The sequence below is a fragment of the Microcoleus sp. w1-18aA5 genome, assembly GCF_036701705.1.
Taxonomy (GTDB): Bacteria; Cyanobacteriota; Cyanobacteriia; order Cyanobacteriales; family Microcoleaceae; genus Microcoleus.
On sequence record NZ_JAUPTE010000028.1, the window covers coordinates 1 to 56206 of the forward strand.

62 protein-coding genes (1 of these 62 cut by a window edge) are annotated in these 56206 nt (G+C 45.7%); 41 read left to right on the forward strand and 21 right to left on the reverse strand.

Annotation, left to right across the window (positions count from 1 at the left end; all coding sequences use genetic code 11):
* Positions 1–582: 582 nt before the first annotated feature.
* From Q5691_RS12405 to purB, 3 genes are all read left to right on the forward strand, one after another.
* Entirely contained in the window at positions 583–843 is a 261-nt protein-coding gene (locus Q5691_RS12405; RefSeq protein ID WP_333211029.1) for a DUF2281 domain-containing protein, read from the forward strand.
* Positions 840–1226 (forward strand): type II toxin-antitoxin system VapC family toxin, encoded by a 387-nt coding sequence (locus Q5691_RS12410; protein WP_333308529.1) that lies wholly within the window; start codon positions 840–842, stop codon positions 1224–1226. The genes Q5691_RS12405 and Q5691_RS12410 overlap by 4 nt, the downstream gene beginning before the upstream one ends.
* 198 nt (positions 1227–1424) lie before the next feature.
* The gene (gene purB, locus Q5691_RS12415; protein ID WP_333345032.1) at positions 1425–2720 is read left to right on the forward strand and encodes an adenylosuccinate lyase; all 1296 of its coding nucleotides are present in this window, start codon (positions 1425–1427) and stop codon (positions 2718–2720) included.
* Positions 2721–2739: 19 nt separating this feature from the next.
* Here purB and Q5691_RS12420 read toward each other — a convergent pair whose 3' ends face one another.
* A complete protein-coding gene (locus Q5691_RS12420) occupies positions 2740–3078 on the reverse strand; it encodes a type II toxin-antitoxin system PemK/MazF family toxin (RefSeq protein WP_333308525.1) in 339 nt (112 codons plus the stop codon).
* The gene (locus Q5691_RS12425; RefSeq protein ID WP_333236631.1) at positions 3078–3314 is read right to left on the reverse strand and encodes a hypothetical protein; all 237 of its coding nucleotides are present in this window, start codon (positions 3312–3314) and stop codon (positions 3078–3080) included. Before Q5691_RS12425 ends, Q5691_RS12420 begins: the two co-directional genes overlap by 1 nt.
* Positions 3315–3408: 94 nt before the next feature.
* Here Q5691_RS12425 and Q5691_RS12430 point away from each other — a divergent pair, with 94 nt between their 5' ends.
* The gene (locus Q5691_RS12430) at positions 3409–4134 is read left to right on the forward strand and encodes a M15 family metallopeptidase (protein WP_333211038.1); all 726 of its coding nucleotides are present in this window, start codon (positions 3409–3411) and stop codon (positions 4132–4134) included.
* A 73-nt stretch (positions 4135–4207) separates the two neighbouring features.
* Here Q5691_RS12430 and Q5691_RS12435 read toward each other — a convergent pair whose 3' ends face one another.
* Complete coding sequence (locus Q5691_RS12435; protein WP_333308523.1) at positions 4208–5047, reverse strand: SH3 domain-containing protein; 840 nt, start codon at positions 5045–5047, stop codon at positions 4208–4210.
* Between the two features lie 386 nt (positions 5048–5433).
* Here Q5691_RS12435 and Q5691_RS12440 point away from each other — a divergent pair, with 386 nt between their 5' ends.
* Both Q5691_RS12440 and Q5691_RS12445 read left to right on the forward strand, forming a co-directional pair.
* On the forward strand, positions 5434–6801 hold the full coding sequence (locus Q5691_RS12440) for an NACHT domain-containing protein (protein ID WP_333345034.1): 1368 nt from the start codon (positions 5434–5436) through the stop codon (positions 6799–6801).
* 81 nt (positions 6802–6882) lie between these two features.
* A complete protein-coding gene (locus Q5691_RS12445; RefSeq protein WP_333211043.1) occupies positions 6883–7155 on the forward strand; it encodes a type II toxin-antitoxin system HicB family antitoxin in 273 nt (90 codons plus the stop codon).
* Positions 7156–7390: 235 nt separating this feature from the next.
* On the opposite strand, the gene Q5691_RS12450 is transcribed toward Q5691_RS12445, so the two are convergent.
* Positions 7391–7954, reverse strand: a complete 564-nt coding sequence (locus Q5691_RS12450; RefSeq protein ID WP_333211045.1) for a Uma2 family endonuclease — start codon at positions 7952–7954, stop codon at positions 7391–7393.
* 194 nt (positions 7955–8148) lie between these two features.
* On the opposite strand from Q5691_RS12450, the gene Q5691_RS12455 reads away from it, so the two are divergent.
* Both Q5691_RS12455 and secD read left to right on the forward strand, forming a co-directional pair.
* Entirely contained in the window at positions 8149–9132 is a 984-nt protein-coding gene (locus tag Q5691_RS12455) for an alpha-ketoacid dehydrogenase subunit beta (protein WP_333345036.1), read from the forward strand.
* A gap of 137 nt (positions 9133–9269) precedes the next feature.
* Positions 9270–10667, forward strand: a complete 1398-nt coding sequence (gene secD / locus Q5691_RS12460; protein WP_333345038.1) for a protein translocase subunit SecD — start codon at positions 9270–9272, stop codon at positions 10665–10667.
* 53 nt (positions 10668–10720) lie between these two features.
* Here secD and Q5691_RS12465 read toward each other — a convergent pair whose 3' ends face one another.
* Complete coding sequence (locus tag Q5691_RS12465) at positions 10721–10891, reverse strand: hypothetical protein (RefSeq protein ID WP_333345040.1); 171 nt, start codon at positions 10889–10891, stop codon at positions 10721–10723.
* Positions 10892–10894: 3 nt separating this feature from the next.
* On the opposite strand from Q5691_RS12465, the gene secF reads away from it, so the two are divergent.
* Complete coding sequence (secF, locus tag Q5691_RS12470) at positions 10895–11863, forward strand: protein translocase subunit SecF (protein WP_333345042.1); 969 nt, start codon at positions 10895–10897, stop codon at positions 11861–11863.
* A gap of 247 nt (positions 11864–12110) precedes the next feature.
* Positions 12111–12491 carry a hypothetical protein gene (locus Q5691_RS12475; protein WP_333211055.1) on the forward strand — a complete coding sequence of 127 codons (381 nt, stop codon included), beginning with the start codon at positions 12111–12113 and terminating at the stop codon, positions 12489–12491.
* A 207-nt stretch (positions 12492–12698) separates the two neighbouring features.
* Here Q5691_RS12475 and Q5691_RS12480 read toward each other — a convergent pair whose 3' ends face one another.
* Both Q5691_RS12480 and Q5691_RS12485 read right to left on the reverse strand, forming a co-directional pair.
* Positions 12699–14183, reverse strand: coding sequence for an ATP-binding protein (locus tag Q5691_RS12480; RefSeq protein WP_333211057.1), 1485 nt, complete (start codon positions 14181–14183; stop codon positions 12699–12701).
* 907 nt (positions 14184–15090) lie between these two features.
* Positions 15091–15216, reverse strand: coding sequence for a hypothetical protein (locus tag Q5691_RS12485; protein WP_333169341.1), 126 nt, complete (start codon positions 15214–15216; stop codon positions 15091–15093).
* Positions 15217–15614: 398 nt separating this feature from the next.
* Here Q5691_RS12485 and Q5691_RS12490 point away from each other — a divergent pair, with 398 nt between their 5' ends.
* Entirely contained in the window at positions 15615–16013 is a 399-nt protein-coding gene (locus Q5691_RS12490; RefSeq protein WP_015175606.1) for a DUF4342 domain-containing protein, read from the forward strand.
* A gap of 588 nt (positions 16014–16601) precedes the next feature.
* On the forward strand, positions 16602–17444 hold the full coding sequence (locus tag Q5691_RS12495) for a hypothetical protein (protein WP_333345044.1): 843 nt from the start codon (positions 16602–16604) through the stop codon (positions 17442–17444).
* Between the two features lie 432 nt (positions 17445–17876).
* Here Q5691_RS12495 and Q5691_RS12500 read toward each other — a convergent pair whose 3' ends face one another.
* Positions 17877–19310 carry a hypothetical protein gene (locus Q5691_RS12500; protein ID WP_333345046.1) on the reverse strand — a complete coding sequence of 478 codons (1434 nt, stop codon included), beginning with the start codon at positions 19308–19310 and terminating at the stop codon, positions 17877–17879.
* Positions 19311–20256: 946 nt separating this feature from the next.
* Positions 20257–21786 carry a YifB family Mg chelatase-like AAA ATPase gene (locus Q5691_RS12505; RefSeq protein ID WP_333211063.1) on the reverse strand — a complete coding sequence of 510 codons (1530 nt, stop codon included), beginning with the start codon at positions 21784–21786 and terminating at the stop codon, positions 20257–20259.
* Positions 21787–22037: 251 nt separating this feature from the next.
* On the opposite strand from Q5691_RS12505, the gene Q5691_RS12510 reads away from it, so the two are divergent.
* The 3 genes from Q5691_RS12510 to lnt all read left to right on the forward strand — a co-directional run bounded on the left by Q5691_RS12510 (position 22038) and on the right by lnt (position 25998).
* Positions 22038–22385: a histidine triad nucleotide-binding protein gene (locus Q5691_RS12510; protein WP_333308510.1), complete on the forward strand. Its 348-nt coding sequence runs from the start codon at positions 22038–22040 to the stop codon at positions 22383–22385.
* Positions 22386–22930: 545 nt separating this feature from the next.
* A complete protein-coding gene (gene psbA / locus Q5691_RS12515) occupies positions 22931–24013 on the forward strand; it encodes a photosystem II q(b) protein (protein WP_333211065.1) in 1083 nt (360 codons plus the stop codon).
* A 188-nt stretch (positions 24014–24201) separates the two neighbouring features.
* Entirely contained in the window at positions 24202–25998 is a 1797-nt protein-coding gene (gene lnt / locus Q5691_RS12520) for an apolipoprotein N-acyltransferase (protein WP_333345095.1), read from the forward strand.
* Between the two features lie 73 nt (positions 25999–26071).
* Here lnt and Q5691_RS12525 read toward each other — a convergent pair whose 3' ends face one another.
* Positions 26072–26977 (reverse strand): bestrophin family ion channel, encoded by a 906-nt coding sequence (locus Q5691_RS12525; protein ID WP_333345049.1) that lies wholly within the window; start codon positions 26975–26977, stop codon positions 26072–26074.
* Positions 26978–27341: 364 nt separating this feature from the next.
* On the opposite strand from Q5691_RS12525, the gene recJ reads away from it, so the two are divergent.
* A complete protein-coding gene (gene recJ, locus Q5691_RS12530) occupies positions 27342–29423 on the forward strand; it encodes a single-stranded-DNA-specific exonuclease RecJ (RefSeq protein ID WP_333345051.1) in 2082 nt (693 codons plus the stop codon).
* A gap of 121 nt (positions 29424–29544) precedes the next feature.
* Here the strand turns inward: recJ and psb30 are convergent, their stop codons facing one another.
* Positions 29545–29685 carry a photosystem II reaction center protein Ycf12/Psb30 gene (gene psb30 / locus Q5691_RS12535; RefSeq protein WP_333054512.1) on the reverse strand — a complete coding sequence of 47 codons (141 nt, stop codon included), beginning with the start codon at positions 29683–29685 and terminating at the stop codon, positions 29545–29547.
* A 360-nt stretch (positions 29686–30045) separates the two neighbouring features.
* On the opposite strand from psb30, the gene Q5691_RS12540 reads away from it, so the two are divergent.
* From Q5691_RS12540 to Q5691_RS12550, 3 genes are all read left to right on the forward strand, one after another.
* Positions 30046–30420 (forward strand): YkgJ family cysteine cluster protein, encoded by a 375-nt coding sequence (locus Q5691_RS12540; protein ID WP_333345053.1) that lies wholly within the window; start codon positions 30046–30048, stop codon positions 30418–30420.
* 198 nt (positions 30421–30618) lie between these two features.
* On the forward strand, positions 30619–30942 hold the full coding sequence (locus Q5691_RS12545; protein ID WP_333345054.1) for a hypothetical protein: 324 nt from the start codon (positions 30619–30621) through the stop codon (positions 30940–30942).
* 230 nt (positions 30943–31172) lie between these two features.
* Positions 31173–31460, forward strand: a complete 288-nt coding sequence (locus Q5691_RS12550) for a YggT family protein (protein ID WP_333083660.1) — start codon at positions 31173–31175, stop codon at positions 31458–31460.
* A 238-nt stretch (positions 31461–31698) separates the two neighbouring features.
* Here Q5691_RS12550 and Q5691_RS12555 read toward each other — a convergent pair whose 3' ends face one another.
* The 3 genes from Q5691_RS12555 to Q5691_RS12565 all read right to left on the reverse strand — a co-directional run bounded on the left by Q5691_RS12555 (position 31699) and on the right by Q5691_RS12565 (position 34771).
* Positions 31699–32130: a hypothetical protein gene (locus Q5691_RS12555; protein ID WP_333308505.1), complete on the reverse strand. Its 432-nt coding sequence runs from the start codon at positions 32128–32130 to the stop codon at positions 31699–31701.
* A 107-nt stretch (positions 32131–32237) separates the two neighbouring features.
* Positions 32238–33215, reverse strand: coding sequence for a shikimate dehydrogenase (locus Q5691_RS12560; protein WP_333345056.1), 978 nt, complete (start codon positions 33213–33215; stop codon positions 32238–32240).
* 191 nt (positions 33216–33406) lie between these two features.
* Positions 33407–34771, reverse strand: a complete 1365-nt coding sequence (locus tag Q5691_RS12565) for a P-loop NTPase fold protein (protein ID WP_333345058.1) — start codon at positions 34769–34771, stop codon at positions 33407–33409.
* Positions 34772–35122: 351 nt separating this feature from the next.
* Here Q5691_RS12565 and Q5691_RS12570 point away from each other — a divergent pair, with 351 nt between their 5' ends.
* Positions 35123–35350: a hypothetical protein gene (locus Q5691_RS12570; RefSeq protein ID WP_333162872.1), complete on the forward strand. Its 228-nt coding sequence runs from the start codon at positions 35123–35125 to the stop codon at positions 35348–35350.
* Between the two features lie 494 nt (positions 35351–35844).
* Here the strand turns inward: Q5691_RS12570 and Q5691_RS12575 are convergent, their stop codons facing one another.
* Positions 35845–38616 carry a phycobilisome rod-core linker polypeptide gene (locus tag Q5691_RS12575; protein WP_333345060.1) on the reverse strand — a complete coding sequence of 924 codons (2772 nt, stop codon included), beginning with the start codon at positions 38614–38616 and terminating at the stop codon, positions 35845–35847.
* A gap of 467 nt (positions 38617–39083) precedes the next feature.
* Between Q5691_RS12575 and Q5691_RS12580 the strand changes: the two genes are divergently transcribed.
* Positions 39084–39260: a hypothetical protein gene (locus Q5691_RS12580; RefSeq protein ID WP_333048382.1), complete on the forward strand. Its 177-nt coding sequence runs from the start codon at positions 39084–39086 to the stop codon at positions 39258–39260.
* A gap of 43 nt (positions 39261–39303) precedes the next feature.
* Positions 39304–40551 carry a class I SAM-dependent methyltransferase gene (locus Q5691_RS12585; protein WP_333345062.1) on the forward strand — a complete coding sequence of 416 codons (1248 nt, stop codon included), beginning with the start codon at positions 39304–39306 and terminating at the stop codon, positions 40549–40551.
* Between the two features lie 174 nt (positions 40552–40725).
* Here the strand turns inward: Q5691_RS12585 and Q5691_RS12590 are convergent, their stop codons facing one another.
* Positions 40726–40869 carry a hypothetical protein gene (locus Q5691_RS12590; RefSeq protein WP_333141694.1) on the reverse strand — a complete coding sequence of 48 codons (144 nt, stop codon included), beginning with the start codon at positions 40867–40869 and terminating at the stop codon, positions 40726–40728.
* An 88-nt stretch (positions 40870–40957) separates the two neighbouring features.
* Between Q5691_RS12590 and Q5691_RS12595 the strand changes: the two genes are divergently transcribed.
* Entirely contained in the window at positions 40958–41203 is a 246-nt protein-coding gene (locus Q5691_RS12595; protein WP_333198158.1) for a hypothetical protein, read from the forward strand.
* Between the two features lie 176 nt (positions 41204–41379).
* A complete protein-coding gene (locus tag Q5691_RS12600; protein WP_333345065.1) occupies positions 41380–43011 on the forward strand; it encodes a leucine-rich repeat domain-containing protein in 1632 nt (543 codons plus the stop codon).
* Between the two features lie 123 nt (positions 43012–43134).
* Here the strand turns inward: Q5691_RS12600 and Q5691_RS12605 are convergent, their stop codons facing one another.
* On the reverse strand, positions 43135–43737 hold the full coding sequence (locus Q5691_RS12605; RefSeq protein WP_333345067.1) for a hypothetical protein: 603 nt from the start codon (positions 43735–43737) through the stop codon (positions 43135–43137).
* Positions 43738–43951: 214 nt separating this feature from the next.
* On the opposite strand from Q5691_RS12605, the gene Q5691_RS12610 reads away from it, so the two are divergent.
* The 5 genes from Q5691_RS12610 to Q5691_RS12630 all read left to right on the forward strand — a co-directional run bounded on the left by Q5691_RS12610 (position 43952) and on the right by Q5691_RS12630 (position 46025).
* The gene (locus Q5691_RS12610; protein WP_333345068.1) at positions 43952–44305 is read left to right on the forward strand and encodes a hypothetical protein; all 354 of its coding nucleotides are present in this window, start codon (positions 43952–43954) and stop codon (positions 44303–44305) included.
* Positions 44306–44361: 56 nt separating this feature from the next.
* Positions 44362–44586, forward strand: coding sequence for a DUF433 domain-containing protein (locus Q5691_RS12615; RefSeq protein WP_333102785.1), 225 nt, complete (start codon positions 44362–44364; stop codon positions 44584–44586).
* Complete coding sequence (locus Q5691_RS12620) at positions 44583–44915, forward strand: DUF5615 family PIN-like protein (protein WP_333113875.1); 333 nt, start codon at positions 44583–44585, stop codon at positions 44913–44915. Before Q5691_RS12615 ends, Q5691_RS12620 begins: the two co-directional genes overlap by 4 nt.
* Before the next feature lie 34 nt (positions 44916–44949).
* Positions 44950–45309, forward strand: a complete 360-nt coding sequence (locus tag Q5691_RS12625; protein WP_333345069.1) for a hypothetical protein — start codon at positions 44950–44952, stop codon at positions 45307–45309.
* A gap of 116 nt (positions 45310–45425) precedes the next feature.
* Positions 45426–46025 carry a Uma2 family endonuclease gene (locus Q5691_RS12630; protein ID WP_333345071.1) on the forward strand — a complete coding sequence of 200 codons (600 nt, stop codon included), beginning with the start codon at positions 45426–45428 and terminating at the stop codon, positions 46023–46025.
* A gap of 26 nt (positions 46026–46051) precedes the next feature.
* On the opposite strand, the gene Q5691_RS12635 is transcribed toward Q5691_RS12630, so the two are convergent.
* The 3 genes from Q5691_RS12635 to moaA all read right to left on the reverse strand — a co-directional run bounded on the left by Q5691_RS12635 (position 46052) and on the right by moaA (position 47773).
* Positions 46052–46348: a helix-turn-helix domain-containing protein gene (locus tag Q5691_RS12635; RefSeq protein ID WP_242717105.1), complete on the reverse strand. Its 297-nt coding sequence runs from the start codon at positions 46346–46348 to the stop codon at positions 46052–46054.
* Positions 46345–46695 carry a type II toxin-antitoxin system RelE/ParE family toxin gene (locus tag Q5691_RS12640; RefSeq protein WP_333345072.1) on the reverse strand — a complete coding sequence of 117 codons (351 nt, stop codon included), beginning with the start codon at positions 46693–46695 and terminating at the stop codon, positions 46345–46347. Before Q5691_RS12640 ends, Q5691_RS12635 begins: the two co-directional genes overlap by 4 nt.
* A gap of 88 nt (positions 46696–46783) precedes the next feature.
* Positions 46784–47773 carry a GTP 3',8-cyclase MoaA gene (gene moaA, locus Q5691_RS12645; RefSeq protein ID WP_333345074.1) on the reverse strand — a complete coding sequence of 330 codons (990 nt, stop codon included), beginning with the start codon at positions 47771–47773 and terminating at the stop codon, positions 46784–46786.
* Between the two features lie 165 nt (positions 47774–47938).
* On the opposite strand from moaA, the gene Q5691_RS12650 reads away from it, so the two are divergent.
* From Q5691_RS12650 to Q5691_RS12705, 12 genes are all read left to right on the forward strand, one after another.
* Positions 47939–48391: a nitrate reductase associated protein gene (locus tag Q5691_RS12650; protein WP_333162170.1), complete on the forward strand. Its 453-nt coding sequence runs from the start codon at positions 47939–47941 to the stop codon at positions 48389–48391.
* A 330-nt stretch (positions 48392–48721) separates the two neighbouring features.
* On the forward strand, positions 48722–49183 hold the full coding sequence (locus tag Q5691_RS12655) for an ATP synthase subunit I (RefSeq protein ID WP_333037348.1): 462 nt from the start codon (positions 48722–48724) through the stop codon (positions 49181–49183).
* Positions 49184–49238: 55 nt separating this feature from the next.
* Positions 49239–49997, forward strand: a complete 759-nt coding sequence (atpB, locus tag Q5691_RS12660) for a F0F1 ATP synthase subunit A (RefSeq protein WP_242717111.1) — start codon at positions 49239–49241, stop codon at positions 49995–49997.
* Between the two features lie 128 nt (positions 49998–50125).
* Entirely contained in the window at positions 50126–50371 is a 246-nt protein-coding gene (atpE, locus tag Q5691_RS12665; protein WP_006631105.1) for an ATP synthase F0 subunit C, read from the forward strand.
* Positions 50372–50468: 97 nt separating this feature from the next.
* Entirely contained in the window at positions 50469–50954 is a 486-nt protein-coding gene (locus Q5691_RS12670; protein WP_006631106.1) for a F0F1 ATP synthase subunit B', read from the forward strand.
* A gap of 87 nt (positions 50955–51041) precedes the next feature.
* Entirely contained in the window at positions 51042–51569 is a 528-nt protein-coding gene (locus tag Q5691_RS12675; protein WP_190740265.1) for a F0F1 ATP synthase subunit B, read from the forward strand.
* Between the two features lie 3 nt (positions 51570–51572).
* Positions 51573–52118 (forward strand): ATP synthase F1 subunit delta, encoded by a 546-nt coding sequence (gene atpH, locus Q5691_RS12680; protein ID WP_333037345.1) that lies wholly within the window; start codon positions 51573–51575, stop codon positions 52116–52118.
* Positions 52119–52309: 191 nt separating this feature from the next.
* Positions 52310–53827, forward strand: coding sequence for a F0F1 ATP synthase subunit alpha (gene atpA, locus Q5691_RS12685; RefSeq protein WP_333037344.1), 1518 nt, complete (start codon positions 52310–52312; stop codon positions 53825–53827).
* 131 nt (positions 53828–53958) lie between these two features.
* Positions 53959–54909, forward strand: coding sequence for a F0F1 ATP synthase subunit gamma (locus Q5691_RS12690; RefSeq protein ID WP_006631110.1), 951 nt, complete (start codon positions 53959–53961; stop codon positions 54907–54909).
* A 334-nt stretch (positions 54910–55243) separates the two neighbouring features.
* Positions 55244–55429 (forward strand): copy number control protein, encoded by a 186-nt coding sequence (locus Q5691_RS12695; RefSeq protein WP_190657378.1) that lies wholly within the window; start codon positions 55244–55246, stop codon positions 55427–55429.
* A 74-nt stretch (positions 55430–55503) separates the two neighbouring features.
* Positions 55504–55707 carry a hypothetical protein gene (locus Q5691_RS12700; protein ID WP_333050416.1) on the forward strand — a complete coding sequence of 68 codons (204 nt, stop codon included), beginning with the start codon at positions 55504–55506 and terminating at the stop codon, positions 55705–55707.
* A 16-nt stretch (positions 55708–55723) separates the two neighbouring features.
* The gene (locus tag Q5691_RS12705; RefSeq protein ID WP_333211095.1) at positions 55724–56092 is read left to right on the forward strand and encodes a hypothetical protein; all 369 of its coding nucleotides are present in this window, start codon (positions 55724–55726) and stop codon (positions 56090–56092) included.
* A gap of 35 nt (positions 56093–56127) precedes the next feature.
* Here Q5691_RS12705 and Q5691_RS12710 read toward each other — a convergent pair whose 3' ends face one another.
* Positions 56128–56206 carry the 3' portion of a helix-turn-helix transcriptional regulator gene (locus tag Q5691_RS12710; protein WP_332958465.1) on the reverse strand. 134 nt of this gene lie beyond the right edge of the window, so the window shows 79 of its 213 coding nt (coding positions 135–213); its start codon lies off the right edge, out of view — the gene reads right to left on this strand; its stop codon occupies positions 56128–56130.

Sequence of the window (56206 nt, forward strand, 5' to 3'; positions counted from 1 at the left end):
TTAGTTACCTCAGTAGATATATTCTCTTTGTTTACTTATCTTAACATAGTTCGGTTTTTTTGCGCCGACCTACTTATAAGTTGGTATAATCAGCGGTTTAAACCGCTGATTATACCAGACCCCGTTTTATTGGTCAGCAGACAGAATCTGCGATCGCGGAAAACCTGTACAGCCATTGCTGGAAGGGTATGTAAGTATTTGGCCAGCATATACTTGGTTGTTTCCTTCACGATAACACTTACCGTGCCCTAAACGCAATATCCGAAACAAACGAAATATTCAAATTCCCAAAGGGGACAGTTCGATCGCCCGAAATTCCCCATCCCGACTCAAGACGGATGCCGCGCAGAGGTACAATAGGACGATCGCATTCCCCAACTCCCACCGTGATAGAGCGCTACACTCTGCCCGAAATGGGTAACATCAGATAAAAAACAGTAAAAAACTAGAAAAAGGTTTATTGCAAGCTGGTTTTCGGCCAGTAGCAAGTGTTGAAATCAATGGTGCTTTTGTTTCAAGATGAGCATCGATCGCCCAAAAATAACGGATAATGACACTATCGCCAACATTGAGGGGAAAAAGATGACTTCTCAAACGATCGAACTTTTGGAAGATTTGCTAGGCAAGTTACAACACTTACTCCCGGAAAATCAGCAGCTTCTGTTAACTTTTGCAGAGTTTTTGCTGGAACGACAGATGCGATCGAACCCCGAAAACACTTCAGTTGAAGCTGAACCTCCTCCTGGGCAACAACGGGTTTTGGGCCTGCATCAAGGGATGGGCTGGATGAGTGAGGATTTTAACGAGCCACTTTCTGATGCGTTTTGGTTGGGTGAAGCATGAATATTTTGCTGGATACCCACGTCTTGATTTGGCTGGCGATCTCTCCCCAAAACTTATCGCAACAAGCGACGAATATTATCACCGATCCCACTCATACTTTATTTACGAGCTTGGTTAGTATTTGGGAAATGCAAATTAAGCTTCAGCTTGGGAAGTTAACACTGAACGTGTCCTTAACTGAATTGATAGAACGCCAGCAGCAAGTCAATGGATTGCAAATTTTGCCGATCGAGCTAGCTCATATTTTTGCATTAGACACATTGCCAAATGCTCATCGCGATCCATTCGATAGACTCTTAATTGCTCAAGCCGTTGTGACTCAAATGCCTATCTTAAGTATTGATGCTGTATTTGACAGCTACCCAGTACAAAGATTGTGGTAAAGCGATCGGTTGAATAGGCTTTAACTTAATAATCGGCGATCGGTAAAGAATATCGCACACAGAATCAGAAATCGGGTTTTTACCGAATCTGCCGACAAGAACGAAGTATTTTCTCCAAAAACCCGGTTTCTGGGCTCCTTGGCTCTTGCACCCCCACACAGATGTACAATAAGACGATCGCATTCCCCAACTCCCACCGTGATAGAGCGCTACACTTTGCCCGAAATGGGCAACATCTGGACTGAAACCGCCAAACTGAAAACCTGGCTGCAAGTAGAAATCGCTGTCTGCGAAGCTCAAGCCGAACTCGGCTACATCCCCGCCGCCGCAGTCGAAGAAATCAAAGCTAAGGCTAATTTTGACCCGAAACGAGTCCTCGAAATTGAAGCCGAAGTCCGCCACGACATGATCGCATTCTTGACAAATGTCAACGAATATGTAGGCGATGCCGGCCGCTACATTCACCTCGGCTTAACCAGTTCCGATGTGCTCGATACCGCTTTGGCGCTGCAATTAGTTGCCAGCGTCAATATCTTGTTAGAACGTGTCGAAGAATTGAGTCAAGCTATTCGCTATCAGGCTCAACAGCATCGCAATACCGTCATGGTTGGCCGATCGCACGGAATTCACGCCGAACCCATCACCTTTGGCTTTAAACTAGCAGGATGGCTGGCAGAAGTCTTTCGCAGCCGCGCCCGATTAGTGAATTTGCGATCGTCCATAGCAGTCGGCAAAATCTCCGGCGCAGTCGGAACCTATGCTAATATCGATCCGCGAATAGAAGCGATCGCCTGTCAAAACCTCGGACTCGAACCCGATACCGCATCCACTCAAGTCATTTCGCGCGATCGACACGCCGAATACGTCCAAACCTTAGCACTTTTAGCAGCATCGATCGAGCGTTTTGCAGTAGAAATTCGCAACCTGCAACGCACCGACGTTCTCGAAGTCGAAGAATTCTTTTCCAAAGGGCAAAAAGGCTCATCCGCCATGCCGCACAAACGCAACCCAATTCGATCGGAAAGACTGACAGGAATGGCGAGAATCGTCCGCGCCAACGCCGTCGCAGCCTTAGAAAACGTAGCGCTTTGGCACGAACGAGACATCTCTCACAGTTCCGTAGAACGGATGATTTTGCCCGACAGTTCTACAGTAACTCACTTCATGTTAGTAGAAACCACAGACTTAGTAAAACACCTGCTAGTCTATCCTGAAAATATGAAGCGAAACATGAACCTTTACGGCGGAGTCATCTTCAGCCAGCGCGTGATGTTAGCCTTAGTAGAAAAAGGCACCAGTCGCGAAGACGCCTACAAAATTGTGCAATCTTGTGCTCACGAAGCTTGGAACAAACCGGGCGGCAATTTCTACAATTTAATTGCTAAGGACGATCGGGTAACAGCTAAGATGACGACCAAAGAAATTGATGATTGTTTCGATCCGCAGTATCAATTGAGGCACTTAGATTTAGTCTATCAGCGCTTGGGAATTTAAAAATTTTTTGAATTTCCTACTAAAGATACAAGATGGATCGTAATCCTTCATCTATTTCTTCCTGTAAATCCTGTGGTATTGTGCCAATGCACTCAATTAAAAACGTTTTGTCCACAGTAAAAAGCTGAGAAATATTAGCCACAGAGTCCTTGGGTAAACCTGTGGCTTTACTCGGTAACGAGACATTACCTGGTGCTTCCGCTAACCGCAGATTAGAAGTAATGATGACGACGATTACAGTGCTAATCCGACTCTGAGTAAAAGTATTATCCTGAACAATTAAGACGGGACGACGATATCCAGGTTCTGAAGCAATTGGAGAGGGTAAGTTTGCCCACCAAATTTCTCCGCGATACATTACCAATCCTCATGGGGTAAGGACATAAATTGCATTTTTGCCAAGACTGGATCTAGTTCAGAGGACTCTTCAGAATAGACTTGATTTAGTTTGCTCAAAATTCGCTCGCGGTTGTGTCGCCGCAGATACGCCTGCAATGCTTTTGTATAAAGCTCACTGCGTGATAACCCTAACTGACTAGCCAAAGCCTCGGCTTCTTCAAAAACTAAATCTGGAAGTGAAATTGCAGTTTTCATAGCTCCCCTTGCTGTCACGGTGACATCATAATATTGGTTATAGCATAGAAAAACGACCTCAATCTACTTTTTAACACTCACAATCCCAACAGCTATGAAATTTAATCGTTTTGGAAAATACTTAATCGCATTTATGCTAGTGTTGCTATGTGCGATCGGTCTGCACCATATAACATTTGTCCGCGCCCAGGAGCCGCCACAAGTGCAAATTACCCAACCAGAATCAAACCCAGTAGTACCTGAAAGTATTTTCATGAGTCAACTTCCCCCTTCGGCACGACTGGTTGACATCCGCACCGTAAATCCCAACATTCGCCTCGATATCCGATACGCCACTACTAACAATTTTTTGAAACGAAAGCTTTACCCTATATCGAAATGCGCCTTGAGAAGTTCTGTTGCTCAACAGTTAGGGCTAGTTCAAACAGATTTGGAAAAAATTGGATTGGGTTTGAAAGTTTACGATTGCTACAGACCTTTCTCTGTGACTAAACAAATGTGGCAAGCTTGGCCAGATCCGCGCTATGTTGCTAATCCTGCTAGGGGTTCGCGGCACAATCGCGGTGCTGCTATTGATTTGACTTTAGTCGATCGCACTGGCAAAGAATTAGAAATGCCTACACCTTACGATGATTTTACCGAAAAAGCTCACGGAGATTATCAAGGCGGCAGCGCCGAATCTCGGAAAAATCGTCAAGTGCTTAAGGATGCAATGAAAAAACACGGATTGATGAGTATCACAACTGAATGGTGGCACTTTGATTCGGAAGATTGGCAGAAATTTGCGATTCTTGATATCTCGCTGGGGGCTATTCCTTAATTATACTATTTATTAATAGTCGCAGATACAGGTAGGGCACGGCAGTGCCGTATCCCTACCTATATCAGGAAAATTATCGCAATTTTACCGAAAATTCGTATTCGTATCCTCGGAAATTCGAGTCTAATTGTAATGTGTAATTGCCTGTTACTGGCACTTTTCCACTCCACTCTGTTTCATTGCCTTGATAAGGATCTCCGGCTAAAAGTTTGCCGCTAGGAGTTATAATTTGCGGGAAAACATCTTTCCGATTCCTAACAGTCATTGTTTGACCTTTTCGGGCGCGAATCCGGTAAGAATGGCTGCCACCACCAATAATTCGACCTTTGACGATCGCATTATCTCCTCCTGGCCGAAAACTAATCTGCTGGTTGACGTTAGAACAACTGCTTTCGGTGCGGTTTTTGGCAATCCAACCGGGTGGATCGGTAATTCGCAGCCAACCGTTTTGTTCTTCGGCGACTGAAACAAAGGTATTATTTTTAAGTTTTCCTACTATGTTGCTGCCCCTTACTTGCGGGATTGATCGCACATTTAGCGGTGGATTCGGATCGCTGACTACAGCCATACTGATTTTGCAACCCGAATTTGGCGGTGTGACAACTACTGGCTCAACTTTTGGCCCAGAGGCTTCTGCAACTAGCGAGGATTGAACAGCCGGGGTTTTTGCCGGTTGGGGTGGCGATTCCGGAGATTCTCCAGCCGGGGTTTGTGCTTGCAGAGATTTTGGTTGCCGAGATTCAGGGTTGTTCGTCGGCCCTGCAATCTGGTTTCTGGTGGATGCGGGCGATTCAGCAAGGGGAAGATCGGATTGTTTCATCGCACCCGACTGTATAGTGGCAACAGCCACTCCCACCGCTGTTGCCACTCCTGCTAAGCTTACTGTGATGATCTGAGCCTTCGTAAATGACATAAAAAACCCTCTCTGTATCTATACTAATAATTTTTGTTTGGGAGTTGGGGCGATCGCCAGTTAATTTACAGTGGAAATACCTAGTGCTGCCCACAGGGTCATTCGATTTTAGATTTGAGATTTTGGATTTTGGATTGACTTGCACGAGATAAATTCGGGGGCTTGAGGATTTTAGATTTGAGATTTTGGATTGATTCCACGGATAAATCACGTGGCGGGTACCATCAAGAAATTTTTGGTCAGGATTTTTAGATAAAATTTCAGATCCATAATTGTCGCAATAATTTGAGTCAATATATACTGGACGCCTATACTGATGGTAATCTTGCTCTGGGTTATTTGCGCGCAAATTTGCGAAGGTCAGCGTTCAGCGCGAGGTACATAAAATGTCAAAATTGATTCCTCTAAGATTACAACCGCCTCGCGATCGATTGTTGGAAAAGGTGAAGCAGGAAGTCCAAGCAGGGCTCGCGCAGTCTTTGCACGCCGCTGTACTGGCTAACCTCAGTCAAGACTCGTCGCCAACGGGTGTTAACCGCTGTTGGGATGTGGAAGTGAAAGCGGGCAACCGTCCGAGTTTTCGGCTTCCTCCCAAAGCAAGCATGGCTAAAGTGTTCGATCGCGCCGGCGGCAAATTGGTAATTTTGGGAGCCACGGGTGCAGGCAAAACTACGACGCTGCTAGAATTAGCTCGCGTGTTAGTTTCCCGCGCCCAAAAAGATGCTAGCTTGCCAGTACCAGTGCTGTTTGAACTCGGATCGTGGAAAGCAGAATCCGGGGCGATCGCCGATTGGTTAATTGCTCAACTTCAGTTCAAATACGGCATCTCTCCTGCAGTGGGCAAAAAATGGCTTGCCGAACAACAATTGCTGCCTCTCCTCGACGGCTTAGACGAAGTAGAAACCCACCGCCAAAATAGCTGCATTCAAGCAATCAATCAGTTTGTGGAAAGCGAATTTAAACCCAAACATTTAGTAGCTTGCAGCAGTTTTGAAGCTTACAAAAACTGCGAAACTAGATTTCGCCTGCAAGCAGCAGTTTTGTTGAAACCTTTAAGAGAAACTCAAATTCAAAATTATCTGCTAGAAGCCAGAAGCCGCGAACTTTGGTACAGCATTGAACACGAGCCGGAGTTGTTAAAATTGGCAAAAGTTCCCTTGCTTTTGAGCATGATGGCTCTGGCTTACGACGATATTTTAATTGAAGCTTGGAAGCGCATAACTTCCGCAGAAGAACAGCGCAAATATCTGTTAACTGCCTATATTCGCCATCAAATGACCGGGCAAGTCAAGCAGTATCCCAGAGGTAAGGAACTGCGGCCCGAACAAATTCGCCACTGGCTGGGATGGTTGGCCAGAAGGATGGAACAGCAAGGAATTCAAGAATTTTACCTCGATCGCATACCCTCTAGCTGGCTGCAAACAGAGGAGGAACGGCGCAAGTATCAGTTTGGAGTTAAGCTGCTTGGCGGGCTGATTTGGGTGATTTTGGGATTAATTGCCACCTTAGTCTCCGGGTCGATTTGGGGAATAATTGCGGGTGCTGTTGCTGCGGTAATTAGTGCTTTGTTGCCGGGAATTCCGGGGATTGAAAGTTTTATATTGCGCCTGGTCTTGTGGTTTAAGGGCTACATTCCTTGGGATTACAGGCGTTTTCTCGATGCTGCGACCGATCGCTTGTTGCTGCAAAAAACGGGCGATCGGCGCTATCGATTTATTCACAATTTATTGCAAAAACATTTTTCTGAAATCTAAATGCCGGAGCTTGACAAAAACAAATATAATGGATGTAACTGTGAAGGAGATTCCAATACTCGACAAGCAAAAGGAAACTCAATGGCTGTAAAATTCATTCTGAGCGAATACGTTGACAAAGCAATGGCTGAGGCTATGTATGACAAACTTGAAGATCGTAGCTTTGTTGGGAAAATTCCTGTTTGCAAGGGAGTCATCGCCTTTGGTTCAACTTTAAAAGAGTGTCAAAATGAGTTGCGATCAACTTTGGAAGACTGGATTTTGCTAGGGTTGAAATTGCGACATCGAATGCCCGTCATTGACAATATTGATTTAAATCAGGAGCCTAGCCTTGAGCCGTTGGACACCTTGTAAGCGTCGAGAGTTCATCCAGAAATTACAACAGCTAGGCTTTTCTGGCCCTTTTTCTGGAAGTAAGCACCAGTTTATGATTTATCAGGAGTATCGCTTAACGATTCCCTCTAATGATGAGTATTCTGTTCCTCAGCTACGGATGATGATTCGAGAGGCCGAGGAGATTATAGAAAGGGAAATTACTCTTGAACAATGGAATACCTTGTGAACTAACACATACTCATCCCAAAAAAGTTTATGGTATTTTTGCCATTTGAAATAGCTGTGACGCCGTAAATTCTAATCCATCAAACAGTGGATCTGTTAATAGGGTATCTCCCATATAAGTCTGCGGTGCTGCATCGGGGTAAAAAACTGTAATGCTTCTCGCCTTGCTATCTACTACCCAAACCCGCAAAACCTTAGCATCTAAATAATCTCTCGCTTTAGCAGCTAACTGACCGAAAGTTTGTTCGGGTGAAATAATTTCTATGACTAATTCGGGGACTACAGGACAGGCTTCATCTTGATTCCAGTCGGGAGATAAGCGTTCGTAAGAAACATATAAAAGGTCTGGAACTGGCACCCAGTCTCGCCCCAGTCTGGTTAATCTTACCGCCCATTCTACACCAATTTCTCCCCGTTCCTCACCCCACTGTTCGAGGAGTTTTATTAGGCTTCGGGTGAGGCGAGAATGAAATTTTTTAGGTGACATCTTCGGTACTGCTTGCTCGTCAATAAGTTCGTAGGTAATATCGCCTTCTCCTTCGGGAAGAGCGAAAAACTCTTCCAGAGTTAGTTGAGTTTTTGTCTGGAGCATAATATTCCTCTGCTGTGGGCAGGCAAGTTAGTATTATTTTAACTTAAATATTCATTGACATAATACAAATGTTATGATAAAGATGGGCAAAATCTCAGGTTTTAACTGCCGAATTTGCGATCGACTCCTAGATCGACACCCCCAAAAGGTTAAGATTCTAATCTGACCCTCCTGCAATCATTGCTTCACCTCCTATGGCAGAAACCTTATTGTTCAACGCCCTCCGCGAGGCGTTAGACGAAGAAATGGCCCGCGACTCCTCCGTATTCGTACTCGGCGAAGACGTAGGCCAATACGGCGGTTCCTACAAAGTCACCAAAGACCTCTACAACAAATACGGCGAACTTAGAGTGCTCGACACCCCGATCGCCGAAAATAGCTTTACAGGCCTGGCTGTAGGCGCAGCAATGACGGGACTGAGGCCGGTCATCGAAGGCATGAACATGGGCTTTTTGCTGCTGGCCTTCAACCAAATTTCCAACAATGCCGGAATGCTGCGCTACACATCGGGCGGCAACTTCAAAATGCCAATGGTAATTCGTGGGCCCGGTGGCGTGGGCCGGCAACTCGGCGCGGAACACTCCCAGCGGTTAGAAGCATATTTCCAAGCAGTACCGGGTTTGAAAATAGTCGCCTGTTCGACTCCCTACAACGCCAAAGGACTCTTAAAATCAGCCATCCGCGACGATAACCCCGTTCTATTTTTCGAGCACGTTCTTCTTTACAACCTCAAAGAAAATTTGCCAGAAACAGAATATTTAGTGCCGCTGGACAAGGCAGAAATAGTGCGATCGGGCAAAGATGTCACAATCGTGACTTATTCCCGGATGCGGCACCACGTCTTGCAAGCCGTGCCCGCACTGCTAAAAGAAGGTTACGATCCAGAAGTAATCGACCTAATTTCTCTCAAACCCCTGGACATGGAGACAATTGGCGAATCCATTCGCAAAACTCACAAAGTAATCATTGTAGAGGAGTGCATGAAAACAGGAGGCATTGGTGCTGAACTCATTGCTTCGATTAGCGATCGATTTTTTGACGAACTCGACGCACCGGTTTTGCGCCTGTCTTCACAAGATATTCCCACACCTTACAACGGCAATTTGGAAAGACTCACCATTGTCCAGCCCAATCAAATTGTCGAGGCAGTCCAAAAAATGGTAGCTTTGCGAGTATAAATAGTGATTAGTCAGTAGTCATTGGTTGACTGTTGACTGTTGACTGTTGACTGATGACTGATGACTGATGACTAAAATCTGCCAACTGACAACTGCCAACTGACAACTGCCAACTCACCAATGACTAATAATTAAATATGCAAAAACAACGTTCCCTATTAGCCCTAATTTTTGTTTTAATCATCGCCGCTATTACTGTAATAGTAACAATTCCGACGCGGCTGGGATTAGACTTGCAAGGAGGGTCGCAACTCACAATTCAAGTAAAAACTACGCCCACAATTCCCAAAATTGACCCGGGAATGTTAGAAGCAGTGCGGCGGATTGTCGAAAACCGCGTCAACGGTTTGGGAGTTTCCGAAGCATTAGTCCAAACAGTAGGAGAAGACCAAATTCTCGTGCAGTTGCCCGGAGTAAATGACCCGCAGCAAGCAGAACGAGTTTTGGGCGGCACGGCAAAGCTAGAATTTCTGGAACAACTGCCTGGAACAGAAGCACAATTAGGCATTGAAAGGCAGTTGCAGCAGGAATTGCTGGTCAAACAAGCAGAATTGAAAACCAGCCCTAATGAGGCAGCAATTAAAGAAAATCAGGCTGCTTTGAAAAGAAGCAATGAGGCGATCGCCAAACTCTTCAAAAGCAGCGGACTCGGTGGCGAAAACCTCAAAGACGCTCAACCTCAACCCTTGGCCTCTGGGAACAACTGGAACGTTGCTCTTGTTTTCGATACCAAAGGAGGCGAACTCTTTGCCCAACTTACTAAAAATTTAGCAGGCACCGGACGCAGTATCGGTATTTTCCTAGATGAAAGAATGATCAGTTCTCCAGTCGTCGGCGTTGAATTTGCCCAGACAGGAATTACTGGTGGAAGTGCCGTAATTCAAGGCAACTTTACAACGCAAGAAGCCAACGATTTGGCAGTGCAATTGCGCGGTGGTGCTTTGCCTGTGCCAGTCGAAATTGTCGAAAACCGTACTGTTGGCGCTAGCTTGGGTAAAGACAGCATTCAAAGCAGTATTAACGCAGGTATCGGCGGCTTGATTTTAGTCTTGATTTTCATGGTTGCCTACTATCGACTCCCCGGCGTAATTGCCAATATAGCGCTGTTAATTTATGCTCTGTTAACTTGGGCAGCTTTTGTGCTTTTGGGAGTGACATTAACGCTGCCGGGAATTGCTGGTTTTGTACTCAGCATCGGGATGGCCGTGGATGCTAACGTGCTGATTTTTGAGCGCACGCGGGAAGAGTTGCGGGCGGGGAAATCGCTTTATCGATCGGTCGAATCGGGTTTTTACCGCGCTTTTTCCAGCATTTTAGACGGCAATGTCACAACAGTTATTGCTTGTGCTGCTTTGTTTTGGTTAGGCGCAGGTTTAGTTAAAGGGTTTGCTGTAACTCTGGGATTGGGCGTAGTAGTGAGTATGTTTACTGCGCTCACTTGCAGCCGCACTCTGCTGTTCGTAGTATTGAGCTTTCCAGCATTGCGGAAACCTCAGTGGTTCTGTCCCGATTTGTCGAAAACTGCTAATAGTTAACTGTTGACGGTTGACGGTTGACGGTTGACGGTTGACTGTTGACTGTTAACAGACTACGTAAGGTACGCACTCGGTAAGGTACGCATTGCCCACTCTACATTGAGAAGTTTTTCTTCCTTCTTTCCTTCCTCTTCCTTCTTTCCTCTTCCTTCTTTCCTCTTCCTTCTTTCCTCTTCCTTCTTCCTTCTTCCTTCTTCCTTCTTCCTTCTTCCCTCTTCCTTCAAATTATGAAATTTAGTGTAATCAAATATCGATCGCTCTGGTGGAGTATTTCCGCCGCTATAATCCTCGCAGGTATAGTGTCGATGGCGATTTCTTGGACTCGTCCCGACATCCGCGCACCACTGCGCCCCAGTTTGGACTTTATCGGTGGCACTCGGCTACAATTTGAACTCGACTGCACGAAACCGGGAAATTGTAAACCCATCGATCTTGCTGCTGTCCGCCAAGTCCTGGACACCCAAGGTTTGGCCGGTAGCAGCATTCAAGTTATCGGCAAAGAACAGCGCGGTTTGTCGCTGCGAACAAAAACTTTGGATGTCGAACAGCGGACTAATTTGCAAACAGCTTTGAGCGAAAAAATAGGCACTTTTTCTCCTCAATCTACTCAAATCGATACGGTTGGGCCTACCCTCGGTAAACAATTATTTACTTCGGGATTGTTGGCTTTATTCCTTTCCTTTGCTGGAATTACGGTATATCTAACGTTCCGGTTTCAGTTGGATTATGCCTTTTTTGCTTTCGTTGCTCTATTCCACGACGTGTTGGTTACTCTTGGTGTTTTCTCGTTTTTGGGTTTAGTTCAAGGAGTGGAAGTTGACAGCTTATTTGTGGTCGCTCTCTTGACAATTATCGGTTTTTCTGTTAACGATACAGTGGTAATTTACGATCGCGTGCGCGAAGTAATCAAGCTAAATCCGGGACAGTCGATCGATCAAATTGTCGATGATGCGGTAATGCAGACGCTGGGAAGGTCAATTAACACGACGTTTACCACGCTGCTGACATTGTTTTCAATCTTTTTGTTTGGCGGCGAAACCCTCAAATACTTTGCTTTAGCATTGATTGTCGGTTTTATTGCGGGTGCGTATTCGAGTATTTTCGTTGCCAGCACGCTGCTAGCTTGGTGGCGCAGTCGCACCGGTCACTCCATCCCCGTCCCCGCAGAAGGAATCAACCAGTCAGAGGAAGTTTAGTTGACTGTTAACGGTTAACTGTTGACGGTTAACTGTTGACTGACTAATAATAAATCATTAATAACAAATAACAAATGACAAATGACAAATAACAAATGACAAATGACAAATAATATCATGTCCGATCGAGCGATTAAAAGGGCTGGTTTTGGAGATTGTCAATTATTGGCAGATATTTTTCGTGAACTCGCCTCTAGCTTATTAGGGGTAATCGACCGGACATAATATAACAAATAACAAATAACAAATGACTACTGACCAAACTTTTCAAATTGAAGTCCAAAGGCTTCACAAACTAACAGTTTACGGCCGCTGGTTAACAGTGATATTGCTATGGATTAGCGTAGGTTCTTTGAGCATTTGGGGTTTGCGCCACGAAATCGCTTTGTGGTTAGAACACTTCACTTGGGCAGCAGTGCGCTATGGTTTATCTTTTCATCGCTGGCCCACTCTCGGTTTAGGTTTGTGCTTGGGGATGACTTTGGGAGTGCTAACTTGGCAAAGTCGCAATATGGTGCGAGGATTGCCCCTGCGGGAAAAACAGGGTTTGGAACAACAAGTTCGCCGCATTCGCCAACAGGGGCCGAGTCATCCTTTGTGGAAGTGGGTTTGCAAAGGTTCGCGGTAGCCGACGGGCCTTATTCTTTACTCTCAACCCAGAGGAACGAAAGTTTGACAAGAAGCGATTTCAACAGCCGAGTTCCTAACTTTTATTGCTTCTTCCTTCTTCCTTCTTCATTCTTCCTTATTCCTTCTTCAGACTTCCTTCGGACTGACATCCGTTACATCCGTCACATCCCGTACATTGCTCGTTGCCGAACTTCCTTCTGCCATATCACGCAAAGCGAGGCAAAATCTGTGCTAGGGAAGACTGTTGAAGCGGAATTTCGATCGCAAATTCTGCTCCTTTTCCCGGTTCCGAAAAGCACTTCAATGTGCCGCCGTGTTGGTTGACAACAATTTCATAGCTAATCGACAGTCCCAAACCCGTTCCTTGGCCGACCGGCTTAGTAGTAAAGAAAGGGTCAAACAACCGCTTCCGAACATCTTCTGTCATCCCCGGGCCGTTGTCAGAAATTTTAATTATTACCTTTTTTTTCTCAATTAACTCTGTGCGAATCCGAATCGTAGGAATCAGGCGGGTAGACTTAGAAACTGATGATTGAGTCTTTGTACTAAACTGCTTTTCTTCGCCTGATTGCGACTTATTCGCGCTTTTTTTATCAAAAATTTCGTGTTTATTAGACTCAACAAGAGCGTAAATTGCATTAAGTAAAATATTCATAAATACCTGATTGAGCTGTCCGGGATAGCACTGCACCAGCGGCAAGTCGCTGTATTCTTTGTAAATTTCGATCGCCTCCTGCCCCGGTTTCCCTTTAAGCTGGCTTTGCAACAGCATAATGGTGTTGTTGATACCGTCGTGAATGTTGACCTGCTTCATTTCAGCTTCGTCTAATCTGCAAAAATTACGCAGCGACAAAACGATGTCGCGCACTCTTTCTGCACCTTGCTGCATAGAATTTAAGACTTTCGGCAAGTCTTCTAGCACATAATCGAACTCGATTTTTTCTGCTTCCGCTTCAATTGCTGCGATGGGTTCGGGACAGTGCTGTCGGTAGATGTCGAGCATCCGCATTAAACCTTGCGTGTACTCTTTAGCGTGGTGCAAATTGCTGTAGATAAAGCCGATCGGATTGTTGATTTCGTGAGCTACTCCTGCTACTAACTGCCCCAAAGAAGACATTTTCTCCGTTTGAATTAGTTGAGTTTGAGTGCGCTGAAGTTCCAGCAGGGCAAGTTCGAGCTGTTGGGCTTGATGTCTCAATTGTGCTTGCGACTCGCGCATCGCCACGGTTGATAACTCGTGAATTTGCAACTGAGAAAGCAGTAGTTGGTGTACGTCTAAAAGTTTGTAAATTTCCGGTTCTACTTGTACTACAATTGGTTCGTGGATTAGTTCGGGCGATCGCTCCAAAGACTGCCGCACTGCCATCATAATTGAGGTTTCGCGATCGAGAACCAACATATCAGTTTTAGTAAAGCGGTAGAGTATGAACAAAGGCTGTTGAGAAAATAACTCCAAGCTGTAGGGGCGGCTCATGTGTTCAAAATAACGCCGCCGCGAAATCATCCCTATAAACTTTCCTTGCTGAGTGATGATGATGCCCGGAACTAAAGGGTTTGCTTGAAAAATTTTAGCAACTTCGTCCCCTGGACACTCAGATTCTAGGAGAAAGTCGTACAGGGTTAATTCCTGTAGAGTCGATCGCAAACCAAGCGGCGATTTTAGGGGACTCAACCCGTCAGTTTCATACACTGCTCCCTCCTTTGGTAATTGGCAGTTGCGATTGGCTGCTGGAGTCTTGCCTACTATTTAGAAGGCTTTTTCAACTCTTTTTATAGCTTAGTCATCAACTTTCCTCTGCTCCCTCGAATCCAGTTAATTCAGCAGGATTATTTTTTGCCTTAAATCGAGCTGGTGTCCCCCGAAACGATATTGCAGGTTAGATTGATTTAACAGCCGACACCCCTTTGAAGCCTGACTATGTATTGAGTTTTATATATCCAAGATTTTACTAATCCGAATATAACAGTCATAACTATTTTTAATGTTTGATGACATTAATTTGGTTCAGATGGATAAACATCTGCGACCTGTGGCAGTACATTTCGTATTACCCCTTGCGTAAAATTATATTACAATAAAACAAGAATAGTGACAAATCGGCAGCCGATCGCCCGATTTTAAAATTCAGGCAAAACAGGTTTCCGGCAATTGCTAATAAATCTCAATTGTCAGTTTTTTGGCACAAATGCCGATCGCACTCAACCCGAATATTGTATTGTAGGTAGTCTCCAAGCCAGGGAGACCCCATGGCGAGCTATTTGTCAAGTTCGGCAGCTTATACTTTAGCCATATCGAGACTCCAAAGCTTCACCAACGAACTTTTTCCCAGCCGATCTTAAAGTTGTGCGATCGCAACTAAAACTCATGCTCCACACATTCGCTTAATGTTCCTTAAAAATTTGCACAAAAGTACCGTCGGGCAACCAACTTGATATTTAAATTCTGTCGCTGGAAAATCAGAGACGGAGAATCAAGAGGAAGCAGAAGGAAATAATTGTATTTTACCCGACTTTTCTCCAACCTCCACTTCACTTTGAGGAAGTTTGTTTGGTTGCGATAATCTTTCGATCATTATTACTTCTCCTCCCCCTTGATTTTAGGCAATTCTCATTAGAAACTCTAAGATGTTGATTTGAGGAACCTCCGGGGGTGGGGTTTGGTTGGGCGATCGCACTGAGCTAAATTGGAATGACATTTGAGGAAAGTAAGCGACGGTTTCCATGTGCGGTTTCCCGAACGAGAGGTGGTAATTGTATACACGGCGGGACGATCGTACTTTCAGTACAATGTCAGTATTTCAACCTGTACACCTGTTGAGTCTGAGTCTCTGAGAGTGTAAAAGTCGCTCTCATCCTTTCGTTGTCGGGATTGGAGGTTTTTCAAGGGTGGGGCGGTGCGATGGCCAGAAGCAGACAGTTAACTAAACGGCACAAGGAGACAGGGACAGATGGGATAAGCCCAGAAGCGAGAGAGTGAGAGAGTTTTCATCATCATACCTTCATAAAATCACGACAACAGCACCAAGATCACCCAAAAGAATGATTGATTCAAAAAAAGTTGCGTGTTATATTTCAATATAATTCTATACAAAAATACTTTTACCTAAAAGGAGAACAAAAAATGGACACACCTACAGATCGCGAACAAGAACCTGTCGGGACAAGAGAACTCGAATCAATACCTGTATCTGAAAAAGTTTCTGCCCAAAAAGTTACTGAGGTTAATTTTGAAACGACTCCTTTAGAAACCCCCGCTTATACTCAGCAAAAAGTTAGCGTCGAGGAGGTGAAAATTAACGGCGACGATTTGGTTGCTAAAGTTAAAGAACTGATTCACGAAGGAAATATCCGCCGCATCATTATTAAAAATGAAGAGGGACGGATCTTAGTAGAAGTTCCTTTGACAGTGGGAGTAGTCGGTGGAGTAATCGGTGCGGCATTGTTTCCAGTCATTGCAGCAGTAGGAGCGATAGGTGCATTAGTCGCTCACATGACCATCATCATTGAAAGAACAGAATAAAAAAAATTTAGTTGTTAGTAAGGCTCCTGTCCGGTGAATATCCCGTAATCAAGCTTGTTGGTAGTGAGTACGACTATCCTCTGTTGATTGATGAGAAAAAACTTGTCTTTATTACTAAAAACTTAATTATGGCTATCTAACCGGACTTAAACACATTTCAATCACAAACGGGCTTTATAAATATAGCACTCCTAAATGAGTCGTAATTTTTTTACGACTCATTTAGGAGTGCTATATGCTTGCACACTAAGCAGTATAAATAACTCATTTAGCCGATATTCTTTGTTGAAGTACGGCTAATCCTATCCCTTTGGGGCGTTGCTGAATCACTCTGAGGGTAGAGCCTGGTTAATACCTTAACGAGTTACATTGGATACAAATGAAGGAAAAACCAAAAGTTCTCTAAACTCCCTAAGCTAAAAGCTGTTAAGCATTTAAACTCATGAGCCAAACACCCAACGCTTACACCTGAATTTTGACAGTAAATCAAAATAAGTGATTTAAATGCTCAACAGCTTAGCTCAAGTTTTCAAAGCAGAGCATCTCCTACAGACAAATATTTTTTGAATAGTTGTGCCCAAGATAATTATGAAACCTAACGAAGAAAATAGCTCTAGCCGTGAAATTCATCAAGAAGTTCACACCGATGCAACTAACGGTCACGTCAGTACAACGCGAACCACTACAAATGTTCCGAGTACAACGGGTAAGGCTTCTAAAGAAGCAGCTCATCACCAAGGTTATGTACAGGGTGAAATGGCCGAAAACCACCGCCAAGTTGGAGTCCAAGAAGTCCGCGATAACGAGAATGCTGGTCGCGGGTTACTGTTAGGGCTTCTTCTGGCTTCTTTGGTAGGCTTAGTTCTCGGCAGTGTATATTACTTCAATCGGGGTGAGGAGGCTCCTACTCCTACCGCTGCTCCTGTGATTGTTGTACCGAAAGCGAATCAGCCTTCAGCAACACCAGCTCCGACTCGGACTATAGAGAGAGAAAAAACGATCATTCAAAAGATTGTTCCGGTTCCGGTTCAACAATCTCCAGTTCAAAAGGCTACGCCGACTCCTCAACCAAGTCCCGCTCAACAGGCAACTCCGACTTCTCAACCAAGTCCGGCTCCCAATATCAATATTACAATTCCAAATTCACAGCAGCAAGATGCACCCGCTCAACAAGCAGCGCCGTCTCCATCTTCGCCGTCAAATAATACCAATACTACGGTTCCGAATTCGCAGACGGAGCCAGATTCCACTCGACCAACTCCAGCACCTGAGAGTTCAGCTACTCCATCTCCAACTCAAGATGATGGTGCTTCTGGAGCAGGTACCAGCGGTCAAACTAATACCGAAAGCCAGAGCGATTCTAATCCTAGAGATACGGCGGTACCTGATAGCAACTCCGGCGCAGAGGGTACGGCTGGTTCACCGCAATAGAAGTTGGATGTCGAATTAGTCCGCCTGGGGTTCAAACCCCAGACTCATAGCTAAAGTCCTTTAAAGCTGATATCTGGCACCATTGTCAGCAACAGGCTTTCCGGCCTGTTCCACAAAATATAAATTTTATTGTGGAACAGGCCGGAAAGCCTGTTCACAAAAGGCTGAGTGAGAATGGTGCAACATCTGAGTTAAAGAGGACTTTTTTTATAGTTTAAACTGAAATCTTGCACCATTATCAATCAGCCTGCTATAGGCGGAATCTCCTGCCCAACCCCTACTCCCCACAAGAAAACTCATTCTTTGTGAAACAGGCCCGAAAGCTTGTTAAGCGAGAATGGTGCAACATCTCAGACTAACCGGACATTGTGGCTGAACTCAAGAAACCTGGTTTCTGCAATGGAAAACGTTTTAAGATTGTGCCAACCTATCCTAAGAAACAGTTTGGTGAACTAATTTAACTTTCCCTAAAGCCGTCTTCCTGCTGTCAAAGAGTTTCATCACGCCGGAGGAGATGGTCTCGATGACATCGGGAGCGCAGTAAGAGAGAAACTCTTCCGAGGAAGTAGGATCTGCAAAAAACTCTTGAGCTTTCTTCAAAAAGTTTTCAGTTTCAGCAAAGCCGATAGATTTGATAATAAACGTAGAAACCGGGGAGTTTTTAATATCATAGCGCGATTCTTGATTGCGTCCTATTTCTAGCAGGTCTAACACTTCTCTTTGTAACTGACTTTCTAATGGGTAGGCGCTCTGTCTGTTGGGCAAGTAATCCTCCAAAACAGAAGTTTTAAATCCTGGTGTGCGTAATTCTCCCATCATAGTTGAAAGCGGAATATCGCGCCCCAAACGGTAGGAAAGAGCTTCTAAAATGGCGATAGTAATTAGCTTTACCCCCAGATAAAGTTTAGCAACTTCGATATTTTTGCGAGTTCTGGCAACCAGGTTAGCGTAGGTTTCATCGTCCGGCTCTTGCATAAACTGCTGGAAAACCAGTTCGGGTTTGAGGAAGTTCAAAAATCCTTCCATTTTTTGCAGAGACCTGCGATATCCGGCAACAGTATAGGAATTAACATTTGTCAATTCGTGGTTGGTTTCTGGCATCAAATTCCAGGTATTGTCTAAGAAATTAGAGGAATTTCGAGAGGCAAAATTCTCGACATCTCTATTTGCTAACCTGACAGCACGCTTGACAAGTTCTACAATTTCTGCAGGGTTCCATCCCAAGTTAAAATCGCAATTTATACTTACCAAACGCTCGTGCAAAAGTTCGATCGCGCTCAAACCACCGGGCGCAACCGGACGAAAAGGGATAGTAGCTTCGATGCAAGCTGTTATCTCAGCGATCGTACTAGCTGGCAAAAAAGGCTCCAAAGATTTGGCAGCAATAACGGCACTCAAAAATTCGTTTTGACCGCCAAACGGAGAGAGAGTCTTGCCGGGAATAAACCCAAATACTGAGGCCACTAGCTGATACATGGCATCGTCGGGCAGTTCGGTTTCATCTCTAATAACTAGCTGATAGATGGCATCGTCGGGCCGTTCGGTTTCATCTCTAATAACTAACTGCGATCGCACCTCTTTGACAAAAGGACAAAGGGCGCTGCTAATATTGAAACTAACGCCCTGATCGACTTGCACGTACACGAGGTCGTGAAACAGCGCAGCCAGCACCTCGATCGGATCGACTGACCCCCCGACCTCAAAAATGTGTTCCGACGTGTGAAAGTAGCGCCAAGGCCCTCTCATCGTTTGAATGATTAGCTCAGCTATCTGCTCCAGCTTTGGAATATCTACTCGACCTCCCAATTGCTCGATCGAGCTTACCAAGCAATCCAAGCACCGTTTTTGTTCTGCCAAAAGCTCCATTTACACACCTCCAGTGCATTCCCTGATTGTCTTGCGCTTGATTGAATGGTATCAAAACGCGCTGCGATCGTGCCATAATTCGTCACTCAAAAATTTCAAATTTTATGGTGAAACAGGGAGAGGGGGCGAGGGAAAGAGAAAGAGGGAGAAAGAGCGAGGGAGAGGGAGGGAGAGGGAGAGCGGGAAATTAAATATTAAAAATTCGGCAGTTGTGGAGATTCGGGCAACTTGGGCGATCGGTATCATAAATTACAGTAAAAATGATAAAAAGTGGGTAAAAACTTGATGAATTTTTGAGGAAATTATGAGGGATTTTTGACAAAAGCTGTGGGTGGGTGTCCTTGACACCAGCATCAAACTGCGGTGGTATAAACACTGCGTCCTGCCTCAGAATAAGATTCCTAGACTTGCTGATAAACTTCTTGATATTCGCGCTGATACACTTGAGTTGATTAGCTTTTGGGCAGTTGGCCTAAAGTTTCCTCGATCGCCACTTTAACTGCTGCCTTGGTTTGCTGTCACCTCTCCCACTATAACAGTAACAGAACTTACACAACTGTCACCATTGCTCCTGGCACCATGCCGTACAAAATCCGACAATCAACAGGGGAACATCGGGGGCATTTCAGTGGCTCAATTAAATAATTGGACAACATCAATCGAGCTGAAATACCCCCTTAATCCCTTAGTCCCCCTCTGCTGGGACTTCGTATGTTTAGAAGCCATTTAAATCGCCGAATCAACTGTTAAATACCCAACTTTTTTCAGAAGTCGGCGATCGGGGGATTGTGTCTTTTGAGCCGTTGCTGACAAGCGAATTTCAAAGGTGGTACCCGCCACGTGATTTATCCGTGGAATCAATCCCAAATCGAAAATCGAAAATCCTCAAGAAAGAGCATTTATCCGTGGGGTCGCCTCTAAAATCTAAAATCTAAAATCGATTGACTTACTGCATCCGATCGATCGTCCGATACTGCACCGCCTCCGCCACATGATTCGTTTTCAAGCTTTCATCCCCCGACAAATCAGCAATAGTTCTAGCAACCTTCAAAATGCGATCGCTCGCCCTCGCCGAAAGCCCCAACTTCCGAATCGCCATCTCCAATAAATTCCGAGAAGCATCATCCAACTGACACCATCTGTTAATGTGACTGCTTTGCATCTCCGCATTGCAGCGCAAACTAGATTCCGACTGAAAACGGCGAGTTGCGAGCTCTCGCGCCCGCTGTACTCTCACCCGCACCGGTTCCGACTCCTCCCCCGTCGGCTGTCGCGTAATTTCTTCGGGTTTCAAACGATTTACGGCCACTTGCAAATCAATCCGATCCATCAAAGGCCCCGAAAGTTTTGCCCAATATTGCTCCCTCTTTTGCGGCGAACAAGTACACTGTTGGATCGAATCGCCGTAATAACCGCAAGCGCAAGGATTCGTACTTGCCACTAATGTAAATTGAGCCGGAAACATCACCGATTGTCTAGTTCGAGAAATCGTCACATAACCATCTTCCAGCGGTTGTCGCAAAAACTCCAAAACATCTCTTTTAAACTCAGTTAATTCATCCAAAAAAAGAATGCCGCGATGTGCTAAAGAAATTTCACCCGGACGCGGAAAACTGCCGCCACCTACCAAAGAAGGGCCAGATGCTGAATGGTGAGGACTGCGAAAAGGTCGATCGCCCACCAAGCTTCCCTTATCCTTCAATAACCCGGCCACCGAATGAATTTGAGTCACATCCAAAGCTTCATCAAAAGTCAGCGGCGGCAAAATACCAGGCAAACGCCTCGCCAACATCGTCTTACCGCTTCCTGGGGGCCCCACAAAAATTAAATTGTGTCCCCCCGCCGCCGCAATTTCCAAAGCCCGCCGCGCGTGAATTTGCCCCTTTACATCCTTTAAATCTAAACCCGGAAACCGCGTTTTTGCTAACTCTTCTCGACCGTTTACTTCTACAGGCGAATAAACTTCAGGATTGTTCAAAAAATCAGTAACTGCAAAAATATTCTCAAAACCATAAACAGATATTCCGTGCACCAAAGCCGCTTCCTGCGCGTTACCAGCCGGTACAACTAATCCTGAAATACCCATTTTTTGAGCAGCAGCGGCGATCGGCAAAACCCCAGCCACAGGCCGCAAACTCCCATCTAAAGAAAGTTCCCCTAAAAACAAATAATCGCCCAACAGTTCACCGCTGACTTGTTCCGATGCTGCTAAAATGCCAATGGCGATCGGCAAATCAAAACTCGGCCCTTCCTTCCGCAAATCTGCCGGTGTCAAATTAATCACAATACTCCGCATCGGAAAAGCATATCCCGAATTTTTTAGCGTAGCCTTAACCCTTTCTTTAGCTTCTTGCACCGCAGAATCGGGCAATCCCACAACCACAATTTTCGGTAGCCCCCCTGACACATCAGCCTCAACACCCACCTTTACCGCGTCAATTCCAACGATCGATGCACTCCAAACCCTAGCAAGCATTTTTCTTTATCCTTAATTTGCCTGTCCTTGATTCATCATCTATTATGATTAACAATGACTAATGAATATCGGGAGAGGCAAGAAAAACTTTTCCTTGCCTCTTCTTTTTCTCCTCTTCCCTCTCTCCTGCTGAGTCTTCCCTCTTCCCACTTCCCCTTCCCACTTCCGCCTTCTGTCCTCTTCCGTCAAACTCCATCCGTTAAATCCGTTACATCCGTTACACAATCCGTTGCCGAACTTCGTTAATACCCATGACAACTCAAGAAACGCTTTTCAGCAAAATCATCCGCAAAGAGATTCCCGCAGACATCGTTTATGAAGACGACTTGGCCCTCGCCTTCAGAGATATCCATCCGCAAGCACCCGTCCACATCCTCGTCATTCCCAAACAGCCTATTGCCAAATTAGCCGATGCCGAGTCGGAAGATCATGCTCTCATGGGACACCTGCTGCTGACTGTCAAGCGGGTAGCAGACCAACTCGGACTTAGCAACGGCTATCGCGTCGTCATTAATAGCGGCAGCGACGGCGGCCAAACTGTAGACCACATGCACCTTCACATTCTCGGCGGTCGGCAGATGAAGTGGCCCCCAGGCTAAAGGCTAATTTTTACCCCGAACTTGCGGACTCATCCTCAGAAACCCGGTTGATTTCTATTGCCAAGCGCCTCAGAAACCGGGTTTCTTTTTTTGTCAATACACCCCGTTGATTGGAGATTATTGAGAATGCAGCCCGCACTAGAAACCCGGTTGTCAGTATTCTCCCGATAAAAATTTCCGCTCGCAGAATCCACCGGCTATATGTGAATAAATATTAAAAATCCTCTCCCCCAGACGAAATTAAGAGATATTTAAAATGAAAGAAAATCGACCTGAACTAAAGTAATTTGCTCAAACTGCTGAACCCATCTACAGCTAATAGATGCAGTTCTTCAGGTCGCTATATTTAACCTATTATGTGAGTAATATTGCTTTGTAAAAAACTACAAATATTTACCAGTAATCCAGTTTTTGTAAAAGTTTGTAAAATCTTTAAATTGTCAGCAGAAATCCCTTGGCAAACTTTAGTGAATGGTGTTACTAATATAAGCGTGGGGCATCCCCACAACGAACTTTGAAAATTCAATTAAGCCATCATAAACCAAATGACAACAACCGTACAGCGTCGCGAAAGCGGCAACGTTTGGGAACGCTTTTGTGAATGGGTCACAAGCACTGAAAACCGGATTTACATCGGTTGGTTCGGCGTCTTGATGATTCCTACCTTGCTGAGTGCCACCATCTGCTACATCATCGCCTTCATCGCTGCTCCTCCAGTGGACATCGACGGCATCCGCGAACCAGTTGCAGGTTCCTTGATGTACGGCAACAACATCATTACTGGTGCTGTTGTTCCTTCATCGAATGCGATCGGGCTTCACTTCTATCCCATCTGGGAAGCAGCTTCCCTCGATGAATGGTTGTACAACGGCGGCCCCTACCAATTGGTAGTATTTCACTTCCTGATTGGCATTTTCTGCTACATGGGTCGTGAATGGGAACTGTCTTACCGCTTAGGTATGCGTCCTTGGATCTGCGTCGCTTACTCTGCACCAGTTGCAGCAGCCACCGCAGTATTCTTGATCTACCCGATAGGACAAGGTTCGTTCTCTGACGGTATGCCCTTGGGTATCTCCGGCACATTCAACTTCATGATCGTGTTCCAAGCCGAGCACAACATCCTGATGCACCCCTTCCATATGTTGGGAGTTGCTGGTGTCTTCGGCGGTGCTCTGTTCTCCGCCATGCACGGTTCCTTGGTAACATCTTCTTTGGTTCGCGAAACAACCGAAACTGAATCTTTGAACTACGGTTACAAATTCGGTCAAGAAGAAGAAACCTACAACATCGTTGCAGCCCACGGCTACTTCGGTCGGTTAATCTTCCAATACGCGAGCTTTAACAACAGCCGTTCTTTGCACTTCTTGTTAGGTGCATGGCCAGTTGTCGGTATCTGGTTTACCTCTTTGGGTATCTCCACGATGGCGTTTAACTTGAACGGTTTCAACTTCAACCAATCGGTTATCGACTCGCAAGGTCGCGTCATCAACACTTGGGCTGATGTCATCAACCGCGCTAACTTGGGTATGGAAGTAATGCACGAGCGCAACGCTCACAACTTCCCCCTCGACTTGGCCGCCGGTGAAGTCACCCCAGTAGCAATGGTTGCTCCTTCCATCAACGGCTAAATTTAGCTTTTGATTAACAAAAAGCGCTCCTAGAAATAGGGGCGCTTCTTGTTTTGGCAACTAGAATTTGAGAGATTTCCTTCTCTTAAATTCGTTAGATCCGTTAAATCCCATACACTGCGCCTTGGCGAACTTCCCGAGCGATCTGATATATTGATTAAGAATTATTATTTTTGGCAATCATCAAAGTGGCGATATTTAACAGGCACAAATTTGAAAAACTCGTGGTTCATAAATCCAAAACATTAGCCTGGGCGATCGCACTTTTCAGCGGCATTTTGATGGCATTGACAACCGCACCAGTAAATGCTTGGCTATTGGCTTGGGTAGCATTAGCTCCCCTGTGGGTTTTGGTTGTCACTTATCAAAAGCCAAAAATAGAACAACAAAAACAAAAATTTCTCTTTCTTCCTTCTTTCCTCAACATCCATCCGTTACATCCGTTACAGAATCCGTTGCCGAACTTCCTTCTTCCTTCACTCTGGGGAATTGGCTATCACGGATTAGCTTTATCTTGGATTATGGGAATTCACCCGATGACTTGGTTGGGAGTTCCTTGGTGGCCGAGTTTGGCGATCGCACTTTTTTGCTGGGCCTTCATCACCCTCTGGGGAGCCGCCTTAGTCACCGTTTGGGCGTGGCTATTTGTAATTCTCAACTCCCTCACTTTACCAGGCAAAAATCCTATTGTTCTTCTTAACTCCCCCCCTTTACAAGGGGGGGCTGGGGGGGGTAGCTCCGATCTTATTCTTCTTAACTCCCCCCCTTTACAAGGGGGGGCTGGGGGGGGTAAAGCTCAATTTTCAGCATTAACTCGCGTTTTAATTGGCACAGCTTTGTGGTGTGCCTTAGAAAGTATTTGGAGTACAGGATCGCTGTGGTGGACATCACTATCTTACACGCAAAGCCCCCACAATTTAGCAATATTGCACCTCGGTCAACTCTCCGGGCCCAGCGCAGTAACAGCCGCTATTGTAGCAGTAAATGGTTTAATTGCCGAAGCTTTTCTTGAAGGCAGAAGGCAGAAGGCAGAAGGCAGAAAGCAGAATTGGATTGCTTATATTTTGCCTGTAAGTTTGTGTTTAATTTTGCATATTGCAGGCTGGATTTTGTACAACCGCCCTTTGAATCAAGAAGCTGCAACCGCTTTAAAAATTGGCATTATTCAAGGCAACATTCCTAACGACATTAAGTTTGATTCAGGGGGTTGGCAGCGCGCTTTGGAAGGTTACACCACTGGATACAAACAGTTAGCAGACAGAAAAGTCGATGCTGTGTTAATTCCAGAGACAGCTTTGCCTTTTATCTGGACAAACGAGTATCAGCGTTCTACTCTTTCTTTTTACCAAGCTATTCTCGAACGCGGCGTTGTGGCTTGGGTGGGAGGATTCGGACAGCAAGATAATAGTATCACTAACAGCTTATTGGCGATCGATCGCACTGGAGAAATTGTCGGCCGCTACGATAAACTAAAGCTCGTACCTTTAGGCGAATATATCCCTTTTTACGAAATCTTAGGCGGGATTATTAATCGTCTTTCTCCCTTAGATGCTCATTTAGTACCCGGTAATTCTAAACAATTGTTTGATACGCCGTTTGGCCGCGCCATTGTCGGAATTTGTTACGATTCAGCCTTTGCTGAAAATTTCCGATATCAGGCGGCGATGGGAGGCGAATTTATGATTACCGCTTCCAACAATGCCCATTACAAACCGCCGATGTTAGCTCAACATCACGCTTTAGATGTGATGCGGGCAATTGAGACGGATAGATGGGCAGTTATCGCAACTAATACAGGTTACTCTGCTTTTGTTAATCCTCACGGTGAGACAATTTGGAAGTCGGGAATTAATACTTATGAAGTCCGAGATGTTACTATTTATCGGCGGCGAACTCGGACTTTTTACGTGCGGTGGGGAGATTGGCTGACGCCTGTATTGTTAGTATGGGCTGGGTTAATGCTGTTTATTGTTAAAAAAAATTAATCCGAAGCTTTTAGATTTTAGATTTTATGTACCAATCTAAAATCTAAAATCTAAAATCTAAAATCGAATGACTCTACTTATCTTTCACGTGTTCGTGAACGCTAGGAGATAAAGAAATTAAATCGTCGATATTGCGCTGCATGGCAGCACAAATATTGTCCAAAGGCAAATCATTGGCATCGTGTCCAAAGGGATTTTCTATTTCAATGCCGATTTCTTCAATCCCGAACAAAGTAAAACTAATTAAAGCCACAACAGGGCCGGTTCCCCAACTCACATCGTTTACCATTTGAAAGGGCAGTGCCAAACAGTAAAGCAACAATAGTTGTTTAAGGTGAATCGCGTAAGCCAAAGGGATAGGGGTCTTCAAAATTCGCTCGCAGCCACCTAATACATCTATCATAGAGTTGATTAACTCCTTCATACCAGTTAACTGATAGACATCAACGCAATTGCCCTCGTACTGTTCGTGCAAGTAATCCTCAATCCAAAAGGCAATTTCTAGAGGCGGATTGTTCATCGACTTGAGCTTTTGGTAGTGCGGTGAGGACATTAACGGCTCCAACTCTGGATTGACTGACTCTTGCCGCAAGTGCAGTTTCAGGGCCACTGCAAAGGCGGGTAACAGGCGCAGAACTGACTTTTTCAGTTCGATATCCTGCGGGTCTTTTTCCTCGATTGCTACCCAGATTTGGCGCGCTAAATTGCGGACGTTGTTGACTAAAGTTCCCCACATTTTTCGACCGTCCCAAAATCTTTCGTAGGCTGTATTTGTCCGAAAAACTAACAGTAGACCCAGGACAATACTGGGTACAATACTCGACAAAATTGGTAAGGAAACCGGCCACTTTAAAAAGTGCAGCAGGGAAATAAGAACTCCAAAGCCGCCACACAGCAAAACGCGGGGCAAAATTGAGGGAATGACAGACCCCCGAACCTGTAATGCAATTTTAAACCAAGGTGGTCGATCGCCACTCATGCAAGTCTCCTCATTAAATTAAATTAGCCCCGCCCTAGCACGGGCGGCGCAAATGCCTGCTACACTTATTTCTTCGGCTCCCACCAGTCGATTTGAGATTCGAGATTTTAGATTGACTCCACAGATAAATCTGGAGGGTTTGAACTTTGGTCTAAAATTTTTTGGTCTCCACAACTGCTGTCAGCGCTTGTATCCCTATTTGGGTGGGGTGAGAGCTTCCAAAAAAAGCTTTCCTACAAACAACCTTTGGATTTTACCCAAAAAACTCATATTTAGGCTCAATTTAAAATCTAAAATCTACAATTGATTGACGCTGTGACTTAATTCGGTAAGATTAACTATGTATCTTTAAACCTCAGATTCCGTGCAAGAGCTACCGACATCTGTGCCCCCGCATTTTCACCGATTGCCAAACCAACGGTGGCAAATTTATTCGCCTCAACCACAGCAATCCGAACAGTTTGCCGCTGAAATCGGTTTGTCGCCTTTACTAGCACAGGTGCTGATTAACCGCGGCATCGATTCTCTGAAAGAAGTGCAAGGGTTTATCGAACCGGAATCTCTGGTTTTGCCCGCGCCAACCGATGAGTTTCCCGATTTGGCTGCGAGTGTCAAATTGTTGCGGGATGCGATTTCAGGAGGGCAAAAAATTGCGATTTGTGGAGACTACGATGCTGACGGGATGACGAGCACGGCTTTGTTGTTACGCGCTCTGAGGCTGCTGGGGGCGAATGTGGATTATGCTATTCCCAGCCGGATGCGAGAAGGTTATGGGATTAACGATCGCATTGTAGAAGAATTTCACTCGGAAGGTGTCGCTCTCGTTCTCACCGTTGACAACGGAATTGCAGCCTACGGCCCTGTTGCTAGAGCGCGAGAACTCGGTGTCAAAGTTATTATTACAGACCACCACGATTTACCCCCAAAACTGCCGCCGGCTGATGCTATTCTCAACCCGAAATTAATCGCTGAATCTTCGCCATATCGCGGTTTGGCTGGCGTAGGCGTTGCTTATGTTTTGGCTATTACTTTGGCTCAGGATAGGAAAAAAGTTGGGGGGTTGGTGAATCCCTTGCTGGAGTTATTTACGTTGGGAACTATTGCGGATTTAGCGCCTTTGACTGGCGTTAATCGGCGCTGGGTGAAGCGGGGTTTGCGGCTGTTGCCTCACTCGCAATTGGCGGGTATTCAGGCTTTGATTCAGGTGGCTGGAGTGCAGCCGGGAAGTGCGGAAAGTTTGCCTCTTCTGAATTCAAAAAGCCAAGCTAGCAATACGTTAAAGCCTGAAGATATTGGTTTTAGGCTTGGGCCCCGGATTAATGCTGTGGGGCGGCTGGCTGACCCTCAAATTGTGATAGAGTTGCTGACTACGGACGATCGCGAATTGGCTCTCAAAAATGCGATGCAGTGCGAACAAATTAATCAGCGCAGGCAGGAGTTGTGCCAGGAAATTGAGCAGGAAGCAATTGCTTGGTGCGAGGAAAGTGATCTCGATTTGCAGCAAGAACGAGTTTTAGTTGTCGTGCAACCCGGTTGGCATCACGGGGTGATCGGGATTGTAGCTTCTCGGTTAGTGGAACGCTACGGCGTACCTGTGTTTATTGGTACTTTTGAGGATGAGGCTGTAGGGGCGGTTGCACATAAAATTATCAGGGGTTCGGCGAGGGGGATTCCTGAGTTTAATGTATTTGACGGGCTGAATTTTTGCGCGGATTTATTAACTAAATTTGGCGGACACAAAGCGGCGGGCGGTTTTTCGATGCCGGCTGATAACCTCGAAGAATTCCGCAATCAACTGTCAATTTTTGCCAATCAATGTTTGCAGCCGGAACACCTAAAACCGCTGGTTTCAGTTGACGTGCAGGCAGATTTGGCAGAGATTAATCTTGACCTTTACCGACAAATTGATGCTCTGGAACCTTGCGGGATTGAAAATAAGGCTCCTGTATTTTGGACGCCTAATGTTTGCATAACTGAACAGAAAATTGTTGGTAAAGGAGGTCACGTTAAACTAACTGCAACTCAAGATGGAAATGTATCGGCTAGTGTGAAGGCGATTGCTTGGCGTTGGGGGGAATATTTTCCTTTGCCTCGGCGGGTTGATATTGCTTACCGATTGCGGGAAAATAGTTTTAATGGCAAGACATCGGTTGAATTAGAATTGTTGGGCGTTCGGCTACCGGCAAATGCTGCTACTTCCATGCCACCGAAGTTCGGAAAAGTGGAGTTTGATTATTGCGATCGCACTTATTCTTGCAGTCTATCTCCTGCAGGCTCGATCGAGGAATTGAGAATTCGCAACTCTCAAGGGCAAGTTTTGGCTGTTGCACCCGGACAAAACATCGGTTTGTTAGGCAACTCCCGCAAAGATGCTAGAGAAGTCGATGTATCTCTACCTTTTTTTGAGAATTTGATTCAAACTGCTAAACACGCCCTCGGTATTTGATAACTCGGTATTTGATCAGAAATCTCGTGCAGCAGGGAAATTTGGCGATCGAGCCTTGTGAATTTTGCATCATTTAAAACTCAAAACTCCCAACTCTCGATCGCCCCGGAGCGTGCTATAATTACAGGTCGCCGCCTTTAGCAGCCAAGAGAAAAATCACGATCGGGCCAGAAAGCACGACGGCGGCGAGTAAAGCTACCTGAACAATGAGTTGGTAGTCTACACCACCCATACCACTGAAAAGATCGGTTATAAAGTCCATTTGTCCTCCTGACTGTAGTGATTAAGTCTAGATTGTTGAATTAGAAAATCCGCTTCTGATTTTACCGGGCGATCGACCATATTTTTTAAGGAACTTTACAAAATTCAACAAAATGTAAACTACGATCGACCTCTCAGTCACAGGAAACCAGGGACTTGATGCCCCTTCCCGGAAACTTCCCCCAATCTCAAATCTCAAATCTCAAATCGAACCCCCTTTCGGGATATCCATCTCCGGCGGGCGCTGGCAATTGATATACTTTAAGAGTCCCAATTTCCTAAAGTTTGACATTTTCCACATAATGCTCCGAATCTAAAATCTAAAATCTAAAATCTAAAATCTAAAATCTAAAATCAAACTATGGCTACTTGGCGTTGCGTAAAGCAGTGCGGTGCTTGTTGTTACCTCGACCCAACAGAGCGCCCAGACTTAGACGAGTATTTATCTGAAGACGAATTAGCGGTCTATTTGAGCTTAGTCGGAGATGACGGTTGGTGTATAAATTTTGACAAAACCACCAGAGAATGCGGAATTTATGCCGATCGCCCGCGCTTTTGTCGGGTAGATTCAGAGGTGTTTCAGGATATGTACGGCGTTGAGCCGACTGAATTGAACGATTTCGCGATCGAGTGCTGCTTGGAACACATTGAAGATCTTTATGGCGATCGATCTTTGGAAATGATCCGCTTTAACTCTGAAGTCGGAATTCTCGCCTTACCTGACGGTGTTTCATAATTGCGGGATGATTTTGATTGTTTTGGGGGATGGGCCCCTGATCCCGAAGGCGTGTATTTTCACAGCAGGCGGGACACCCCACAAGCATCCTCCTCAAATTGTGCAACGCCTACCTGACAACTAACAATCTCCCGGTTTCTCACCGGGAGAGTGTCAAAATAAACAAATCAAGGAAATATCGCGCAGTTGAGTTGAGCTATGAGTAATCGAGAGGGTTTTACAGGGGGATTTATTGCCGGAGCTGCCGTTGGCGGCTTGGTGGGTGCAGTTTTGGGCGCGGTGCTGTCGCGGCGCGCTGCTGAAGCTTTGCTGAGTGAACCTTCAGACGCAAAAACCAGAAAAATCCGCCAGAGGAAAGCCAGCCAACTCGAAGCCGACGGGATGGAGGTAGCAAGGCTGAGTTTAGAAGATAAAATTGCCCAGCTAAATCAGGCAATAGATGACGTGCGGCTGCAACTCGGAGACGTAAACGGCAACACGCCGGCTCCGGGCAGCGAGGGATCGATCGCCCCAGACTCCTAACTCCATTTAAGATTTTAGATTAGTCGGGCACATCAATGCGGGCTACTCACATCTTGCACCATTCTCGCTTCACAGACCTTTCGAGTCTGTGAAGCAAACAGTGATTTTTATTGTGGGCAGTTGCTCTTCTAGCCCGCCCGCAAACAGCGTGATGCTCCCCCTCTCCCCCACCTATGCTAAACTTTAAGTTAAAGTGTCTGTAAACTTTACTCAAACTTCAACGAGAATATATGAGTTATTCCATAGGCCTTTTGGCAACCACGCTGTCCACATTTCTGCAAATCTATGTAGCCCTAATGATTTGTCGCGTGCTATTAAGCTGGTTCCCGAATATCAATTGGTACGACCCCCCCTTTTCAATTTTGAGTCAGTTAACAGACCCTTACCTGAATCTATTCCGATCGATTATCCCCCCCTTGGGAGGGATTGACTTTTCGCCACTGATTGCGTTTTTTGTACTTCAGTTCGGCTCGGAATTCTTGATCGGTCTTTTGACCAGCTTGCAAACATCCTTGTAGTTTGAAAAGCTTAAGTTTTTAAGCATCGAGCGTAAATTGTTTGGCAGACCTAGCAGCCGGCAACTAAATTTTAGATTTGAGATTTTTAGATGGACTCCCCGGTTGAAAAGCTGGGGAGTTCATCGTACATCAGAAATGAGAAATTGCCAGCCACTCAACAATCTCAAATCGAAAATCTCAAATCTAAAACAGCATCCCACTTTCACGGGCAGCCCACCCTAAATCTCAAAGAGTTTCCTTAACGGCGAACCACGCCAGTAAAACCTGTAGCTTTAAATTGCTTGAGCTTCAAAGGTGTTCTCTGATTGGAGGCAACCGAAATTCTGAGCTGAAAATCGCTAACTCCGGGAGGAACTTCTTCTATAGAACCCAACCGAGTCCGGTTTTGCATCACCGGATTGTCGTCAGCATCATAAATGCGGCCGAAAATATCAGCATTGACAACTGGTTTGCCCGTGCTATTTTCAGCTTTCCCAGTAATCAAAAAGCAGGTAGCTTCCATAGAACTGCCACTGGTGACAGTTCCTTCTCCCATTTCGGCAGGACATTCGCGATAAGAAAGGTCGGAAAGTTTAATCTGCGTCAAAGCCCAAGCAGGTGGAGTGTATACCAAACTAAAAATTCCGATTAGGCAAGTAGCAAAAAAAAGGCTGATAGCTCGAAATTTCATAAATGGCGGGGAAAGTATATTTTAATTCTCAGCTTAGCGCGAATTTAGCCTCAAATTCTTACTTATAGGAATTCTGAAAACTACAGCTACTTTTTGAAGAAATGGCATTAGTCTAGACCTAAATGCTGTCGCAAGGCTTGGCGCATCACATCGACTGGGACGGATTCTTTATCCAGCCAAATTTTTAAGGCGGCTGCTCCTTGTTGAACTAGCATTTCGAGTCCGTCAATAGCTCGCGCTCCCCGAATCTTCGCATCTTTGAGAAATTGCGTAGGATTAGGGGTGTAAATTAAATCATAGACGATCGCACCTGCTGAAATTCGATCGATCTCACCATCCGCAACAGGCGACTTTTCCCCCTGCGGATACATCCCCACAGGCGTCGTGTTCACCAGCAAATCTGCCTGCGAGATTAAACTTGACAAATTATCCCAAGTATGCACCTGCAAATTCTGCACGGGCATCGGAGAATTGAGCCAACTCTGCTGAAATTCCGCTAAATTTTGTTCGCTGCGGCCGACAACGTGAATCTCTGCACATCCCAATTGAGCGCATCCAGCCACAACAGCTCTCGCCGCCCCGCCATTCCCCAAAATTACTGCTACTTTCTGAGTCCAATCGGAACCCCCCCTAGCCCCCCCTTGGTAAGGGGGGGGACCGGATTTAACAGCCATATTGCCGCTTTCTAAGCCAGAGGTAGCGTCTTTAGCCCCCCCTTGGTAAGGGGGGGTTGGGGGGGTTTGCAGGGGCGCGAGAAAGCCTTCAACGTCAGTATTTGTGCCACACCAACCTTTGTCAGTTAGGTATACGGTATTGACTGCGCCGATCGAGCGCGCGATCGGGGAAACTTCCGACAGCAGCGGTAAGATTGCTTGTTTGTGCGGAATCGTGATGCTAAATCCCCGAACGCCGATCGCCGCAAATCCTGCAAGAGCAGCTTTTAAATCCCCTGGTTTTACCGGAAACGGCAGGTAAACAAAATCGACTCCCAAGTGGGAAATAGCAGCATTGTGCATCGCCGGCGACAGAGAATGTTCGACGGGATGACCAATTACTCCTAACAGTTTAGTAGTGCCTTTAATCATTTTTGTTAGTTGAGAGTTGACTGTTGACTGTTAACGGTTGACTGTTGAGTTTTGTTAGTTTTCATACCAGATTTTGCTACAGTTGGGTCCTTATTCTTTAGTCGGCTAGGAGTGAACTTCGTTAATTCAGAAGCGATTTTCCTCGCCGAGTGACTGTCAACCGTCAACTGTCAACTGTCAACCGTCAACCGTCAACTGTCAACTGTTTGCCGAAACTCTTTGGCATCAGCCAAAATCGGATTGACATCAAACCAGTAATCTTCGCCGTAACGGTATTCAAACACCCAGAGACTCCGCAGCAATATTTGGTATTTAGTTTCCCCGTTCACAGTTTTGGTAGCGGATACTTGGCGCAGCAATTTCCACTCATCAGGTTCGATCGCCAAAGTAAGCTGGTGGCGGCGCTGGACGATCACATTTTCCAAAGTTTCCCGCGACAGAGGAGGGTCTTGTTTCTGCAGACAGCCATACAGTAGTTGCAGCAAATTGCGGACATGACCCCCGCTGACTCGACACAGGCGATCGAGAGTTTCCGCAGAGTCGAAAACTTTGCCCACCAAAGCATAGCGCTGCGAAGGATGCACCGTCGGAAAAGCCCGCGCCAGAACCATCTGCCGCAGCAATTCCACACCCTCAGAGCACTCTGAACCGTCGCTCAACTGCACCGGCACCATTGGCAAAACCTTCGGATCTACCCCAAAGCGATTGGTCAACTGGCCCAAATCGTTAGAGAAAATCAGCACCAAAGGAATTGTATACACGACGTGGCAATTTAGTCTTGCCAATTGTTCGCCGCGATCGACAAAAAGGTATTCCGGCTGCAGTCGCCCCGTCGGTTTCGTGCACAGGTGTATGCGATCGAGATTGTCGATAATTACTACAAGTCCTTGTTTCCCTTGGCGTTTGAGTTCTTGATTAGCCGGCTCCAGTAACTCCTTATTAAGCGCATCTAAAATTACGTTAGTTCGCGGCTCCAAATATTGCCTCAACTCCGATCGCAGATTCGGAGCATCTTTCGCTTTAGCAGTAATTTTGCCAATTCCCAACGCCAGAGAAAATTCTCCCTCCGTGCTGGCATTTATTTCCCCAAAACCCGGAACATTAGCTTCCGCGCTCAAGTCTATTTGAGTTTGAAAAACATCAGCAATCCCTTTAAGCAAAGCTTTAAAACCCGTCGGTTGCAGCTTAATTTTCATTTTCTCGATGCTTTCGCTCACCTGACGAGCAACGCTCAACAAAATGTCAGTGATATCTACATCTGCCATGTCTAAGTCTTTACTCGACTCAAAATAAACAACATGAAATCCTTGTTGCTGCAATTGAGCTTGCAGCCGCAGCAATTCTGTTGATTTACCAGAGCCGATGTGACCGGTGAATAATTGACAGGTAGGTGCATCGGGGGACAGACGGCTGATGGTACGCTCCAATTGTTCGACGATTGTGCCACCCCGCACTGAAGAGAAATCGATATAGTATTGTCGGTCTTGTTGATTTGCTACTGCCAGGGTGTAGCTAGGATTGCAGGCGCTATAAAATTTCTGTAAATTTAGTTCCATACCCTGTTCGCTCAAAACTACATTATGCCCTAATAGCTTATTCGTTTCGCTACTTGACTAATCAGAACAAGTGGTTCGTTTATTCTGCTGTTTTATTTTGCGGTCAATATCTTGATGTAGCTCATACAATTTTAGATTTGAGATTGGGAATGGCTCATCACTATTGCGCTTTATATCTGACCTAGCGTGGTATTTTTTGGGGAAATTTTTATCATAATAGGCGCTAACCAATTATACCTAATTTTTGCCCACAGGGAATGAAGGGAAGTCACTAATACCCGATAACTAGGCAATCGATCTGTCTGTGCCACGATTTTGTATATTGAAATAAACGACGAAGAGTGGGCGATAATGTTCTCGCGTCAAAGTGGCTATTTGAGTACGGTTAACCGAATAGATAAAGGGCGGGAACTTGCACCCGCCCCGATGCGGTTATCAAGTCAAGATCAACTCAAATCTCAAACCTCAAATCAAATTGCAGCAGCAAATCCAGTGGCAAATTTAAAACTGTTGGCTGCACCGATTCAGCAGATTTGGCACCGAGCAAAAACCGATACTTGCGAAGGACAACAGTCGTAGAGAGATCAAGATTTTAGGCTCTTCTTCAAGGTCAGAGATTCATCTGTGGAGTAAATCTAAAATCTAAAATCTAAAATCGACTGACAGCGCTATTTTCCCTAAATCTTACCATTCGTTCAGGTACACCTCCTGAAGCGTGGTTTTGACCTGTAACCAGCCTCTGGCTCGCAACAACGTAAACTTGAAACTTGGGAAAAACTACAGCCAAGAATAAAACTGATGCTAGAATTTTACCAATTTCAATAATTGTATAAACACGAGGCAGAGCCTCTGGATATGCGTTACCAGGCTCAGCGTGGGAACGAGAAAAACACTTAAAGATTTTGGATGTAAGAAACGATATCCAGTCTCTTACTACAAAATCACAATCCTCCGCGACCTCTATCGCCCAAAGTGAATATCCTATAAAAAAAGGGCTGGCAATTATACCAGCCCTTCAACTAATTTGAGATGTTAAATTAGCAGTAATCTAACATCTCAAACCTCAAATCAATCTAGCTTCTGTCGATCGCAGCCACAGGCTCAAAACTCGGAACCACAATTTCACCATTCTGCTTAGTCAACTGGTTGTACAGCCTTTCGGTATTCGGGAAATTAGCAGCCGGTAGAGTCGGAAAGCGGCGGTAAGGAACAGTATCCTCACCAAAAGCCTCCGCATATTCAACGCTGTTCAACATCGCGTTGATAAAGCCCTTAATCCCTTTACTTGCCAAGATTTGGTTATAAGTCCGAATCTCCGCTTGATTGCGAGGAGCACGGCCCAAGAAGTGCTTCGTACCCAACTCAATCACCTTAGTATTGGGATAAGGTGCGTAGAACTGTTTGATGTACAGCGACGAGCAGCCCAAAGCCTCAATGAACTCCTTGAGATTGATTTCATTGTTGCCCAGTTTGCTTTCCAGCGCCGTGAATTCATTCTTCACAACGTAGGGGTTTAAATCGCGTTCAAAAATTTGACGGTAAGCAGCTTGAATTAAAGTTTTCAAAGCTACTTTGTCCGAAGTAGTCGTCAGCTTGAACATCTTAGTTTGTTCACGCCGCTTGCTGACACCTTGAGCAATCCGACTTTGCAACTCGATATCGCCTCGATTGCCTGCTGCACCGAGTTCGATAAACCGAGGAGTTTCGGGCGTCTGAGCTTGGAGATTTTGCTCAGCGACGGAACCCGATCGCATCGTCCGCATCGACAAACCACCCGGAGTTACATAGCGCTCGTAGGGCACTGTATCTTCCCCAAAAGCTTCGTTGTACTCCGTGCTGTCCAGGATGCTATCGACCAGCGCGTAGAAACCCTTCTTGGCGCAAATGTCAAAGTAAGCGTTCATTTCCTGACGGCCGTAGGTAGGGCGTCCCAGGAGTCGGCGGTGAATGTACTCGATCGCCTTACAAACGTAGAGCTTGCTCCAGTACATATTGCGGAACACGTCCGACTTCGCCAACATCCGAATAAACTCGCGCATCGGAATCTCGCCGTTTTCCAGCTTAATTTCCGCCACCTTTTGGCGCTGGCCGTCGAACACATCGCGACCAAACACTTGCAGGTAAGCAGCCCGAATCACCGCTTGGGTTGAACTTTCGGTATATTTGACACTGGAAGCATTGCTGTAGCTGCTAGAGACACCGCGGGCAGTTTTCTTGGAAGCAACATAGCTGCTCGGTAACTGGTCTAATTTAAAGACCTTGGGGCCCAGAGAGCCAGGAGCAGCACCGCGAGCCGCCGGATTGCTCAACTGATTGTCAATCCCCGCACCTTGACGGATCAGGATACGGCGAGTGTCTTTGCCGAAGGGAGCCGGACGGCTCTTGGGGTTGCGAGTTTCTTTCGGGAAAATCGCGCCAAACTGAATTTCTAAGGGGTCATTGCCAACACCGTAAACGTGCTGGTCTGGCAGAGGCTGGTTGTAGCCAGCAAACAAGGTGATGAACTGAGGAACCTTGCGGAACGGAGCGCTGAAATTGAACAAATCAATTTGCGGGCCCCAGTTGCGACACTCCTGAGCTTCTTGGCCCAAACCGCGCAGGTAAGGCACTGTTTCTTCGCCGAAGTAATCGGAATACTCCTGGGAATAAACCATCGCGTCTACGAGGGCTGGCAGGCCGCCTTTGCTGACGATCGCAAAATACTTGCTAAATTCCTCCCGCGAGCTCAAACCGCGACCTAGGAAGTGACGAGCGGCAAGTTCTACAGCGCGGCTGTTGACAAACGGCTCGTAGAATTGCTGACGGTACAGAGGAGATTTGCCAAGGCGGCGAATAAACTCTTTCATCGAGATTTCGCCATTTTTGACCTTGGATTCCAAGTCAGAAATGCTTTGGCTGTAGGCGCGGGTAATATCGCGCTCGAATACTTGGCGGTAAGCTGCTTTGACTACTTCTATCTTTTCTGCCGAAGACAGACCGGTTTTCATGACGAATTTCGATCGGCGCTCGGCTGCGTTGAAGTAGATTTGAGGCAGTTGCAAGCCTTGCTGGTCGTTGCTTTCGCGCTGCCGCACCTTGTCTGAAGGTGTGGGAGCTTTGAATTCGGTAATTGCTACGTCGAAATACTGTCCGACGATCGCACTTGCCTCTGCATTGTTTCTGAAATATCCCAAAGATGCTGCCTTCATTTCCTGCATTGCCACAATTGTGGCCGCCGAAGAGCAAGCATTTTCGATGATTTCTCGCAATCCGCGCACGTTCACCGAAATAATATTCGGGTCGCCAGCGACAATTGCGTAGGTGATGTAGCGCAAAAACCAGCTCAAGTCGCGCAGAGATTTGGTCATGTTGCCCGGGCCGTAGCGCGAGACATTGATCGGCTGAAATCCTGCTGGGATTGGGCCGCTGTAGCCACCACCGTTGCCAGAAAATAGATTTCCTAGCCCCAAGAATCCGCCGCCGCCACCGCCGTTGCCGCCAGCGCGGCTTTCTACGTAGGTGACATTTCCCAGTTTCATGCCTTCAGAGACATTCGCCGAGCCGCCGCGAGCCGCCCCTGCTACAGCCATCGCAGGTTCTTGTGGTCTTTCCAAAAATGCCAGCGGGGAACCGCCGGTAAAAATCCGGTTGGCTGCGCGGGATACTATCAGTTCCGAGTTTTGGGTCAGCGTCGCAGAGATATCGATCCGAAGAGCCCCGGAACTGAAATAACTTGCCAGTTCGCTGAGTTCGCCCCGCTGTAGAAAGCGGTCTTGCTGTTCTGCTTGCGAAATAGTTGCGACCGGTACAGTTTGATATAGTTGCGGACGCGCAACCGAGCTTCCACCACTTGCCTTTACAGTCATTAGACTCCTTAGCTCCCTATCCAAATAGTTGCAGCATTTAACCAGACTAACCTTGCCTTCTGATGCAGGTCAAAGTAGGTATTTTTGCTTTGTTTACTTTTTGCCTTTACCTGTCACGAGGTTCGGGCGCGCTTACTTTCTTAGATTAAAATGTTTTGGTTTCATCTTTCTGCCTGCGGGGAAATGTCCGATCCGAAGGCAGGCACGGGGTACTCCCTCCGCTGCGATCCGCCGGTATACCCGTGGAAAAAAAGACTCGGCAGGAGAGTTGCCTTTGGGCGATTGCAGCCAGTGCCTTGAATTAAAGGAAAAGAAAATCAAAAATTTTCTTCTGCCTGTTTCGGGGCTTTTGACTTTCTGCGGAAAGACGCCTCCGCTTTACCCGACAGTTCAGCGGTGGGTTATTGACAGTCCTTATTTGTTAAAAAGCCTGTCGAGATTTATTGTATAGATTTAAGAGAGCTTATATGAGAAAAAATGATAAGTTTTATTACGCAGAAGCTGTCAGGGCTTGGCTACCAGGGGTTAGTCGATCGCCCGATCGCTCTCTCTTAGGCTTCCCAACTTGGCGAGACGCCACTTTGGTTGCCAGTAACGCAGCAATAGAAGTGCATCGCGTCGCGCTGTTCGTCCGTAGCTACTGACAACCAATCTCAAAACCCACGCACTATTACTATTACCTCACCTATGGATACTACGCCTGATATCAGTGCTGCCGTGCGGCGGCTGTACGATACTTTCCCTTTCCCGCCCGATCCTTTGTCAGATGAACCGCCCCCTGGGTACAACTGGCGCTGGAGTTGGCCTGATGCTTACAATTTTTGCACCGGTCAAAAGCCGCCAAAACTCGATATTCGGATTTTAGATGCTGGCTGCGGCACTGGTTCGAGCACCGATTATCTGATTCACCTCAATCCCGAAGCTTCGGTGACGGCGATCGACCTGAGTGAAGGTGCTTTGAAGGTAGCACAAGAACGCTGTCGCCGATCGGGAGCGCGGGAAGCTGATTTCCGCCACCTCAGCCTGTACGATGCGGCTGAGTTAGAGGGCGAGTTTGATTTGATCAACTGCGTGGGAGTGCTGCACCACTTACCCGATCCGATCCGGGGCATTCAAGCGCTGGCGGCGAAGTTGGCGGTGGGCGGTTTGATGCACATTTTTGTGTATGCTGAGCTCGGACGCTGGGAAATTCAATTGATGCAAAGGGCGATCGCGCTTCTCCAAGGCCCGCAAAAAGGTGACTATCCCGATGGTGTGAAAGTCGGTCGTCAAATCTTTGCTTCATTACCAGAAAATAACCGTCTTGTCAAGTACGAAAAACAGCGTTGGGCAGGAGAAAATCAGCGGGACGAATGTTTTGCTGATATGTACGTTCACCCGCAGGAAATTGACTACAATATCGAGACTTTGTTCGAGTTAATTGACGCTTCGGGATTGGAATTTATTGGTTTCTCAAATCCGGGATATTGGCAGTTAGAAAGACTTTTGGGGAAAGCGCCGGAATTGATAGAAAGAGCTCATGGTTTGACGGAACGGGAGCTTTATCGATTAATTGAATTGTTGGATACGGAAATCACTCATTACGAGTTTTTCTTGGGCAAAAAGCCTGTTAATAAAATTGATTGGTCGGACGATAAGGCACTTTTGGCGGCAATTCCAGAGTTGAGTGGTTGTATGCACGGTTGGCCTAGTCAACAAGTGTTTGATTGCAACTACCAATTGCTCAATTTGTCAAGTGCTGAATTTGAGTTTTTGCAAGGTTGTGTACCCCCCCCAGCCCCCCCTTATCAAGGGGGGGAGAAAGAGGGAAGCCCGTCTGGGCAGGGTAAAGGAGAGAAGACTGTTGGGGAGATTTTGGCGGATGTGGAGATGGGATTGGATGAAGTGCGATCGATCTTATCCAAACAGCTAATTTTGCTAACACCGAAATTATAGGGCTTTTTGATTATTTGAACGAACCGCGAAGACGCGAAGAGCGCGAAGCAAGAACTGCATCTCTTTCTTTCTCTTCCTTCGCGTCCTTCGTGCCTTCGCGGTTCATTTAATCTTACTCCCGGTAAAATCCCAAATGGATTGACACAGGCCCCCGTCTGCGGCTACGCTTTGAAGTTAGAGGTTGCTTTGCTTGTAGAGGAAGTAGCCCGCGTCGCCCAAAAATCTAGTTGCACTGCCCAAAGCTGCTGGTAACAGCAATGGACAGCTAACCGCCAAACTGTACAAGGCAGTCTGGAGGCTAACGGAGTATCTTAACATCCTCTGTAGCCGCCCTGCTATGTGTTGAAATGCGGGGCGGCTGGGTTTTTGGGTTTTTCTAGAAAACCCAAAACCAGGAGAACATATTATGTCACAGGAATTCTTGCCTGACGACAACAAATTTGCACGGCCAAATAACGACTCAGCAGCAGAATCGGAACAGGATGTGGTTTGTCTAACGGTGACAGGTTCGCCCAAGGGTGTCAGGGAAACCATACTCACTTTGTACCGCCTGGGATTTGCCCAAGTTGGCGATTGGAGTCCCCTACAACGTGCAGCTAATCCGAAGCAAGTGATGAGTGTGCTGATTCGCCGTCGGAAGCGCAAAGCGTAGGTGTTTGCTCGTTCCCAGGTCTTAGCCTGGGAACACCTTCCATGAGCATCTGCCTCCTGTTTTTATTTTTATCCGCTAGCGAACCAGAGCCTCTGGAGCTCGGTTCCCAGGCTCTAGCCTGGGAACCAGTTAAATTATGGTCACAATAAAACGAATATTACGGAAAGACAAAGGACATGACGCGAGAAGAAGCAGCGCGGCGAATTGACCAAGCAGCCGAGGAGAAATTAAGTAAGCTAGATTTGTCCAAGCTAGGGTTGGAGGAATTGCCACTGGAGATTGTTAAGTGTACGCATCTGACACAGCTTTGCCTCAATCATAATAAGATTACCTCTATCCCAAAGGAGTTCGGGCAACTCTCGAATCTGACAGAGCTTGACTTTTGGAACAATCAGATTACTTCCATTCCAGAGGAGTTTGGGCAACTGTCCAATCTGATACAGCTTAACTTTTGGAACAATCAAATTACTTCCATTCCAAAGGAGTTCGGGCAACTGTCCAATCTGACACAGCTTTACCTTAGTGACAATGAGATTACCTCCATTCCAGAGGAGCTTGGGCAACTGTCGAATCTGACACAGCTTAACCTCAGTGGCAATGAGATTACCTCCATTCCAGAGGGGCTTGGGCAACTGTCGAATCTGACCCTGCTTAACCTCAGTGGCAATGAAATTACCTCCATCCCAGAGGGGCTTGGGCAATTGTCAAATCTGAAATACCTTTACCTCAGTGACAATGAAATTACCTCCATCCCAAAGGAACTCGGGCAATTGTCAAATCTGAAATACCTTTACCTCAGTGACAATGAAATTACCTCCATCCCAGATGCGCTCGGTAAACTGTCGAGTCTTACACAGCTTAATCTCAGTAGCAATGAGATTACCTTTATTCCAGAGGAACTCGGGCAACTGTCCAATCTGACATGGCTTTTCTTCAGTGGCAATGAGATTACTTCCATCCCAGAGGAACTCGGGCAATTGTCAAATCTCACCCTGCTTAACCTCAGTGACAATGAGATTACCTCCATCCCAGAGGAATTCGGGCAACTGTCCAATCTGAAATGGCTTTACCTGAGTGGCAATGAGATTATCTCCATTCCAGAGGAACTCGGGCAACTGTCAAAGTTGACACGGCTTGAGCTCAATAATAATCAAATTGCTGAAATTCCAGAGGCGATTCGCAGCATGAAGGATTTGGAACTAGATTTGCGAGATAATCCGGTATTGATTCCGTCGCCAACTCTGGGTTATGGTCACAACCATGTAGGCTCTGGTGATTTGCCAACCATCGACTCTTACTTCTACACCCGCAATCCAGAGCTACTTGAGCTAGATGCTGAGCGCAAAAAAATTAAATCTGAGGGATATTTTGACGTTGAAACCCTTCAAGATGCCAGACGAAGGATAACAGTTTCTATTGTGCAGCGACAGGGACAGCCTAAATTTCGACGTAAGTTGTTAACTGCTTACGGCGGTCGATGCCCAATAACTGATTGTGATGTAGAGTCAGCTATCGAAGCAGCACATATAATTCCATATCAAGGTAATCAAACCAATCATGTAACAAATGGTTTACCACTTAGAGCCGACATACACACTCTCTTCGATTTGCATCTACTATCAATTAGACCAGATACTAATGAAGTGGTGATTGCCCCTGAACTCATCGGCACCTGTTACCAAGGTTTGGCTGATCGGAAACTGACTTTACCCCAGGATCGAAAAACAGCGCCAAATCAAAATGCTCTCAGCAAGCATCATGAAATTTTTCTCAGCAAATGCAAAAGTAGTCAGCTACAACGGTTATAAGGTCTAGATGAGGAAAATAGAGTTTCCCCGCCTAGCTTTAGTATGCTGCAAATGACTGGTTTCCCACATTTCCCCGCCTAGAGCTTGGAAGTGCTGAGGCTATGTCAGAATATGTCAGGGTTTTTATAGAGTTCCTTGACCGATTAATATAAATCTAAACAATGTAGCAAATAAAGCACCTATAATGGCACTAATTGAACTTAAAATAATTTGGTCTTTATTTTTAATAAAAAAGTTAGTTTTTTGGTTTGACCTTTCTTTAGTAAAAACTACAAATTTTTTGTTTATACCAAATAACCAGTGTTGAAAGTATGTTTTTCTTTTTAAAATAATTGGCTTGATTCTTTCGATCATACCAATACAAAGAGAATCATCATCACAATATATTTGTGTGTTAAATTGATCGAGTTCTAAATTAAAATAAGGTTTCGTTAACAAGATTTCTAAATTATAGAAATCTTGTTTATCTGCAATTTCTATAATCTCATTAATTGATTCTAATTCATATTCGTCCTCAAGTTTAATGATATATGAAGAATATGATTCTTCAAATAGTTCACGTGTTCTTTGAATCTCACAAATTGAATCTAATTTAGGTTCGTTCGGAGTAATATTATAAGTTGAAAAACAAGATTCTTTTAATATTTCCTCTATTTTTTCTACATCATCCAAAAATATTTTGGCTGTTGGCAAAAAAGTATGTATCTGCTTTTTGAGTTTTTTCATTAGTTTTTTAGTTATAGTGTTTACAAAAATAAACTTTCTACATACCCAACTACCTCTGTTTTATCTTCAGAGTCATCTTTATGTTTAGACATTTATCATTTCTCCAAAAGAGAGGGATTACAAGTAAGTCCTATTGCATATTTAACCTTTTTTCAATTCCCTGTCTACCGTAAAGATACTTAAACATCAACTCTTTACATAAAGACCTGTAACAGTGCCAGCCGCTCCGACCGCTCCAACCGCTGCGACCGTGCCAGACGTGCCAACAAGCGCCAGACGTGCGACCGCTCCGATCGTGCCAGACTTGCCAGCCGTCCGATCACCTCGGAGTCATCCGATCGCCCCCCAGTGTCGCAGCCTCTCAACAGTCGCAGCCGATCGCCCCGTGTCGATCGGACTGCCGCCAATTTTGGAGTCTTATTGGTGGAAAACCCTACTAACTTCGGCAGACATCAAAGCCTGTCTTGCTTTTGCCGCAGACCATGAGAAAACTGATCCGCCTTGGCTACTTTCAACGTCAGGGTTCTTTTTTTCTCCCTACTTGCTCAAACCTGAAATCCCGACCTAAACAAACCAGGATTATTTGCAGCTATAATTGCGATTATTAGTACAAAATATTGCTTTATGGACTACCACGACCTCATCACAATTGAACCGGGAAAACGCAGTGGCAAACCATGTATTCGGGGAATGCGAATCACCGTCTACGACATCTTAGAATATCTCGCCGGTGGCATGACGGAAGCAGAAATTCTGGAAGATTTTTCAGAATTAACTTCGGCAGACATCAAAGCCTGCCTTGCTTTTGCCGCAGATCGTGAAAAAAAGTTATTTGTGGCATCCCTGTGAAACTACTGTTGGACGAAAACCTCTCAGACCGAATTCTTCAGAGAATTATCGGTTTGTATCCCGATTCTGCTCATGTCAAGACCCTAGGACTGACAAATACTGATGATGCAGAAATTTGGGAATATGCAAAGGCAAATGATTTTGTGATTGTTTCCAAAGATTCGGATTTTCATCAACGGAGTTTACTTTACGGTCATCCTCCCAAATTTATTTATCTCCGTGTTGGCAATTGCTCAACATCTAAAATTGTTCAAATTCTGCGAGATGAAATCGACATCATTAGTCAGTTTGGAGATAGAGAAGCAGAGAGTATACTGGTATTGTCATAGCAGGAAACCATGTTGTATATAGCAGAAACCAACAATGACGAATGAAACCTGGATTGTTTATAAAACGGAGTCTATGGACGCGACTGGATGGGAAAACCGTCAGTTGATGCCGGGGACTTCTTTAACAGATATCCTACATGAAGAGTGGGACAGTTCTGGCGTGTTGCCCCAAGTAGGCGATCGCATTCGGGAGTATGCTCAAATGGAACCAGAAACAAGCAGCGGCATCACTCATGGACGTGATGGCGACTGGGTTGTCACCAGTATCAACCAATTCTCATCCTTTGATACCAACCAACGAATTGTTGTATGTTATTGCACTTACCAGCCTGTGACACCCGATTGGGAAAAGTTAGGCAGAGGTGCGCCAGTACAAGCTACAGCAACAGCATAATCAAATAATTGAAACAGTGCTGCCCAGCTTGTTAATTCAACTACAATCACTGCGGCGGCCGCTTCCCTCGGATGTGTAAACATTTTAATAACAATAGCAATTCTGGAAGGTAAAAGATGACACAAGCCCACAAACAGAAACTTACCTTTGAAGAGTACCTCACCTATGAGGACGACACCGACAACCGCTACGAATTAATTGATGGAGAGTTAGTAACATTGCCACCAGAATCGGGCCCCAACAATTTCATTGCTAACTATCTACTATTCACTCTGGCTAGTAGCGGGTTCATCCCACTGAGGCTGATCAGAACACATATGTGCGAAATCCAAGTTCCGATCCTGCGGGAGGGCGACGCAGCTAACCGCTACCCAGATTTGGTGGTTTTGCGCCCCGAACACATCTTGCTGACAGCAACCAGGCTAACCATCACCCAAACTATGCCACCTCCTCAGTTGGTTGTCGAGGTTGTTAGTCCAGGTAGACTTGGGCGCGATCGCGATTACATTAGCAAACGAGCCCAATATGCGGCGCGGGGTATCCCTGAGTATTGGATTGTTGACCCTCAAGAGCAAATTGTAGCCGTACTTCAACTAGAATCGGGTGAGTATGTCGAAGTTGGGATGTTTCAAGGGGAACAAACACTTGTTTCTCCAACATTTCCGCAGTTGAATTTAACGGCTGGACAAGTTTTGGGAGGAGAGTTTCAGTTGTAGAATGCGCCAAATTGCATAATTTTCACCTAAGCTACCTTGGGGCAAATTTCGACTTTGACAGTCATACCTACTTTATTGAGCATTGCAATCAGACTGTCAACGGAAAACTGCCCTATTTTACCTTGAGTTAGAGCTTTGATTCGATCGTTGGACTGTTGGAGATGTTGAGCCGTTTGATCGAGAGTCCAACCGCGCTCTTTAATCTGATGAGTCAGGGCGAGAATTAGTTGCGATCGGATTAGTAAGTTATCAGCTTCTTCAGATGAGAATCCGAGGTCTAGAAAGATATTATCGACTGCTTGGGTAATAGTATTTTCGCTCATTGTTCCGGTTCTCTTGAGTTTAAACGATTTTGTAACAAATCTTGGTAGCGTTTCTGCCCAACTTCGATATTTTTCTGAGCTGTTTTCTGAGTTTTCTTTTGGAAGGCATGGAGCACATAAATAGCTTCTTCAAATCTAGCAATATAGAAAACCCGATAGGCATTTTCTGTCCGAATCCGAATTTCTTCAACGCCTTTACCTACGATCGACATCGGTTTAAAGTCTGGTGGTTGTATGCCCTGCTGGAGATTCCAAAGTGAAAAACCGGCTTCTTTTCGGGCATCTTCAGGAAGAGATTGGATTTCTTCGCGGGCAGGGCCAACCCACCGAATCGGCTTGATGGTCATCGAGTTTGTTGAGAATCGAATACTGTGACAATTATACTCAAGTATTGCCTTAAGTATTTTATTTCTTCAGCGCTCTATGTCGGTTAGTTCAGCCGCCGATTTGAGACATGGTGCGGCTATAATTTCCTTGAGTAGTTCCCGAATCTCGCTGTTTGAAATTAATCTCCGGTTTAATCTCCAATATCTGCCGCACTCGATCGCGCAATTCGCCTGTAGACACCCCATTCCGTAAAGCAGTTTTTAAGTCAATTTGACCAGTTTCGTTGAGCAGACAAGGCCGCAGCCACCCGTCAGCAGACAAACGCATCCGGTTGCAGCGATCGCAAAAACACTCGGACATTTGGCTGATAAATCCTAAAGTGCCCTTCGCCCCCGGAATTTGAAACACATCCGCCGGCCCATTTCCGCGCACTCCCGACTCGGCTAACCCGTATTTGTCGCTAATTTGTTGCCGCAATTCGGCCGAAGCTACCCAACCTTTATCGCCAAATAAATCCCCATTGCCGATCGGCATAAACTCAATAAATCTAACGTGCCAATTCCGGTTAATTGTTAACGCCGCTAAATCCAATATTTCGCTGTCATTCACACCGGGAATTACCACAACATTCAGCTTCAGCGGGTCGAATCCAGCTTGATAAGCCGCTTGAATTCCCTCCCAAACCTGCGTCCATCGCGATCGTCCCCGACTGCCAATTATCTTATCAAAAGTCTCCGGTTCCAAGGAATCCAAACTAATATTAATCCGGCGCAAACCAGCATTGTAGAGATTTTCCGCCATTCCCGCCAGCAAAAAACCATTAGTTGTCATTGACAAATCTCGCGTTTCGGGCATCGAGGCGATCGACCTCACCAAATCCACCACCCCAGGCCGCAGCAGCGGTTCCCCTCCTGTCAAGCGAAACTTGGTAAATCCCACGGGTATAAAAACTTCCCGCAGCAGAGTTAGCAATTCCGAGTGAGTTAACAACTGCTGCTGCAATACATAGTCCAACTCGCTACCTTCCGGCATACAGTAGAGACAGCGGAAGTTGCAGCGGTCTATCAAGCTAATCCGAAGGTAGTCTACGGTATCCATGTCAATAGTTTGTAATATTATTTAATTATAAATGGCGATCGCATTTTCTGCAATTATTGATAGAAAGCAAAAAACCTGCATCGATTTCTCTCTCTTCTCTTACTCTGTGCTCTCTGCGCCCTCTGCGGTTAATAAAAAAAATCTAGTTTGCAAGTCTATACATCTATGACATTCTTTGAATTTGAAGCTGATTTTGTCGAAGCTTTACGCTGCATTCCGATGCAAGTACGTCTCAAATTAGATACTTGCGGCATTAAATTGAAGTTGCAGGATTGGAATCATTTCAACCAAGCAGAACGGCAAAGTCTTGTAGAGTTACCTTGCTTGACAGAAGCAGAAATTATTGATTACCGAGAAAAGCTAAACCAAGTATTAATTCAACAGACAGGCAAACCGGGAACTGATTTGGCGGTTGATGAAAATCCCCCCTGGATGGATGCTGCAACTGTACCGGAGTCGGTTTCAGCAAAAGCGCAAGAGCTCGGCGTGACAATTTCTTTGGCCCAGTGGGCGAGTTTGCAGCCGCTACAGCGATTTGCTTTGATTAAGCTTAGTCGATCGAGCCACGAGAATAAAAACTTTCTCCCGGCGCTTCAAGAGTTTAAGGTTATTGAATGAGATCGAATTAGAATTAACTCTTGAAGCGCGCAGAGGCAGACGAGGGAGAGTTACCTCATCGATTCGGGCGATCGGTCTCTGTCCCATCTCACTAAGTGAGGCTTAATTAGTGAGAATCAGGAGAACAATGTGTAACCAAGTGCGGTCTGGCGGTAGGAGAGGTAGGGTGAGGTCGATCGGACATTTAACGGCTTGAGGTTTCCGAAGCGCCAGACACCCAATTCCGACAAGTATGATTAATTTAATTTTAAGTATTGTTACCGCAGCGTGGTATTATTTTTCTGAGTTTGCAAAGCACTCGCCTGCTACCTGCATTAGTTTCTGAGCTTCGTGAACACGCAAAACACACCCACCGAACCCACACCAGCAACCGAGGATATTCCTCAAGCTGGCACAGTCTCAACAGTCTCGACAGTCTCGTCCGAGACAACGAATCCCATGCAAGACTTTTATCGCCTCCAACAAGAGTTGTTGGCGTACACCCTTGCTTTTACGGCGATTATTTTTATCTCCGTTTGGATTTTTTACTCCCTCAACATTGCCCTGAATTATTTGCTTGGGGCGGTCACAGGTGTGGTTTACTTAAAGATGTTGGCTAGAGACGTTGAACGAATCGGCAGCCAAAATCAACGCATCAGCAAGACAAGGCTCGGTTTGTTTTTCGCGGTGATGATAGTAGGAACACAGTGGAATCAGCTACAGATTTTACCGATATTTTTGGGATTTCTGACTTACAAAGCTGCGCTGATGGTTTACGTGATCCGAAGTGCATTAGCACTAGATTACAGGTAAGTCAGGTAAGAAGAGCAAAACTCAACTCATCGATTTGTATGGGGAAGCCCGTTGAATGGCAATGCTTGACGTTCTAAACACCTTTAATCGTTTCCCCCTCGCCAAATTGGAAGTGGGCCAGCAGTTGTACTGGCAACTCGGCAATCTGAAAGTTCATGGACAGGTTTTTCTAACCTCGTGGTTTGTAATTGCTGTTTTAGTCGTAGTTTCGATTTTAGGAACCAGCAAAATCCAGCGAATTCCCAGCGGAATGCAAAATTTTATGGAGTATGCGCTGGAATTTATTCGGGACTTGGCTAAAAACCAAATTGGGGAAAAAGAATATCGCCCTTGGGTACCGTTTATTGGTACATTATTTCTGTTCATCTTTGTGTCAAACTGGTCTGGCGCTCTAATTCCTTGGAAGCTGATTAAGCTGCCATCAGGCGAATTGGGAGCTCCTACCGCTGACATCAACACGACGGTAGCATTTGCACTGCTGACTTCTCTAGCATATTTTTATGCAGGTCTCAGCAAAAGCGGCTTGGGGTATTTCGCCCACTATGTTGAACCGGTACCTTTCATGTTGCCGTTCAAAATCATAGAAGATTTCACTAAGCCTCTGTCCCTAAGTTTCCGTTTGTTTGGCAACATTCTTGCGGACGAATTGGTGGTCGGAGTGCTAGTGTTGCTAGTGCCTTTATTTGTTCCTCTGCCAGTGATGGTTCTGGGACTATTTACCAGTGCAATTCAAGCTTTGATTTTTGCAACCTTAGCCGCAGCCTACATAGGTGAAGCTCTAGAAGGCGGTCACGGCGAAGAACACCACGATTAACTAACGATAAACGGCGAAGAATGAAGGAGGAAAAAGAAAAATTCTGAGCTCAAACTTCCTCCCGTTAAATCGGACAATTCTGTAGACTATCTGTTCTCAATTTTGTACTTTAGATAAGGAAAATCATCATGAACCCAACAGTTGCTGCCGCTTCCGTAATTGCCGCCGCTTTGGCAGTAGGTTTAGCTGCAATCGGCCCTGGCATCGGTCAAGGAAATGCAGCAGGTCAGGCTGTAGAAGGGATTGCCCGTCAGCCGGAAGCAGAAGGTAAAATTCGCGGCACCTTGCTGTTGAGTTTGGCGTTCATGGAAGCGCTCACAATTTACGGTTTGGTCGTAGCCCTAGTGCTGCTGTTTGCCAACCCCTTCGCATAATAATTGGAAATTTTAGATTTGAGGTTTTGGCGATTCTAATCCAAAATCTCAAATCTAAAATCGATTAAGCGAATTAGATGGAAGCCGTCAAAAAATCATGATGCACTGGACAGTATTACTAGCAGTTGAAGAAGCGGCTAAGGAAGGGGGACTGTTTGATATAGATGCTACGCTGCCTCTGATGGCGGTGCAGTTTTTAATTCTAGTCGCAGTCTTGAATGTAATTTTTTACAAGCCGCTCAGCAAGTCAATTGACGATCGCGCCGATTACATTCGCAACACTCAAGTCTCCGCGCAAGAACGCTTGGCAAAAGCTCAGCAACTAGCGCAGCAGTACGAGCAAAAACTGGGAGAAACTCGGAAACAGTCTCAATCAGTAATTGCAGCAGCTCAAGCTGATGCCCAAAAAATTGGGGCAGCAAAAGTAGCTGAGGCTCAACAAGAAGCTCAAGTCGCGCGAGAAAAGGCTGGGCAAGAAATAGAGCAGCAAAAGCAAGAAGCAATGCGCTCACTAGAACAACAAGTAGACGCGCTCAGCGGCCAAATTCTCGAAAAGCTATTAGGGCAGTCGCTGGCCAAATAGCGAGACCGAAGAGTTTTAGATTTTTGATGGAATCTTAAATCTAAAATCGCTTCACCCAATCTGCACGCGCAATTATGGAAGAGTATCATGGGGACTGTTTTATTGCTAGCCACAGAAGCTAGCGGCGAAGGTGGTTTCGGTTTAAATTTCGATATTTTAGAAACCAACCTGATTAACCTGGTCATTATTATTGCAGTGCTGTTTTATTTCGGGCGCGGATTTGTAGGTAAAATCCTGACAGAGAGGCGTTCGGCCATCCAAGAGGCGATTCAAGAAGCAGAAAAACGCCAAAAAGATGCAGCAGCAGCTCTAGCAGAGCAACAGCAAAAATTGACTCAAGCGCAAGCAGAAGCGGAACGAATTCGTGCCGCTGCTGAAGAAACTGCCAAGAAAGCAAAAGAAGCAATTCTAGCTCAGGCAGCGCAAGACGTTGAACGCATGAGAGCAACAGCAGGTCAAGAGTTGGAAGCGGAGCGGGAAAGAGCGATCGCCCAACTGCGATCGGCGGTTGTATCTCTGGCATTAGCAAAGGTGGAAAGCCAGCTAAAAACTAGCTTGGACGACAGCGCTCAACACCAATTAATTGATCGCAGCATTGCGTTACTGGGAGGCTAAAACGTGAGTACAGTCAGCACAGAAGTCTTACAGCCTTACGCATCTGCCTTGATGTCACTGGCTCAGTCCAACAATCTCTCAGAGAAGTTCGGCGAAGACATTCGTTCCTTGCTGAGCCTGCTAGAAGGTTCGGAAGACTTGCGTCAATTTTTAGCCAATCCGCTGGTAAAACCGGATGCTAAAAAAGCCGTGATTCAGCAAATAGCGGGTGAAGAAATGAGCCCCTTGATGCACAGCTTTCTGAAGCTATTAGTAGACAAAGGAAGAATTCTTTTTTTAGAAGGAATTGGCAAACAATACTTGGCAAGGCTCCGAGAACTAAACCAAACAGTATTGGCTGAAGTTACATCGGCAGTCCCGCTTTCAGACGCTCAACAGCAGACTGTTCGCGAGAAAGTGCAGGCGATGACCAGCGCTAGTCAAGTAGAAATTGAAACCAAAATAGACGCAGATTTAATCGGCGGTGTGGTAATCAAAGTAGGCTCTCAAGTAATTGATGCCAGCCTGCGGGGACAATTGCGCCGTCTAGGAATTCGCTTGAATTCCTGATTTAAGGAAGCAGGAGGAAGGAAGAAGGAAGCAGGAAAAAGGAAGAAGGAAGAATAAAACAGGAAGCAGGAATAAATTAATTTCTGTTTTTGAGTTGTTAGTCCCAAAATCTTACTACCAAATCCCTATTCTTTCTTGCCGAAAACATCGACAGACAACTAACAACTGACAACTGACAAATAATAACTGACATGGCAGCAATCAGACCTGACGAAATTAGCAGCATTATTCGCCAGCAAATTGAACAGTACGACCAAGACGTAAAAGTCTCTAACGTCGGTACTGTTCTGCAAGTAGGCGACGGCATTGCCCGGATTTATGGCTTGGATAAAGCCATGTCTGGGGAATTGCTAGAATTTGCCGACGGCACCGTGGGTATTGCACTGAACCTCGAACAAGATAACGTGGGTGCAGTGTTGATGGGCCAAGGCCTCGGCATTCAAGAAGGTTCGGCAGTTACTGCTACTGGCAGAATTGCTGAAGTCCCCGTGGGTGAAGCAATGTTGGGACGGGTAGTTGATGCTTTGGCGCGTCCGATTGACGGCAAAGGAGAAATTAAAACTACTGAATCTCGCTTGATTGAATCTCCGGCACCGGGGATTGTTTCTCGCCGTTCTGTTTACGAACCCATGCAAACAGGAATTACCGCTATTGATGCGATGATTCCGGTGGGAAGAGGACAGCGGGAACTGATTATCGGTGACAGACAAACTGGTAAAACTGCGATCGCGATCGACACGATTATTAACCAAAAATCGGAAAACGTGATCTGCGTTTACGTGGCGATCGGTCAAAAAGCTTCTACAGTAGCTAACATCGTCAACGTCCTGCAAGAAAAGGGCGCGATGGACTACACGATCGTAGTAGCAGCCAACGCTAGCGACCCCGCAACCCTGCAATACTTGGCTCCCTACACAGGTGCTAGCTTAGCCGAGTATTTCATGTACAAAGGCAAGCACACTTTGGTCATTTACGATGACCTTTCCAAACAAGCACAAGCTTACCGCCAAATGTCCTTGTTGCTGCGCCGTCCTCCCGGTCGCGAAGCTTATCCCGGAGACGTGTTTTACCTGCACTCTCGCTTGCTAGAACGCGCTGCTAAATTGAGCGACGATTTGGGCGAAGGCAGCATGACTGCTTTGCCAATTATCGAAACCCAAGCTGGTGACGTTTCTGCTTACATTCCGACGAACGTAATTTCGATTACCGACGGTCAAATCTTCCTTTCTTCTGACTTGTTTAACGCTGGTTTGCGTCCGGCAGTAAACCCCGGTATTTCGGTATCGCGGGTAGGTTCGGCGGCTCAAACTAAGGCTATGAAAAAAGTAGCCGGTAAGGTGAAATTGGAACTGGCACAGTTTGAAGAACTGGCAGCATTTTCTCAGTTTGCTTCTGACTTGGATAAAGCTACTCAGAATCAATTGTCGCGCGGTCAGCGCTTGCGGGAACTGTTGAAACAGCCCCAAAGTTCGCCTCTGCCGATGAACGAACAAGTGGCTGTAATCTATGCCGGTATTAACGGCTATATGGATGACATCCCAGTGGAAAAAGTCAGCAAGTTTACTGTTGGTTTGCGCGACTATTTGCGGACTAGCAAGCCGAAGTACGGCGAAATTGTTCAAGGCGGAAAAGCCTTGACTGATGAAGCTGAGAAGCTGCTGAAAGAAGGCATCACTGAATACAAGCAAAGTTTTCTAGTTTCTGCGTAGTAGACAAGTAGGAATTTTGAACCGCAGATGAACGCGGATTAACGTAGATAATCTGAAGTTAATCTGCGTTAATCTGCGTTAATCTGCGGTTTTAATTAAGAAGATGCGGGCAAGGATGTAAGGAGAAAGTTATGGCAAATCTGAAAACTATTCGCGATCGCATTAAGTCGGTCAAGAACACTAAAAAGATTACAGAAGCAATGCGCTTGGTGGCCGCTGCAAAGGTGCGCCGCGCTCAAGAACAGGTGACTGCTACTCGGCCTTTTGCCGATCGACTGGCAGAGGTATTATACGGTTTGGCGGAACGCTTGCAGTTTGAAAACCTGGATTTGCCGCTGCTGAAAAAACGCGAAGTGCGATCGGTGGGACTGTTGGTAGTTTCGGGCGATCGGGGTTTGTGCGGCGGCTACAACAGCAACATCATTAGATACGCCGAAAATCGCGCTAAGGAAATCAAAGCTGAAGGCTTAGACTACAAATACGTGTTGGTAGGACGCAAAGCTACTCAGTATTTCCAGCGCCGCGAACAGCCGATCGATGCTACTTACGCTAACTTAGAACAAATTCCCACAGCACCGGAAGCGGCACAAATTGCTGACGAATTGCTTTCTTTGTTCCTGTCGGGAACTGTGGACAGAGTTGAGCTAATTTACACCAAGTTTGTGTCGCTAATTAGTTCGCGTCCGGTAATTCAAACCTTGCTGCCCCTCGACCCCCAAGGTTTGGAAACTCCTGATGATGAAATCTTCCGCTTGACATCGCAAGGCGGACAGTTTCAAGTATCGCGCGAGAAGGTTGCTTCACCTACTAAGAGCTTGCCCAGAGACATGATTTTCGAGCAAGATCCGGCGCAAATTCTGGAGGCTCTTTTGCCCTTGTATTTGAACAACCAATTGCTGCGGGCTTTGCAAGAGTCTGCTGCTAGCGAGTTGGCAGCGCGGATGACGGCGATGAACAATGCTAGTGAGAATGCTAGCGATTTGATCGGTAGCTTGACACTGACTTATAACAAGGCGCGGCAAGCAGCAATTACTCAGGAAATCCTGGAAGTTTGCGGCGGTGCTGAGGCTTTGAATGGTTAGGTTAGAGTTGACAATTTGTTGATTTTATGCTATGCGTCTGGGGGAACTCAGGCGCTTTTTTTATTTATAAAGTTGTTACAATTGACCACAATGTACTAACAAAGCCAAACTCAAGATTTTTTGCAGAAACCGGGTTTATGAGCGTAAATGATACCTAAATGACTTAAATTAACGCTCTGTAGCGTTTTTCGCGGAAAACGGCATTTATTGCACTATTGCATTAGTATGCACTAGGGCATATAGTTAAAACAATGCACCTGTATGCAAAAAGCTGGTTTTTAGGCAAACTACATAAAAATGTCAAAATGTATATGTTGTAAAGCCTTGAGCCTGTATGGATGAAAACAAGACTGTGGCTATTAGAGTAGAAATGCCGCCGGAGCTGCGGAACCGATTTAAGTCGGCTGTTGCTAGGGACGGTAAAAATATGAGGGATGTTTTGCTGGAATTTATGGAGCAATATGTCATGAAGGCTGAGCAACCAAAAATAGAAGCAAGTCAAAACCAAAACAACACATAGCTGCTGTGTGCAGTGGTGGAGCGATCGCATACAGGGCAAGACATTTAGTTTTTAAACTGTAAGGGAAGTCTGAAGTGAGGAGCGATCGCGTACCGAATCCAAAGCCAGAAAACGTACACCATGTTACAGATCCCGAACTCTGTGAAAAGATGGGCGAAAAATACCACTGGCGGTTAAAAGAAATCCGAGTGACTCGTAACACCCCCCCTGATGTGGCTTGCGTGTTTGAGGGGGAACAAACCTCGTTTCAGGATATGTGGCAAGATTACCAAGATTAAAGGAAAGGGAGGAAAAATGGCAAAAAAAATCTGGATTGTCTACAAAACCGAAAGCATGAGTGCTCCGGGCTGGGAAGAACGTCAGCTTATGCCGAGGGGCGGTCTCACTAATATACTTTGGGAAAATTGGACTTGGGAAGAAAACCCAGAAATTCCTCAAGTAGGGGACAAAACCCGCGATTATGAAAATCTATCTGACCCCGGTAATGGAGTCACCCACGGGAAAGATGGAGATTGGGTAGTTACTCGCGTTCAGCAGTTTTTTGCTTCCGATACTGAGGAGCGAATTGTGGTGTGTTACTGTTCTTACCAACCTGTTACATCTGATTGGGAAGCACTACAACAGGGTGAGTCTGTCAATCAGATGCTAGCAACTGTCGAATAATATTGAGTGGATAATTAGTTCGTAAAAGCGATCGACTATTCCTGCACAATTTCATACAAATCTTCGATCGACAAATCAAAAGTCCTTGCCAACTTGTGCAAGGCTGTCACATCA

Bases quoted from the DNA above. Each gene is read 5' to 3' on its own strand.
- Q5691_RS12600 (WP_333345065.1), top strand. From the start codon at position 41,380: ATGACGCGAGAAGAAGCAGCGCGGCGAATTGACCAAGCAGCCGAGGAG.
- Q5691_RS12595 (WP_333198158.1), top strand. From the start codon at position 40,958: ATGTCACAGGAATTCTTGCCTGACGACAACAAATTTGCACGGCCAAAT.
- Q5691_RS12490 (WP_015175606.1), top strand. From the start codon at position 15,615: ATGGACACACCTACAGATCGCGAACAAGAACCTGTCGGGACAAGAGAA.
- Q5691_RS12485 (WP_333169341.1), bottom strand. From the start codon at position 15,216: ATGGAAACCGTCGCTTACTTTCCTCAAATGTCATTCCAATTTAGCTCA.
- Q5691_RS12475 (WP_333211055.1), top strand. From the start codon at position 12,111: ATGACTACTGACCAAACTTTTCAAATTGAAGTCCAAAGGCTTCACAAA.
- Q5691_RS12580 (WP_333048382.1), top strand. From the start codon at position 39,084: ATGAGAAAAAATGATAAGTTTTATTACGCAGAAGCTGTCAGGGCTTGG.
- moaA (WP_333345074.1), bottom strand. From the start codon at position 47,773: ATGGATACCGTAGACTACCTTCGGATTAGCTTGATAGACCGCTGCAAC.
- Q5691_RS12540 (WP_333345053.1), top strand. From the start codon at position 30,046: ATGGCTACTTGGCGTTGCGTAAAGCAGTGCGGTGCTTGTTGTTACCTC.
- Q5691_RS12445 (WP_333211043.1), top strand. From the start codon at position 6,883: ATGGCTGTAAAATTCATTCTGAGCGAATACGTTGACAAAGCAATGGCT.
- Q5691_RS12525 (WP_333345049.1), bottom strand. From the start codon at position 26,977: ATGAGTGGCGATCGACCACCTTGGTTTAAAATTGCATTACAGGTTCGG.
- psbA (WP_333211065.1), top strand. From the start codon at position 22,931: ATGACAACAACCGTACAGCGTCGCGAAAGCGGCAACGTTTGGGAACGC.
- Q5691_RS12555 (WP_333308505.1), bottom strand. From the start codon at position 32,130: ATGAAATTTCGAGCTATCAGCCTTTTTTTTGCTACTTGCCTAATCGGA.
- Q5691_RS12510 (WP_333308510.1), top strand. From the start codon at position 22,038: ATGACAACTCAAGAAACGCTTTTCAGCAAAATCATCCGCAAAGAGATT.
- Q5691_RS12550 (WP_333083660.1), top strand. From the start codon at position 31,173: ATGAGTTATTCCATAGGCCTTTTGGCAACCACGCTGTCCACATTTCTG.
- atpA (WP_333037344.1), top strand. From the start codon at position 52,310: ATGGCAGCAATCAGACCTGACGAAATTAGCAGCATTATTCGCCAGCAA.
- Q5691_RS12705 (WP_333211095.1), top strand. From the start codon at position 55,724: ATGGCAAAAAAAATCTGGATTGTCTACAAAACCGAAAGCATGAGTGCT.
- Q5691_RS12410 (WP_333308529.1), top strand. From the start codon at position 840: ATGAATATTTTGCTGGATACCCACGTCTTGATTTGGCTGGCGATCTCT.
- Q5691_RS12590 (WP_333141694.1), bottom strand. From the start codon at position 40,869: ATGTTAAGATACTCCGTTAGCCTCCAGACTGCCTTGTACAGTTTGGCG.
- Q5691_RS12605 (WP_333345067.1), bottom strand. From the start codon at position 43,737: ATGAAAAAACTCAAAAAGCAGATACATACTTTTTTGCCAACAGCCAAA.
- Q5691_RS12450 (WP_333211045.1), bottom strand. From the start codon at position 7,954: ATGCTCCAGACAAAAACTCAACTAACTCTGGAAGAGTTTTTCGCTCTT.
- Q5691_RS12585 (WP_333345062.1), top strand. From the start codon at position 39,304: ATGGATACTACGCCTGATATCAGTGCTGCCGTGCGGCGGCTGTACGAT.
- Q5691_RS12545 (WP_333345054.1), top strand. From the start codon at position 30,619: ATGAGTAATCGAGAGGGTTTTACAGGGGGATTTATTGCCGGAGCTGCC.
- Q5691_RS12505 (WP_333211063.1), bottom strand. From the start codon at position 21,786: ATGCTTGCTAGGGTTTGGAGTGCATCGATCGTTGGAATTGACGCGGTA.
- Q5691_RS12425 (WP_333236631.1), bottom strand. From the start codon at position 3,314: ATGAAAACTGCAATTTCACTTCCAGATTTAGTTTTTGAAGAAGCCGAG.
- Q5691_RS12430 (WP_333211038.1), top strand. From the start codon at position 3,409: ATGAAATTTAATCGTTTTGGAAAATACTTAATCGCATTTATGCTAGTG.
- secF (WP_333345042.1), top strand. From the start codon at position 10,895: ATGAAATTTAGTGTAATCAAATATCGATCGCTCTGGTGGAGTATTTCC.
- secD (WP_333345038.1), top strand. From the start codon at position 9,270: ATGCAAAAACAACGTTCCCTATTAGCCCTAATTTTTGTTTTAATCATC.
- Q5691_RS12635 (WP_242717105.1), bottom strand. From the start codon at position 46,348: ATGAGCGAAAATACTATTACCCAAGCAGTCGATAATATCTTTCTAGAC.
- Q5691_RS12560 (WP_333345056.1), bottom strand. From the start codon at position 33,215: ATGATTAAAGGCACTACTAAACTGTTAGGAGTAATTGGTCATCCCGTC.
- Q5691_RS12570 (WP_333162872.1), top strand. From the start codon at position 35,123: ATGTTCTCGCGTCAAAGTGGCTATTTGAGTACGGTTAACCGAATAGAT.
- psb30 (WP_333054512.1), bottom strand. From the start codon at position 29,685: ATGGACTTTATAACCGATCTTTTCAGTGGTATGGGTGGTGTAGACTAC.
- Q5691_RS12500 (WP_333345046.1), bottom strand. From the start codon at position 19,310: ATGGAGCTTTTGGCAGAACAAAAACGGTGCTTGGATTGCTTGGTAAGC.
- Q5691_RS12420 (WP_333308525.1), bottom strand. From the start codon at position 3,078: ATGTATCGCGGAGAAATTTGGTGGGCAAACTTACCCTCTCCAATTGCT.
- atpB (WP_242717111.1), top strand. From the start codon at position 49,239: ATGGCAATGCTTGACGTTCTAAACACCTTTAATCGTTTCCCCCTCGCC.
- Q5691_RS12440 (WP_333345034.1), top strand. From the start codon at position 5,434: ATGTCAAAATTGATTCCTCTAAGATTACAACCGCCTCGCGATCGATTG.
- Q5691_RS12565 (WP_333345058.1), bottom strand. From the start codon at position 34,771: ATGGAACTAAATTTACAGAAATTTTATAGCGCCTGCAATCCTAGCTAC.
- Q5691_RS12455 (WP_333345036.1), top strand. From the start codon at position 8,149: ATGGCAGAAACCTTATTGTTCAACGCCCTCCGCGAGGCGTTAGACGAA.
- Q5691_RS12495 (WP_333345044.1), top strand. From the start codon at position 16,602: ATGAAACCTAACGAAGAAAATAGCTCTAGCCGTGAAATTCATCAAGAA.
- Q5691_RS12405 (WP_333211029.1), top strand. From the start codon at position 583: ATGACTTCTCAAACGATCGAACTTTTGGAAGATTTGCTAGGCAAGTTA.
- Q5691_RS12650 (WP_333162170.1), top strand. From the start codon at position 47,939: ATGACATTCTTTGAATTTGAAGCTGATTTTGTCGAAGCTTTACGCTGC.
- Q5691_RS12690 (WP_006631110.1), top strand. From the start codon at position 53,959: ATGGCAAATCTGAAAACTATTCGCGATCGCATTAAGTCGGTCAAGAAC.
- Q5691_RS12670 (WP_006631106.1), top strand. From the start codon at position 50,469: ATGATGCACTGGACAGTATTACTAGCAGTTGAAGAAGCGGCTAAGGAA.
- Q5691_RS12575 (WP_333345060.1), bottom strand. From the start codon at position 38,616: ATGACTGTAAAGGCAAGTGGTGGAAGCTCGGTTGCGCGTCCGCAACTA.
- Q5691_RS12675 (WP_190740265.1), top strand. From the start codon at position 51,042: ATGGGGACTGTTTTATTGCTAGCCACAGAAGCTAGCGGCGAAGGTGGT.
- Q5691_RS12435 (WP_333308523.1), bottom strand. From the start codon at position 5,047: ATGTCATTTACGAAGGCTCAGATCATCACAGTAAGCTTAGCAGGAGTG.
- Q5691_RS12625 (WP_333345069.1), top strand. From the start codon at position 44,950: ATGACGAATGAAACCTGGATTGTTTATAAAACGGAGTCTATGGACGCG.
- Q5691_RS12695 (WP_190657378.1), top strand. From the start codon at position 55,244: ATGGATGAAAACAAGACTGTGGCTATTAGAGTAGAAATGCCGCCGGAG.
- Q5691_RS12630 (WP_333345071.1), top strand. From the start codon at position 45,426: ATGACACAAGCCCACAAACAGAAACTTACCTTTGAAGAGTACCTCACC.
- atpE (WP_006631105.1), top strand. From the start codon at position 50,126: ATGAACCCAACAGTTGCTGCCGCTTCCGTAATTGCCGCCGCTTTGGCA.
- Q5691_RS12615 (WP_333102785.1), top strand. From the start codon at position 44,362: ATGGACTACCACGACCTCATCACAATTGAACCGGGAAAACGCAGTGGC.
- Q5691_RS12640 (WP_333345072.1), bottom strand. From the start codon at position 46,695: ATGACCATCAAGCCGATTCGGTGGGTTGGCCCTGCCCGCGAAGAAATC.